The sequence below is a fragment of the Acinetobacter sp. 778_lipA genome, from assembly GCF_058242985.1.
The window spans coordinates 4322090-4379760 of the sequence record NZ_JBZAYT010000001.1; the positions used below are offsets into that span (position 1 = coordinate 4322090).

Below are 57671 nucleotides of genomic sequence, written 5' to 3' on the forward strand. Positions count from 1 at the left end.
CAAGCGTACAGATTACTTGGCTTAAAAATGATGGTGACTGGGTCAAAGCCAATGAAACCATTTATAAATTGGCAGGTTCTGCGCGTAGTTTGCTGACTGTTGAGCGTCCTGCATTAAACTTTGTGCAAACCTTGTCTGCAGTCGCAACCAAAACGGCTGAATATGTAAAATATCTAGAAGGTACAGCAACCAAATTATTAGATACACGCAAAACTTTGCCGGGTTTACGGATTGCACAAAAGTATGCAGTTGCTGTAGGTGGCGGTCAAAACCACCGCCTTGGTTTATTTGATGCGTTCTTAATTAAAGAGAATCACATCATGGCTGCCGGTGGTATTGCTCAAGCAATTGCCAAAGCGCATCAAATCGCACCAGGTAAGCCTGTTGAAGTCGAAGTTGAAACATGGGATGAACTGAATCAAGCACTTGAAGCCAAAGCCGATATCGTCATGCTAGATAATTTTAGCCAACAACAAATGATTGATGCGGTTAAACATGTTGCAGGGCGCTGTAAATTAGAAGCTTCTGGAAATATAACTCTTGAGAATTTAAGTGAAGTTGCACAAACAGGTGTTGACTATATTTCGATGGGTGTATTGACTAAAGATGTTAAAGCGATTGATTTATCTATGCGTTTTAATGCCTAATCACTCAATCATATTCGGTCATAAAGCAGTATCAATATACTGCTTTTTTTATTACAAAATATAACGATGAGTCAATAAATAATCAGCTAATTTTATGCAAAAGACCTTCTAAATAACAATCAAATTACGTGTACCAACAAAAGAGATAAACAATGAAAAAACATATTTTATATTCATCACTATTCACATTATCTATTCCGATCCTGAGCCATGCAGACACAGTCAATGTGCATGTGTTAAGTGCAACAGTCAAAGATCAAAATATTGCTAATGCTGAAGTAATTTTGCAAAAAAATGGTGAACGCTCTGCATCAAGCTCTACCAATACAAGTGGCCGAGCTTCAGTCAATAGTAATACTACAAACAATTCAGATGATTTACTGATTATCAAAAAATCAGGTTATTCAACACTGGTTGCAAAATGCCCATGTGATGGCATGACCTACGCCTTAAGTCCGGTACTCAAAGATCTCAACAGTATGCGAATTGTACTGAATTGGGGGCAAAACCCTTTAGATCTCGATTCACACTTAAGTTATAAAAATCAGCATGTATATTGGGACAGTAAACAAGGTTTGGCTGCAAATCTGGATGTGGATGACACCGACTCTTATGGTCCTGAAACCGTCACGATCGATAAACGTTTAGAAGGTCAATATTATGTGTATTCAGTACATGACTTTTCTGATCGCACTCAACCAACTACGACCAATTTATCCAATAGCCAAGCCAAAGTCATGGTGTATGCGGGTGAATCACTGATTCGTTCTTATTATATTCCAACTGGTCAAACCGGGAATTTATGGACTGTATTCCGCATTAGCCCTGAAGGTGAAATTCAAGACATCAATCGTATTTCAGGAACTACGGTTAACGCAAGCCAAGTGGGTTCAACAGTATCAAATTATCAAAATCAAACCACTCGGGTAAATATTGTTCCTGTCTCAGCCGATGCGCAAAAAAGAGCCAAGACACTTAATTTAAGTGCAGATAAAGCCTATCAAAACAACCAGATTGAACAAGCTGCCATGCTCTATCAACAGTCTATCGACTACAATCCAAATGTTGGCCAGACCTATAGTAATCTTGCCGTTGCTTATCAAAAGCTCAATCGTTCCTCAGAAGCTTTATGGGCAAATCAAAAAGCCATTGCTTTGGCAACCAATAACAATACCAAAGCTTATTCTCACTATAATATGGGTAAAATCTATGAAAATAATCAAGATTATGCCCAAGCTAAGCAACATTACCAATTGGCAAATCAATACAAACCAAGCGCGACTTATGATGAAGCGATACAACGTGTAAGCCAGTAAAAAAATTGCCCAAAGGATATCTACATTCTTTGGGCAACTTTGATGCTTTAGTTTGCTATTTTTTATTGATTAGTTTTAATTTTGCTTACAAAACAACCAGTTTTTACATAGAAAAGCCGTCTGAATAAGCCTATAATCTTTGGCTTCCAATACATTCCTGTAATTAGGCCAATGAAGACTTTGAAACAACAAGTTTTGTTTTTACTTGTCGCTTTTTTATCTGTATTTGCTTTTTTCTTATACCAAGAAGATATCACGCGTTTCTTTCAATTACGTGACATCTATCTAAAACCACGTCTGTATAAATATGGCTTTTCAATTCTCTTAAACTACGCCTTTATTAGTTTATTTTATTTAATTTTAAGAAAAACCTTTGCGACCATTTTACTCAGTCAATTTATTATTTTTTTGCTGAGCTTTATCAATATCAAGAAAGAGCAATATCTTTCTGCGAGTTTGGTTCCTAGTGATTTTTTATTATTTAAAGAAACCTTTATCGCCTCTCCAATCATGCTCAAAATTGCGGTCTTTGCAGCAATTGCTGTGTTTATTGGACTATTTGTATTTCTCTATAAAAAAGAGAAATTAGGGACAAAGCCGCTCCTCCTGACAAATAGCATTTTATCTTTTGCTATCCTTGGCTTCTTTATCACTGCGAACTTTAAAAATAATTTTAGTGAAGCGTGTGCCAATGCAGCAAAAAATTCAATTTGCCAATATGCAAAATATTTACCCAATACCCGTGGTGACTGGATCGGTGATCATTTAACCATTAAATACTTAGGTTTTTCGACCTTCTTTTTTTCCAAAACCGTAGATGGCTTAAACAATAAAATTTTCCAAACACAAGTTGTTCCTGAAGAAAAAGTTGCTGCTTTTTATCAACCAGTGACGGTTGAGCATGATGAAGAACCTATAGCGAATCTAGCATCAGATGATCAGTCACAACAAAAGTTATTGCCAAATATCGTTTTTGTGATGAGCGAGTCGCATTGGGATGCCACAAAATTAGATAGAAGCATTCCACGTAACATCACCCCAACAATTACTAAAAATCAGGTTTCTAGCTTATTGTCTCCAAGCTTTGGAGGAGGAACTGCTAACGTTGAGTTTGAAGTTTTAACCAGCCTAAATACCTATTTAAATCATAATGAATTGGCTTATGTATCAAAATTAAAACGCCCAACCTATTCATTACCAATGTACTTAAATACATTGGGTTATGAAACAACTGCAATGCATAACAACGGCAAATATTTTTATAACCGTAGCGCAGTTTATCAAAATCTAGGTTTTAACCGTTTTACTTCAATTGAAAATATGATCAACATGGCTGATCGCGCCAAATATATCAATGCTGCGGGTTGGGCTACTGATGATTTGATTTATAACAGCATTGAAAATCAGCTTAATAATACCGACAAACCTCAATTTATCTATGCCATCAGTGTTGAAAATCATCCAATGTATAGTGATGATCGCTTTGGTAAAGACCATTTTAAAATCACTAAAGATGGTGTGAGTGAAAACAGTAAACGTGCACTGAACACTTATTTAACGGGTATGCAACGTGCTGATGATAAATTTAAAACCCTGATTGAGCATGTCAAACAGCTTGATCGCCCAACAATTGTGATTTTCTTTGGTGACCATTTACCCAACTTACAAAGCGTTTACGATGAGTATGGCTTCTTTAAATCAGAGCAAGAAAAAGCTGAGAAAAAAGATGTGCGCTTCTTTGAAACACCACTTGCAGTTTGGGCAAATTTCCCGATTGATCAAAAGCAATTTAAAGGGCCTTTTGTGGCAGCACATTTCTTAGCACCCAAAGTATTAGAAGCTGCACATATTCCTCTTTCACCTTACTATGCTTTTGTAAATAAGGTGAGCGCTTGTTATACAACCGTTCATCAGACAGGTACGCAAACACAAAAATCTTGTGAATTTAACCAAGCTGAGATTCTACAACAGTATAAAGACATGAATATGGATGTGTTAAATGGTAAGAATTTCACTTATCAGACGTTAAAATCAAAAGCTGAAAGCTAGTCCTGTCCAAATGATTAAGAAGGTTCTCCAGAGTCTTCTTGATCATGCTGTCGTTCAGCCTGTTGTTGCGGTTCATTATTTTTTGCGTCAAATTCTTTGCTTTCGAAATCTTCACGGCGTGGATCTCCAGCCATCAATACAAAGGTAATCACCGCGAATAGAACAATGAGTATTTTCATAAACCTGCCATTTGCTAAAATTTTAAATATTCTAAATATCGGCTGATGAAAAGATTTGTAGAGTCTGTATACGAAACAAGGGATTTCAGCTGATTTATGTATCTATTGAGATAAATAGATGATTGGAATCTTAATCATGTAAGTTTGCGCAAATTATGTGAGCATTTATCAACTCAAAAATAAGGTGCAAAGCGCACCTTATTTAAATCATAAAAATTTAGCTATTTAAAATTAAGATTCTATGAATCCCATATAAGGGTCAGAAAATGAGTCTTTACCCGTTTCAATACGCCCAGCAAAACGGCGTTTAAAGGTGCTATCACCGTCTATTGTCACAGTAAAATCATACCAACCACCGAAATCAGACATATTCCAATTCAACTCCTTTTCTGTAGAAGCAGTTTCGATATTCCATGTCTTATTGGGTAGATAAGCATTGGCTTTCACCGTCAATTTTGCTGTTTTCGCAGCGTCATTACGAACTTTTAAATAGAGTTTAGGATCACACTCTTCAACACATACACGCACTTCTGGCAATGCATCTATTTGTGCAGACTTGACTAAATCTCCTGCAAAGCCACGATGGAAGCCATTTGGACCCAACACCCATAAATCGTATAGTCCATTTGAAGTGTTCCATACATCGTCCAATTGTTTACCTGCTTCAACCATATAACGACGAGGAATTGCGTCTAAATTCAATTTGTCGTAAACATGGAAAACTGCGGCATGTGTTCCTGTATTGGAGAACATTAACTTCACCGTTTTTGTTGCCACATCAACTTTCGCACTACTATGTAAAATATAAGGTAATGCCCGAGACAATCGTGTTCCTAACTCTTGAACAGGATAGACCTGACTTAAAGGACGGGAAACCGGCGGCAATAGCGCTTGCGCATTACGAATCGCATCTGCATCATTCTTGGTTTTTTTACCCATCAAGTCCGAAATAGCGGTGGTATTTGGATTTTTAAAGTCAAAAGCTGTTGTTAAATCACCACATACAGCACGGCGATATGGACTAATATTCGGTTCTTGCACGCCAAAACGTTGCTCTAAGAAACGAATAACAGACGAATGATCAAAAACCTGTGAATTTACCCAACCACCACGGCTCCACGGAGAAATCACATACATGGGTACGCGTATTCCTGGACCATAGACTCCCACACCATTGCTGACTTTAGGATCAGTAAAGTTAGGTTGCCCTGCTGAAGCTTTAGGATGCGTAGCGTATTCATATGAGATTTGTTCATCACTCAAGGTGGTTTTACCTTGCATCACACCTGAAGCGTCTTTTGAAGGTGCACTTGGTGAAGGAACGTGGTCAAAAAAGCCATCATTTTCATCAAAGTTGACCAATAAAACCGTTTGACTCCAAATCGCAGGGTTTTCCGTTAAAGCATTTAAAACTTCCTGAATGTACCAAGCACCTTGTACAGGGCTTGATGGTCCTGGATGCTCACTATAGGCTGCAGGTGCAACCATCCAGCTGACTTGAGGTAATTGACCTTTGGCAATATCATCTTTAAATGAAGCGAGAAATCCGCCATCAGGCATCGTATTGGCAATCCCTTTATACAACGGTTGTATTGCATCAATGGCAGGATCATAAGCAGGACACGTGCTGTCATTGTTTACAGGTTTACCTGATAATTCATTGGCACGGCGATATTGTTTAAAACCAGCCAAAGGATTGTCGGTAAAGTTATCTGGCATATTTTGATAAACTTTCCACGTCACACCCGCTTGTTGTAGGCGCTCAGGATAGGTTGTCCAATCATAGCCTGTGCTTGATGCACCAATACTGTCTAAGTCATTGACGACACTGGCAACACCCGCAGCTTTAGGACCATTTGAACCTGTCCATAAGAACATACGATTCGAATTGGTTCCAGTATGCATTGCACAATGATATGCATCACACAGGGTAAAGGCGTTGGCAAGTGAGAACTGAAATTCAACTTCTTTTTGTTTGTAATATCCCATAGATTGGGGTTGTTTATATTGTACCCAATTGCCCATACGGCCATGGTTCCAAGCAAATTGCCCATCTGTCCATGAGTGTGGCGTACCGCTAACACGTTGTGCATTGCCACGCGTGCTGTCTAAATGATAGGGAAAGATTTTATTCTTATCTTTATCGTATTGTTCCCAAATCTTACGGTTATCGGATAGCGGAATGGTAAAACGATCACCAAACCCACGAACACCCTTTAATGTTCCAAAATAATTATCAAACGAGCGATTTTCTTGCGTCAAAATGATGACATGTTTTACATCTTTAATCGTGCCTGTTTCGACTTTGGCGTCAATGGCTAAAGCTTTTTGGATGCTGGCTGGAAAGCTGGCTAAAGCGGCTGTACCAAATATTGTTTTTGTTGAATTGACTAAAAAATCACGACGGTTCATCTCTATTTCCTTATTTTTTATTATGGTGCGCAATGTACTTTACAAGCAGCGGGTGGCTGTGGATTCGTCGTTGAGCTTTCATTATCATCATTACAAGCACTGAGTAAGACACTCAGACTGGTCACTAAAATCAGCAAAAAATTTCGCATTGTCCTATCCATGAAATAAAGGTAGGGATAGTCAATACAACTGCTATGACGCTAGAGTGAAGTTTTTATGGCAGTTTGATGAATATTTTTTAAAAAATGATGAATATCAAATATTTGTTTTAATTTATAAATAAGCGACTTAGGTTAAAACAATTTTATGCAATAAAAAACGCATCCGAAGATGCGTTTTGTTTATAAAAATATATCAATATTTTAGAATTACCAACCAAGCGCTTCTTGTTGTTTTTTTACCAATTCCTGAATACCTTTTTCAGCCATTTCAAGCATTGCATTGGACTGAGCGCGGGTAAATGGTTTTTCTTCTGCAGTCCCTTGAATTTCAATAAACTCACCTGCTTGAGTCATCACCACATTCAAGTCTGTTTGACAGTTAGAATCTTCTTCATAGCAAAGATCAAGCAATACTTCATCTTGATACATGCCGACAGAAATCGCAGCAACAAGCCCTTTTAATGGATCATGCTTAATTTTCTTTTTCTCAAGAAGTACATTCATAGCATCAATTAATGCAACCGCAGCACCCGTAATTGCAGCAGTACGTGTACCACCATCTGCCTGAATCACATCGCAGTCGATGGTAATGGTGTTTTCACCCAATTTTTTCAAATCCACCATTGCACGTAAGCTACGACCAATCAAACGTTGAATTTCTTGAGTACGACCAGATTGCTTACCGCGAGCAGCTTCACGGTCGCTACGTGTATGGGTAGAACGTGGCAACATACCGTATTCCGCAGTCACCCAACCTTGGCCCTGACCCTTTAAGAAACGTGGCACTGAATTGTCAATACTTGCAGTACACAGCACTTTTGTATGACCAAATTCAACCAATACTGAACCTTCCGCATAACGGGTGTAGTTACGGGTAATTTTAACTTCACGTAATTGATCTAATGCACGTTGGTCGATACGCATAGCTTGTCCTTATGGGATTCAAAAAATATTGCGACTTATTATAACAGATCCAAGAGAGATGGTTTTGTTACAAGATGGTGGTTTTTGAAATTGCTCGCTAAATCTATATGTGGTGACTTAAATAAACGTCTATACAAAAAGATAGATATACAAACCACGTTTTAAAATTTTCGAAATTTAGCCAAAAATTTAAATGATGCTTATCAGCGTAAGCGACAACAACTTGTTGATACTTAAAGGCTGTATAAATGCATATATTAAAGACTATCTTGATTCCAAGTTTTATCTAAGTCTTTTAGGTGATTATACGCTTGTTCAAACTCAGTAAAACTGAATGTCAGAGTGGGGACGGAACAAGGGTTTTCCCAAATAACAGATGTTATAACATCATGTATATATCCCCATGCTAGTCCAAACCGAATCCACTTGACTTCAGTTTGAGTAACGACTTGCTCTACCATGATGACACTACATCCAAGATCTAAATCATCGGGACAAACTAAAAGAGGAACAACCGTTGAGACAGCACCATATTCAGAAAATTCAGGTTTAAGAAGCTTCCAAGCATTACTTAAGGCTTTATTATCTTCATAATCATATAGCCATCCTTGTGCTGGGACTAAATTATCTGCACGTTCAATGATATTAGTATTTCCGTGTATCCATATATTTAGCGGAATATTGTCAATTGCAAGAATAGGAAATGATTTTGAGTGACCATTTGCATCATGAACGCATCCGCTAATCGGATGTTCGCTTAAAGGGATGGCTGAAATGAAGTGCATATATTGATTAAGTACTTTCAAAAGATTCTAAAATCAACATAGCACAGCTTATACAAAAAATTAAAAATCACTGAATTTAAACATCACTTTAAAAGCAATAGAAGAACCTTATCTAACTCAATAAGGTTCTTCTAACAACAATTGATGATCTATTTTAAACAGCTATTGCACAAGTTGAATGAAGCAAAATAAGTACCTCAGCAACACCAATGCTTACACATCGCAAAAACTTTGTTTAAGCAAAAATACCCTTCAACTTTTGTAAAGACTGAGTAATGGTGGTTGTTAAACTATTTGGCAAAGAGCATTTGGCTAAACGAACCCATACACTGCCAAACTGTTTCATGAAATCTGCTTCATTATAGTTGATGCCATATTCCGCACATAAAGCTCTAATTTTTGGAGCAGCTTCTGAATAACGATTGGCAGGCATATCAGGGAACAAATGATGTTCAATCTGATGACTTAAATTCCCACTTAAAATATGCAACCAGTCTGTTCCAGTAAAATTACTAGAACCACGAATCTGACGTAAATACCATTCAGCACGGGTTTCATTTTCCACATTATCTGCTTCAAAAGTCTCTGCATCTTCAGTGAAGTGACCATTAAAAATCACCGCTGAAGACCACAAACTGCGAATCACATTAGCAATGGCATTCCCAGCTAAAACAGGTAAAGCATTGGGTCCTGCAATCACAGGAAAAAATACATAATCTTTTAGAATTTGACGACGGGCTTTTTTACGAAATTTTGCAGCATCTGCCCAAACCTGCTTCCAAGTTTTTGTTTTATAAATCAGCGCATCTTCCAAATGTAAATTTTGTAAGCCAACATACCATTCAAAAAACACCATCAATTGAATCGCTAAAGGAATATTAAACAAAAAACGCGGTTCCCATTTCTGTGATTCACTAACACGGAGTAAACCATAACCCACATCATGGTCTTTACCCACAATATTGGTATAGGTATGATGCACATAATTATGTGTGTATTTCCAATCATCACCTGTTGCCATGGTATCCCAGTCGTAATTTGCACCATTCAAACTTGGGTCATTTAACCAATCGAATTGACCATGCATAACATTATGACCCAACTCCATATTTTCCACGATTTTGGAAATGCCCAACAATCCTGTGCCCACCACCCAAACAGGTGGAATCCATCCGCCAAACATCAACATACCACGTGAAGCAATTTCACTATAACGGACAAAATTACGGATTTTATAAATATACTTGGCATCTTGTTCACCTAAACTGTCCATGATTTCACGGCGGATTTCATCAACACGGCGACCAAACTCTGCGGTTTGCTCTGGGTTTAAATGTTTCGATTTACTGTTTGGAAAAGTAACTGACATATTCATTGTCTTGCTCCTCAGCGCTTCATTTCTAGAAGCCTTAGCTGAATTTAGGTACAACTTCCTACGCCTAGGTTCAACAGACCGAGAAGTTGTTTAAATTTATTTAAATGATTGTTTTAATTTACAGATTAATAACCACAGGACTTATTGCTTGGCTGATACACAATTTGATCTGTGTATTTGAAGCATGGTCAATTTCTCCTGTCAGCATATTTTTGGTCGAACCACTCACTTTAGTACATGTACAAGTATTGCAGATCCCCATACGGCAACCATGAGTTGGCTTTAATCCCGCTTGTTCAGCGCTTTCAAGAAGATTTGATTTCGCAGCAAATTCTTGTTGTGAACGCAAAAACACCACGGGTTGTTCTTCTAAAGTTTCATCTACAGCGATCTGGAAAAATTCTTGTTTCAAACGATCTGCAATATTCAAATCTTGAAAAATTTGATTGATGCTTTGCATCATTGCACGAGCACCACACGCATAGCTTTGACGCTGTTGGAAATCAGGAACCAAACTTTCCAATAACTCGATAGTTAAATGCTGTTTTTGTTGCGCGGTATGAATATAGTGATAATTCAACAATGAATGTTGCTGATAAAGCTGTTCTAGATCTGCATGAAAAGCCTCATCACGACTAAAATAAATTAAATCAATTGGACGATTTGAATCTTTGAGTGCTTCAAGCAATAATGAATGGATTGCGGTAATTCCACTGCCTGACGCAATCAATAACAATGGCGATGCATCGGGAGCTAAAACAAAATCACCCTGAGCTTGTGACAGTTCAACAATGCTACCAAAAGCCATTTGGCTCAGCGCATTGGAGACTTTACCCTGTTGTTTTACAGCAATGATCATATCGCCATTATTCAAAAATTTAACCACAGAATAACTACGTTGTTGACGTACACCCGCAATTTCAACAGTTACAAGAACAGATTGTCCCGCTTTAAACTGTTGATGCTTAAAATTACGATTTGGACGTAATTGAATTTGATAAAAATCAGGGCTTAATGCACGAGTTTTAATAATCGTGGCTTTTACCTTTTTCCAAGCCCAAACAGGATTGATTTTTTCAGCGATAAAATCGACAAAATCCTCACGAACCCATTCTGGCTGATACTGCATATAGCTACTCATGTGACGTTCCTCTTTGTGCTTGCTATTTATTGAGTGAACAAACGTTCTTTTAGTGAACATATGTACACTATAATCATTTTTTAAATTCAGTCAACACCTGTACACTGACATTCGTCGTTTAATTTGTTTTTATTTTTGATAGACTCATCACAACAAAAATCTTTGGATACCAGAATGTCGATACGCGATGAACGAAAACAGCAAAGCCGTCAGGCTTTACTTGATGCTGCTTTAACCTTAAGCACTTCAGGTCGTTCATTTTCGAGTATCAGTTTGCGAGAAGTTGCCCGTGAAGTCGGTTTGGTCCCAACAGCGTTTTATCGCCATTTCCAAGATATGGATGAATTGGGGAAAGAACTGGTGGATCAAGTTGCGCTTTATTTAAAGAATGTCTTACACCAGTTAGGCAAAGGCCTAGCACATCCTGAAGCGAAAACCAAAACCAGCATGGTGCTGTTTTTTGAGGCGGTAGACAGCAGCTCGCAACAGTGGATTTTTATGATTGCGGAACGTTGGGGCGGTTCGGAAGTGGTGCGTAAAGCCATTTCCCGTGAAATTGACTTCCTGAATGATGATCTTGCCAACGCGTTAAAAAAGTTTGAAGTTATCGCAAATTTTCATGATGAAAATGATTTAAAAGTGATCACCAATATTTTGATTAATTTATCTTTTACTTGGGCAATGTCATGGATCAACTTATCTCGACAATACTCTGGCATAGAGCTTGAGTTGCAAAAAATGGTCCTTAAAAAACAATCGGTGACGCAAATCCGCTTAATTTTTAAAGGCATCGAAAATTGGGACCAAGATAGAGCTTAATTTATCTCCCAAACTCGCCTCTATATCACCCGCAATAAAAAACCCGCAATTGCGGGTTTTAAAAACATAAAAGCTTATTTGGCTTTACGTTCTTTATTGATGAGATAGTCAAGGACTTGCGTCACTTTACCGTCTTCACCTTGAACCACATATTTACCATTTACCACAACAGCAGGAACACCTGAAAGCTGATACTGTTGTGCCAATTGATTTGATTCAGCAATTTTTGCAGTAATCGCAAAAGAGCTATACATGCTGTTAAATTTCGCCTCAGGCACACCGTACTGAGTGAAGAATTTAGCAAAAGCATCTTTTTGTAGAACTTGCTGATTACCTGCATGATTGGTATGGAATAAAGGTAAATGCGTACGCTTACGTACACCCAATGCCTCACTCACATAATATGCTCGAGCACCTTGCTCCCATAATGGATTCATCGCTGCTGGGGTACGAATAAAGTTGACATCTTTAGGGATTTTCTTTAACCACGCTTGCATATGCGGTTCTAATGTAAAGCAGTGAGGGCATCCATACCAAAAAAACTCACGCACTTCAATTTTACCAGGAACAGAAACTTTTCCTGGATTTTGCACCACGGTATAATCTTTACCTGCAACAAAATCAGCAGCCATGGCGTTTGCAGAAAATGCCATTACCATGGCAGTCATGCCACCTAAAATAAATTTTTTCATTGACTTTATTGTCCTCGTCGTCATCTCGTATAGCTTATGCATTCACTATAAAACAAATATGGGAAAATCGTTTTCCTTCTGTGAAGTTTTTTACACGATTCATCGCTTTTTTTGGATTTATGGTTACACTAGGGTCTGTTGATATTTCATAAATAGACGAAGTGTTAACAAACACTAGCATAACTGAACTTAATTTTTGATTAAAACAATTTACTTAGAGGTGCCCGGCATGTCGCAACTTAATGTTGATCCACAGGAAATTGCTAAATTTGAAGCGCTTGCTGCTTTATGGTGGGATCAACACTCTGAGTTCAGACCTTTACATCAAATCAATCCACTGCGTTTAAACTGGATTGATGAACATGCCAACGGTCTTACAGGTAAAAAGATTCTTGATGTAGGATGTGGTGGTGGGATTTTGGCTGAAAGTATGGCACGTCGTGGCGCCAATGTTTTAGGTATTGACATGGGTGTAGCACCATTGAATGTCGCTCGCTTACATGCTGAACAGGAAAATGTTCAAAATATTGAATATCGCCAAGTCCCTGTGGAGCAACTCGCAGAAGAACAAGCAGGGCAATACGATATTGTTACATGTATGGAAATGTTGGAACACGTTCCTGACCCAGCTTCTATCATCCAAGCTTGTCAAAAGCTAGTTAAACCAAATGGTCATGTGTTTTTTTCAACAATTAATCGTAATCCAAAGTCTTATTTATTCGCAATTATTGGTGCGGAATATGTATTACGTTTATTGAAAAAAGGCACCCACGATTATCATAAATTTATTAAACCGTCTGAACTTGCTGATGACATTCGTAACTCAGGTTTAAAACTTAAAGATATGACCGGCTTACACTACAACCCACTCACAAAGCATTACTGGCTTGCGCCCAATGTTGATGTGAATTACATGGTTTATACTGTGAATGAAGGTGTTTGATGCAAGCTGTTCTTTTTGATTTAGATGGGACATTGATTGATACGGCTGCAGACTTTATCCGTATTATTCAAAATATGTGTCGAGAAGAAGGACGTGCAGTGGTTGATGCGGATTTGATCCGTACTCAGGTTTCTGAGGGTGCACGCGCAATGGTAAAACTGGTTTATCCAGAGCTTGAAGTGGATGATCCGATTTTTTTAGCACATCGTCAACGCTTTTTAGATCTGTATGGTGATGACATTGCTGTAGACACAGATCTGTTTGCTGGTATGTATCCTCTTCTGGCAGAGTTAGAAAGCCAGCAAATCCCATGGGGTATTGTGACCAATAAACCACGTTGGTTAAGTGAATCATTATTGAACGCATTGAACCTCACACAACGTTGCGCTGTTCTGGTGTGCCCTGAAGATGTCACTCAGACCAAACCAGATCCAGAGCCAATGTATCTAGCAGCAAAGCAAATTGATATTGCACCTGAACAATGTATCTATGTGGGTGATCATCCGCGAGATATTGATGCAGGACGTAATGCACAAATGTATACAATTCTCGCAGCTTATGGTTATTTACCATTACAGTACAAAGATGATTTAAATGCTTGGCAAGCCGACTGTATCGTAGGGAATGTTAATGAATTACATCAAGTTATTCGAAAACTTGTAGATATTTAAATCCCAAAAAATCATACAATTTACCTAACAACATGATAAGTAACACTGAAACATCTTGAATATGATGTTTCAATGTTTTTATATAGAACATAGGCTGGTTGGCAGTTCACTTATTTATAATGAGCAGTGCATTTCCAACAGTGCAAGCTAAGCCGTAAAAAATTTAATCATTCTAAATGATGAGAAACATTGTTTTATATGGTCAGGACATTGCGTCAAAAGCCTAAATTACATCATAACAATTATAGGAGGTCTCCCATGAAGTATTCAGAATATCAACCTCGCCCAGATTTATTGAAGGATAAAATTATCCTCATTACGGGTGCGGGAGACGGTATTGGACGTGCTGCTGCGCTCAGCTATGCCTTACACGGCGCAACAGTCGTGTTACATGGTCGCACGCTCAATAAACTTGAAGTCATTTATGATGAAATTGAATCACTTGGTGCCCCCCAACCTGCCATTCTTCCTTTGCAGCTTTCTACTGCCTCTTCACGTGACTATGAACTGCTTGTTGATACTCTAGAGCAACAATTTGGTCGCTTAGATGGTATTTTGCATAATGCTGGAATCTTAGGAGAGCGTGTTGAGTTGGCACATTATTCAGAAGATATCTGGGATGATGTCATGGCGGTGAATTTACGTGCACCTTTTGTGCTCACCCAAGAATTACTGCCTTTACTGGAAAAATCTGAAAATGCATCAGTCGTTTTCGCTAGCTCTGGTGTAGGACGTGAAGCACGTGCGCAATGGGGTGCTTACTCGGTTTCAAAGATTGCGATTGAAGCGGTCAGTAAAATATTTGCCAAAGAAAATACTTATCCAAATATTCGTTATAACTGTATCAACCCAGGTGGGACCCGTACCGCTATGCGTGCCAAAGCTTATCCTGATGAGGACCCAAAGGTTTTACCATCACCTGAAGCCATCATGCCTGCTTATCTCTACCTCATGGGAGATGATAGCCTTGCGTTGAATGGTGAGAGTATTGACGCACAGGATTAGCTCCATCTTTCTTTCTCCACGCTTTTCGAAGTGTGGAGAAAATCATAAGAGATCTTCCATTTAAACTATTGATCATAGAGTCAAACTAAAAATATTATAAAGACTTATATTAAAATCGTTTTACCCAATAAAAACTATAATTTTATTCAGTTTCTTAAATAACAAGGATTCTTCTATAGTGTTACTCAAGTTAAACAGATCAATTTGAGGCGTTTTTTATGAAAGATTTAAAACATAAAGTGGAGATGATTCGCTCTATCGAACAATTACAGCTCCCAAATCATTTTATTCAGGCCTTAGATGATGCGCATCAAGCAAAAGATATTATCAAAGCAATCAATTGCTTAAAGGAGATGAATCAGCAGTGGTCTTAATCTTTCATGCTGAATTTATAGCGGAGTCATCTCTCTAAGTATATTTTCATAAATATTTACATTTTTTAGTTACCTATTCCGCTTAAAAAAATTTGCTGCAATGCATTACAGGCCAAAGCTTTGCAATAATCCTTTTCACTTTTATATAAATATGTTTTTATTATGTCTGTCATTTTAAATGAAAAACTGAACTTTCTTCACAGTTTCTCTGCAATTTAGCAGTACATTAGTGAGGTCAAAATAAACATATTGAATAAGCGAGGACGATTATGAAAAAGATTTTAGCGATCATCGCCATCTCTTTATCAACACTGTTGACGGCTCAGATCAGCAGTGCAGGTCCTCATTTTGACGATGACAATGGTTTTGATCGTGGCAAAAGCGAACGTGGAGATCGTGGACGCAATCATCGTGATCGTGGTAATGATGATGACAACATTCAAGAACAACGTCGTGAACGTGAAGAACGTGGCGTAAAACGTTTGCAACAGCACAAATGGCAAATGGGTTATGTAATGCCACAGCATTATCGTGGTAATAGTTACAAAGTTGATTATAAAGACGAAAACCTTCCAAAGCCTTCGCGTAATCAACAGTGGTATAAGATTAACAATGACTATATCTTGGTCGATTCAGATAATAATAATATTGTGAATATCCGAGGGATGTAGTTTTTTAAATATTTTGCTTTCATAGGCTCAAACACCTTTTTTGTTTGAGCTTTTTTTTGCCTAAATTTCAGTTTTTACACTCTGTTTTTAAAAAACTCTAGAAACCTCCATAAAATTGACAATCGAATGATATTTCTCCATTTTTTATCTTAACTTAAATTGTAGTTTGAATGATCGGATAAACTATCCGTCTTAAAAGGTCGAATCAAATGAGAAAGGTTATAAGCGCAATCACACTATCACTCAGTGCCTTAGTTACAACTTCGGTAATGGCCAACTGGGATCATGGGCGTGATCATCGTCCTGCTACATCACATGAAAAATTTGAATGGCGAGAGGGTGTAATTTTACCTGATCGTTATCAGGACAATCGATATTACGTGAATGATTATCGGACATACAAAAATCTGCATCAACCTGCTAAATTTGAACGTTGGTATAAAGTAGATGGCCGTTATGTACTGGTCAATGAACGCAACCATCATATTATTCGTGTCATTCGATAATATCTAAACTGCTAGATTTACAGCCCAAATTCATTTTTGGGCTTTTTTAATTGTGAAAAGAAAATGCCAATATGTCTCTTCATCAAGTCTTCATACATTTCACAATTCACCTAAACCATGCTCACTGTTTATCTCAAATGATTGAGTAATTTGATTACATCAAAGGACAAAAGTTCAATTCAGGTGTATCAAATGAAAAATATCTTAACCACACTAGCTTTATCAATGAGTGCTTTTATTGCAACATCGGCGATCGCTGCACCCCATGATTATCATCGAAATGATAACCAGCGCTATCAACAAAACCATTGGGATCATAAATATGACAATCGTTGGAATAAAAACAATCATTATGACAACCGCGTAAATTCGAATCAACGCTGGCGCTCAGGGCAGTACTTCCCGACTCAATTCAATTCTTCGCGCTATCATGTCAATTATAAAAACTACCGCCAGTTACCTAAACCTGGAAGATATCAGCAATGGTACAAAGTGAATGGTGACTATGTGCTCGTAAATGAGCGAAATAATCGTATTATTCGCGTGATTGATTAATGGCTATATTTTAAGTTTCAAACCCAAGTTAGCTTGGGTTTTTTCATATTTTGAGAATCTGCTTAAAACCTAATTGATTCAACAAATAAATAAAACACATACTTTCATTTATATCTCCATAGTTTCTCTATATTTTACGATTAGATTTAATGTGAAGGCATTAATTATTGAGTGAAATAGAAAAGCCAAATATCATCAGTAAATTGTTCAAAATGAAAGATTAGAATGTGTAATTTCGATGAACAGCAATCGTTAAAATATCTGGCTTTTAACTCAATATTCCAAAGTGAATCGTAAAATTAATATACCCTTTCGCACTCGTCCTCCCACGTTCGAGTGCTTTTTTTATTCAATAGCGTCTGTTGACATTTCATAAATGGCTTGTGTAGTCGAATATAATCGAGCATGAGACATAAACGTCATAAAACATGAAACTTGAGATCATTTTAGCTACAACCTGAGCAAGAACAAAGCATTGCTTTGTTTGCAGCGCGCAAGGCACAGCAATGGGGACTAGCGTTTTTTGCCGTGACGACGTTACATTGCGAAAGATGTTTCTCATCATTTAGAATAACTATATTTCGTATTTCGTGCGTTGTTTCACCTAAAAAGTCGCATAGTCGCAAACATAGACGAATTGTTAGCAGACTCTATTATTCTTACGCTATTTTTGTTTAGAATCGCGGTATAGCAATCATCAATACTGAGATAGGCATGCAAACCGACAGTTTAGAAACAATACAAAGCACAACACAAGAATACGTGCATTGGTTTCGTCACTCTGCACCCTATATCAATGCTCATCGTGGTAAAACCTTTGTATTGATGTTTGGTGGTGAAGCTGTTGAACACGAAAATTTTCAGCATATTATTCATGATATTGCCCTGCTCCATTCATTGGGCATACGACTGATTTTGGTCCACGGCGCACGCCCGCAAATTACTGCCAATTTGCTTCACAATAAAATTCAAAGTCCTATTCATATCAATCGTCGTGTTACTACACGTGAATCATTGCCTTGTGTCATGAGCGCTGTGGGTTCTATTCGTCTACAAATCGAAGCACTACTATCTATGGGGCTTGCTAATTCACCCATGTTTGGCGCACGCATTGATGTGGTCTCAGGTAATTTTGTCACAGCAAAGCCATATGGTATTCGTGATGGTGTCGATTTCCAGCTCACTGGCGAAGTACGCACAATTGATACTGAAGCCATTCAACGCCATTTAGGTAATCAAAATATTGTATTACTGGGACCCACAGGATATTCCACTACAGGTGAAGTATTTAACTTGCTTGCAGAAGAGGTGGCGACAAAAACAGCCATTCATATCAAAGCTGATAAATTGATTTTTTTAGGAAATCAACAAGGCTTAATGGATGAGTATGCGCAATTGAAACGTGAAATTACTCCACTTCAACTCGATAAACATATTGAAAAATATCAAGATTCAAATTTTGAAATCGCCTTACATTTGCACAATGCAAAAGAAGCATCGCTAAAAGGTGTAAATCGCGTTCATCTACTTTCCTACAGCGATGATGGTGCCTTGATCAAAGAGCTCTTCACCCGTGATGGGCATGGCACTATGATCACTGATGCACATTATGAAGAAGTTCGTATGGCAAATATTGGTGATGTCGGTGGCTTGATTAATTTATTACGCCCTTTGGAAGATGAAGGAATTTTAGTGTATCGTTCACGCGAACGTTTAGAAAATGAAATCGAGAAATTTGCCGTCATTGAGCGAGATGGAACCATTCTCGCATGTGCTGCACTCTACCCGATTCCTTCAACAGAAAATGAAGTCAAATCAGCTGAAATTGCCTGTGTAGCCGTACATCCAAGCTATCGTAAATCTAATCGTGGTAGCCAAATTCTGCATTTTTTAGAAGAAAATGCACGTCAAATGGGTATTCAGCAACTGTTTGTTTTAACCACGCGAACCGCACACTGGTTCTTAGAGCATGGTTTTGAAATGGCAAATGTTGATGATTTACCTGAGGCTCGCCAAGCGCTATATAACTATCAACGTAATTCAATGGTCTTTAAAAAATCAATTGCTTAAAATTGATCAAAATGATTATTTTAAACAAATTATCACATTTGCTTCTAAGCTTATCTCAATAGATTCCATCCACCAGAGTATTTTCTTATTCTTGAGGATGGAATCTATATATGGCGATTGAATAACACAAATAACATCATAATTTTCAAATTCTTATAATATTATATTTTTATAGAATATCAGCTTTATATTTCTCATTTACAGATAACCTTAGCAATTTATTGTTTATCTATTTTTTTCATTAGTAATCACTAAAAATTTATTTTTTTGAAAATACAAAGCCTTTTAAGCTGATGCTCATGCCTTTTTTAGACTTTATAGGAGCATCGTGACTCATGGCGAGCTTATTTCAACCTTCGTGGAAAAAAATCACCCTTGTTAGTGTTAGCCTTGCCACCATCATGATGCTTAGTGGATGCTCAAAACCACAAGAAACCACAACTTTAAATATCGGTTTCCAAAAATATGGGGTATTGCCCATCATCAAAGCACGTGGTGACTTAGATAAAGCCTTAAAAGAGAAAGGGGTAAACGTTAAATGGGTTGAATTCCCTGCTGGGCCACAACTTCTAGAAGGTTTAAATGTTGGTAGTGTCGCCTTTGGTGAATCTGGGGAAGCACCGCCTATTTTCGCCCAAGCTGCAAACTCAAATCTGGTCTATGTTGCTAATCAACCTGCTGCGCCCTTGGCTGAAGCCTTAATTGTGCCGAAAGATTCAGCCATTCGATCGGTCCAAGATTTAAAAGGTAAGCGTGTAGTTTTGAATAAAGGTTCAAATGTACATTATCTTTTACTCAAAGTTTTGGAAGCAAATCATTTAAAACTTGATGATATTCAAGTGGTCTATCTACCACCAGCTGATGCCCGTGCCGCTTTTGAAAAAGGTGCAGTAGATGCTTGGGTGATTTGGGATCCGTTCTTTGCTGCTGCAGAAAAGCAACTCAATGCAAAAGTCCTTGCGACAGGTCAAAACTTGGTGAATAACCATCAATTCTATTTGGCTGATCGTAAGTTCGCTGAACAACATCCCGATGTTTTAAAAATTGTGGTCAATGAACTGAATACAACAACGCAGTGGGTGTCTCAACATCAAACTGATGCGGCAAAACTCTTAGAAAAACCGACAGGCTTACCGCTTGATATTTTGAATACCTCAATTTCTCGTATGGGTTTTGGTGTCACTCCAATTTCTAACGATGTGGTCAAGAAGCAGCAAGATGTCGCAGATGCTTTTTATCAACAAAAACTTATTCCCAATAAAATCAATATTCAAGCAGCTGTTTTAGCAAACTAATTTCGCCAACAGCTCCGCTAAAGAGGACATCAATATGACCCAGCAAATCGCGCAACAAAACACATCATCATGGTTCAATGCAACGACTCATGCCATGACCACTATGTTGATCTGTAGCGCAATGCTGGGTTCAGCCTCTGTGTGGGCAATCGATCCAACGGTAAAAGAATTACGTATCGGCTTTCAAAAAAGTTCTATTAATTTTGCAATCGCCAAACAACAGAAATTGTATGAGAAAGAATTCCCAAATGCCAAAATCACTTGGAATGAATTCCCTGCAGGTCCTCAAATTTTAGAAGCCCTTGCTGTAGGTTCTCTGGATATTGGTGTCACTGGTGATACCCCACCAGTATATGCCCAAGCCGCGAATAAACCGCTGTACTACATTGCCTATGAAGCAGCCAAGCCATTGGCTTCGGCAATTTTAGTGCCTAAAGATTCAAAAATCACCAAACTCAATGAATTGAAAGGTAAACGCATTGCGTTGCAGAAAGGATCTAGTGCGCATTATTTACTGGTACAAGCTGTACGTAAAGCTGGTTTGCAATGGTCAGACATTCAACCGATTTGGTTAACCCCTGCTGATGCCCGTGCTGCATTTCAAAAAGGTGCTGTCGATGCTTGGGCAATTTGGGATCCATTCTTTGCATCTGCACAAGTAGAAGATCAGGCGCGTATCCTCGCCTCAGGACAGGGTTTAAGTCCGAATTATACCTTCTATTTGGCATCACCAGATTTTATAAAGAAATATCCTCAAGCAGTTAAAGGCATTATCCAGCAAATTAATACTGCTGATAAATGGGTACAAGCCAATCGTGTCGCAACAGCGCAAGCCATCGGACAAAGCACCGGTTTAAAACCAAAAGTTAGTCAAACTTTTATTGAGCGACGCCCAAGACCTTCTGGTGCAGCACCACTTTCAGCAAAAGTAATTGCAGATCAGCAACAGCTGGCCAATCGTTTTAGCGAACTCAAAATTATTCCAAACAGCATAGATATCAAACAAGCGGTTTGGACAGTGAAATAATATTTTTCTAAGGATGAATGAAATGAAAATCTTCTGGTTTATTCCTACTCACGGTGACAGTCGTTATTTAGGTACAAGCAAAGGTGCTCGCCAAGTTGACCATGCTTATATGAAACAAATTGCTGTAGCTGTGGATAATCTGGGCTATGAAGGTGTACTCATTCCCACGGGACGTTCATGTGAAGATCCATGGATTACTGCTGCGAGCTTGATTGATGCGACTAAAAATCTAAAATTCTTGGTTGCGTTACGTCCTGGCGTAACAACACCAGCGCTTGCAGCACGTATGGCTGCAACTTTTGATCGACTATCCAATGGTCGGGTTTTACTCAACCTCGTTACAGGCGGCGATGAGCAAGAATTGAAAGGTGATGGCGTATACGAAGACCATGCTTCACGTTATAAAACAGCAGCTGAATACACCACGATTTGGCGTGAAATTTTAAAACGCTCACATACGGGTGAATCATTTACCTTTCATGGCGAACGTTTAAGTGTAGACGATGCTAAGTTACTTTATCCACCCATTCAAGCGCCTTACCCACCACTTTGGTTTGGTGGATCTTCTGAAGATGCGATTGAATTAGCTGCTGAGCAAGTTGATACTTATTTAACTTGGGGCGAACCACCTGCTGCAGTAAAAGAAAAAATTGCAGTGGTGAAAGCCAAAGCCGAGACTAAAGGTCGTCAACTTAATTATGGTATTCGTTTACATGTCATTGTTCGTGAGACCAATGAGCAAGCATGGCAAGCTGCCAATGAACTAATTCAATATGTAGATGATGCGACGATTGCAGCTGCACAGAAAAAATTTAAACAAATGGATTCTGTCGGGCAACGCCGTATGGCTGAGCTACATAATGGTGATCGTAGTAAGCTTGAAGTATCACCAAATCTTTGGGCAGGGGTCGGACTAGTTCGTGGTGGTGCGGGTACTGCTTTAGTCGGTGATCCTCAGACTATTGCAGATCGCATTCAAGAATATGCCGATTTAGGCATCAATACCTTTATTTTCTCAGGCTACCCACATTTGGAAGAATCCATTCGCTTTGCTGAACTGGTATTCCCATTACTGCCTTTGGAAACACGTAAGAAACTCACACAACCTAATTTGACTGGACCATTTGGTGAAATCGTAGCCAACAACTACACACCTGAAGAAAATAAAAAACCGTTACAGGAGCCTGCATGAATGCCATAATTAAAAATGCTGCTCCAACCAAAAGCAACGCAGTTTCACGTGGAACTAAACAAATCGGGCAGCGTTTACTGCCTTGGTTTGTGCCGATTTTACTGATAGTCATATGGCAAATTGCCTCTAAAACGGGGCTACTTGAAAGCCGTGTTTTACCTGCACCGACAGCGGTAGTCTCTGCATTTTGGACACTTTTAGTCAGCGGTGAGCTTTGGCAACATGTCAAAGTTAGTGCTGGTCGTGCGCTACTTGGCCTCTTCGTTGGTGGTGGGCTCGGCTTATTTTTAGGACTACTTAATGGTTCATCAAAAGTGGCATCCAATTTACTGGATACCACCTTGCAAATGATCCGAAATATTCCAGCATTGGCCCTGATTCCATTGGTTATTTTATGGTTTGGAATTGATGAGTCTGCAAAACTATTTTTAGTGGCTGTCGGTGTCTTTTTCCCGATTTATATCAATACCTATCACGGAATTCGCTCAGTTGATCCTCAATTGATTGAAATGGGAAAAAGCTATGGATTAAGCAGATGGCAACTTTATAAAGAAATTATTTTACCGGGCGCAATGCCTTCAATTTTAGTGGGTTTACGCTTTTCACTGGGGTTGGTTTGGGTACTACTGATTGTGGCAGAAACAATTTCCGCACAATCTGGAATTGGTTATATGACCATGAATGCGCGTGAATTTTTACAAACAGATATCGTGCTGGTGGGTATCTTGCTGTATGCCCTTTTAGGCAAACTTGCAGATGTATTTGCACAATTTCTAGAAAAATACCTATTGCGTTGGCACGCAGGTTATCAAAAATAGGAGTCTGATATGACCGATTTAAGCATTAGCCAATATGCCAATGACTTGGTGGCAACAACCGAGATTGTTGAGGAAGAACAAGCAAAAATTGGTGCAGAAATTTCGATAGAACAACTGCATAAATATTATGGTGAAGTTAAAGTTCTTGAGGACTTAGATTTAAACATTGAAGCTGGTGAATTTGTTGCAATTGTGGGACGTAGTGGTTGTGGTAAAAGTACCCTACTGCGTTTAATTGCCGATTTAGAACAACCCAGTTATGGTGAAATCAAATTTAAATCTTTATTAAATTTCCGTGAAGGGATCATTGCAGATGATATTCGGGTGATGTTCCAAGATCCACGCTTATTGCCATGGAAAAGTATTCTAAAAAATGTGCAATTGGGTCTAGCCAAAAACCAATTTTCTAAGGCTGAGCAATTATTAGAAAAGGTGGGATTAAAGGAGAAATCTGGACTTTGGCCATCACAGCTTTCTGGTGGACAACGTCAACGAACGGCGCTTGCTCGTGCTTTGTCACATACACCGCGGGTCTTATTACTGGATGAACCTTTAGGTGCTTTAGATGCATTAACAAGACTAGAGATGCAGAGTTTGATTGAAAAATTATGGTTAGAACAAGGTTTTACCACCATTCTTGTTACTCATGATGTCAGTGAAGCTGTTCAACTCGCAGATCGTATTATTCTTTTGGATAAAGGTCATATTGCCCAACAGTTTCAAGTCGATTTGCCTCGTCCGCGTCAAAAAGGGGTGGCATTTGCAGAACTCGAACAACAAGTTCTCAGCGCTGTGCTTGCAACATGAACAACAACGCAAGGTATTGCATCAAAATATTTTTGCCCTTGCAGATTTACCTTGCGCGACATGTTCCTGATCTTGAATAATTAAATTTTTAGATTTGGATGTTTAGATCGCATAGAAAATGTTCGCTGTCATAAACATGTTAAAGTTTTTAACTGTTTCTATTGATTAAAAATAATTTGAATATTTTAAAGCAAGCGCATTTTCTTAAATGAAAATTAAATAATGCTATTTAAGATTATTTAATTTTTAAATTAACCTTATACTAAAAAATGTCACAAAATTTAAATATTAAGTCATAATTGACATAATTTTAATATAAGATTTGCTCCAGTTTAGTGCAAAATTATATAATAGGGATCTACGATCGACTTAATAATAAAACTTCATCATTATTTATCAGAAATATACCAAAATAATGCTGCTTTCTGTGCACAAATCAAACATTTTACCGTACAATTTAATAATCAGTTTTTCGATTAAAGATGCGATGGAACAAAAAAAGAGTGCTCAAAAACGCCAGCAGCTGCTCAATGCTGCACTAGATGTATTTTCTGTCTATGGTTTCAATGGCGCAAGTCTAGATGAAATCGCTCAGTTAGCAGATATGCATAAATCCAATATTTTCTACTACTATGAAAATAAAGAAGCCTTATATGTTGAAGTGCTAACGACAGTTATGCAGAAATGGTTAGCACCGTTGCAATCGCTTGAGTCAGAATTGGAACCGACAGAAGCATTGTCGCATTACATCATGACCAAAATCGAAATTTCTAGAACTCAGCCAAAAGCTTCAAAGCTTTTCGCGTTAGAAGTGATTCAAGGTGCACCACATATTTTACCGATCCTAAAAGGCCCGCTTAAAAAGCTCTTTAAACGCAAAGCCAAAGTTATTTTAAACTGGCAGGCGCAAGGTAAAATATCAGATCAAATCGATGCTGAATTGTTGATTATTAATATTTGGGCACTGACCCAAAATTATGCAGACTTTAGCACTCAAATCGAAATGGTTACTGGTAAAACTTTGCGTAATAAAAGTATGTGTCAACGCGCAATTGAACATACCATCCATATGACTTTATATGGTGTGTTACCGCGCAATTAATCATCCAATAGACATATTGGTTATTTTGGCAAACGGCCATAGAGTTCTATGGTCGCCAAGACTCAAATTTAAACTTTTTCTATTATTCACACAAACTAAGTCTTTAATAAATAGACTGATATAGTTTTAACAACTTTTGTGCACCCAATAATAAATTATCTTTCCAATCTAAATGTGCTGTGTCATTTGCACCGTCAGTAATATATTTAATCGAAACCAACCGCACATCTAGTTTTTTACAGACTTTAGCTAATGCGTAGCCTTCCATATCGACTAGATTACAGGTCACTTTGGGTTTTCCTGTTTCAAAACTATCACCTGTACCACAAACACCCTGTGCTAAATGTGGAAAATACGATTCTAAATGAATTTCGCTTGGCAAATACTCATCCATTGGTGTAACCCCCACATCAAAACCGAGTGGAGAAACATCCATATCGCGTTGCACAAAAGTTTTTACTTCAATCAACTCATGAGCATTAAAGAAAGAACTACCGGCACTCCCTAAGTTTAATATGGTTTTACAGCCAGTTTTCTGAATGACATCAAATGCAGTATAGGCCGCGTTGATCTTGCCAATCCCACTATAGTGGACGGTGATACCTGCTTGCTCAAACAACCCTTTAGATTCATTGGGTAAAGCCATAATCAATGCAATATCGTCTTTCATATATATTCAGAATTAAAAATTTTTCTTATTAAAATTGAAATTCAAATCCTGATCAATCTTATTGTTAACTCAAAATTTTAAAATCATATACAAATCACTACTGTACCTATAACTTCGATTGCTCATAATGTTTTAATAGAAAAATAGAGATGAAAATAAATGAATATCCAAATTATCGTGGGCAGTATTCGAGATGGCCGTGTTGCGATCAAAGTCGCAGAATGGTTACTTAAAGAAATCCAAAAACTCGACTTTAGTACCCTCAATGTTGAAATTGTAGATTTAAAAGAATGGGATTTGCCTTTCTTTGCTGGGAAAAACTCACCCGCCTCAGGAATCTATGATCAGCCCAAACAGCAAGAATGGGCAAAAAAAGTTGCTTCTGGCGATGCCTTTATTTTCATTACACCAGAGTACAATCATGGCTATAGTCCTGTACTGAAAAATGCCATCGACTTCGTTTATAAAGAATGGCAGCGCAAACCTTCGGCTTTTGTCAGCTATGGTGGTACCAACGGTTCACGTTCAATTGATCAAATCAAACAAGTCTGCGCTTTTATTGGTATGATTGACTCCAATGCAGTTATTGAACTGCGAGATATTGGGCAACGTGGTAAGAGTGAAACCTTTGAGGGGAATGAGTTTGATAATAAAGCAGTCAAGTCTGTGGTAAACAAACTCATCCAATATGCCAATGTCTAAAATCACATTGTACGCTTTAGCTTACATCACTTGCATGCATTGACGGCTAGGTAAGTTTAAGCAAATACCCTATTCTACTGACATAGGGAACAGGAAGTTTCCCAGACGTAAAACAATAATAATCGGTCTGTACATCAGGAAGTGAGGTAGAACAGGAGTTTACCTAGCGAACCAATATGAAAAAGCCCCGTCAGGATGATGGGGCTTTTTTTATACTTTAAACAATTTAATTTTGCCCAACTGTTAATGACTGATCACCAATACATTTACATCCGCAAGATAAAGGTGAATTATGCTGCGCAGCGGGCTTTCCCATCACCAACATATGATTATCACCTGCAACAATGCTGGCGACACACTTGTGTTTGGGACAAGTCGCCTTATCGCCTACACATGCAATCGCTTTACCATCAATCAGAAAAGAAGACTGAGCAGAAATAATTTTTCCCCCACCTGTCGTGGGTGATCCTAATGTGATATATGGAAGTGCCATAGTGCCTACCTTTTATTGTTTTGTTATTGAATAAAATTTATAAAACATCGAACTCAATACGGCGATTCTTTCTACGACCCTCATCCGTTGCATTATCAGCAACAGGTTTGGTTGAACCCAGACCTGCTGTGCTTAAACGAGTCGGTGCAATGCCTTTCGTAGTTAAATACTGCTTCACCGCTTCAGCACGTTGCAAACTCAAATCCTGATTCTTCTGTGGATTACCTTGGCTGTCAGTATGACCCACAATTTTAACATTTTTACCTTGCACTTTATTTAATGCAACCACCATCTCGTCTAAGATTTGTGTACCTGTTGGGGTAAGTACGGCTTTGCCAGATTCAAACTCAATAATTCGATTTTTTAGTGCATTATCAATCACAGATTGCTCAGCAGCATTCACTGAAATTTGAGAATTAAATCGATAAGGTGGCTGAACTAAGGATTGGAATAAACTGGTGGTTGGCTGAATATCAGTTTGTACACCCATTTTTCCAACCAATTCAACTTGAGTACCTCGTACAGAGAGCTTACCTTGGCTAATCTTCTTTAGATCTGGGGTAATCACACGTGTAACCGAATCACTCCATCCATTTGGTGCGGATACGGCTCGAATTTGGATTTTATCTACAACCTGATCATCACCATAAACCGCTTTTAATTTCGCCAAGATTGCTTGTTTGGTCATGTCATTCGGCACAGCACCTTCAACCACAATCGGTGCAGCAAACACATTGAATGAACAAAATAAGCTAGAAATAAGCGCAAATTTTTTCAATATTTTGACTTGTTTATTTTTCATATCATTATTCATCTATAAATGTTTGTCTAAAAAGTTTCATGCCTTGAACCAGACTCAATTGACGTTCGCATAAAGACTGTTCAAGCGCTGCTAGACCTGCATTCTGTTCCAAATAGGCATCAATCCATAGTGGTTTGACCAAAGATACCCAATGATCATTTTGCATATTTTGAGTGAAAATATTACTTAAAGCCGTGATATCTGCCCCTTGGAATCCAAATAATAAAATTGGAGACTCTTGGTGAAGAATACCAATCAAGATCTCTGTATTACTTTTTTCTAAAAAGCGTCCGATTAAGTTGACCCAAAACGCGGCAATTTCATAGCAATAATTATGATTATTAATTGGTAAAATAAGTACCTTAGATAACTTACTGGTACCGTGTTTAAGCACAGGCTGAAGTAACAAGCCCAAGCCCAGCATACTTTGCGCCAACTCATAAGGCGTGATCTTCATCATTTGCGCAAATGAATGCATGGTATGATTTTCAAAAAAGTCCTGCGTTTTTAATTCAGGCAAGACCTGTATTTCATGATCAATTTCACCCAGCTTATTGATCAATACTTCAGGATCACGAATGGTTCGGATGCTTCGATTTTTTTGAAATAAATCAATCAATACCGGTTTATATTTAAACGGCGCATAGAGTAAGTTTTGAAAAGGATGATCAACTTCTAATAACTGACTTAAGACCATTGGAAATTGACGACCAGAACTGTCTTCACTGGTCACCATATTTGCCGCAAGAAACATTCTTTCCTTAGGGTTTGCGATAAAGAAGTCTAAAGGCGCTAATGATTCATAAGCTTGATTAAAATTTTCTTCTCGCATTGCAAGCTCTAAAGCTTCCGTAATCCATTGATCAATCACTTGAATCAATGAATATTGCCCTTTTGTTTTCAGAAAATCACCACGTGCGGGACATTTTCCATAATACAACGGTGTAGACTTTATCGTTTGCATACTTTAATCCCTCGCGTCAAATCGTTTCCTTGAATCATTGAGCCACTCCTTTTCCAGCAGCATTTGCCGCATTGCCAGCAGGTGCTACAGTTGAGCTTGCTGGTGCGGTTGTCTGAGGCTTAGGTGCAGCTGCTACCGGTGCAGTCGCACCGCCAAATGGTGAAGCCGCTGGTGAGTTTGCACTTACGGTAACAGGCGCTGCCTGTGCTGCAACAACCAATGGTGCTTTAGGACTTGTGACTCGATCAACCAGTTTTAATCCAACATAGCCACGATTAGAACCAATTGGATTTGAAGCATTACCACTAATTAAACGGAATTGAAGTTTCACAAACAAATCACTGTTTTGTTTGCTTGCCCATGTCATTTCAAAGCTTCCATTCAATGACTTACGTTGTGCACTATCGATTAATTTATTGATTCCGTATTCACCCGGCTCATCAAATATAGTATGGGTTTGTCCATCTAAATCGATTGCCGTGATCCGTGCTCCTGGTATTGCACCAGGATTTGGCCACATGAAGTTGACCCATTGTTGGATGCCATTTTCATAAACCAAACGCTGTCCATCAATATCAATGGTATAGGACAATAATTTATTGTTAGGGATCGGATAGAATTGGAAGTTTGACTGATTGGTTGCAACCGGCGCACCCCCTGCTGCTCCAGCAGATGTACCATTAATTGGCGTAGTATATTGCTCAAAATTCATAACGAATTCAGGATTCAAGCCAATCCCCATGTTTTTCCATGTCTTCGATGACAATGTATAACCACGACGAATAACAAATGGATCAAGAGTTTCTTTTACAAATTTAGCAATGCTACCGTTATCACCAAAAATTTGACTAATTTCACTACTGGTCGCTTGAATCGTTCCAGATGAGTTAAATGGCACTTTTTGTGAAAGTGTTTGGCTAAACGGTTGGAAAGCTTGCAAGGTCCAGAGTTTATTTATTTCATCCTGTGCTGGAGTCAACAAACTATCAAAAGATTGGGTTAACGGGCTCACCAACAATTTCTGAACCATTTGCTGATCCAACTCACCTAAACCTACCGTCAATTTTTCATCAACAACTTTTTGAGTGGTGTTGAAAACTGAAGTTTGATCATTAATAGTAAGTTTTGCTAGGGCCAAAGCATTTGGACCAAAGTCACCTGCACTACGTAGATCATTCAATTTACTTCTGACTTGTGCCATATTCTGTAAATAATCATCTAGCAGTGATTTGTTCTGTAAATCATCACGTTTACGAACCAATTGGTAGAATACTTGGAATTGTTGAGAAATCTGCCCTTGTGCTTGATTCGATGCACGTTGGATATCATCCGTTTTACCTTGTCCTAAAACTTTACGCTTAAACCAAGCAACAAATCCGGTTTGTGGCGCAGCAAGTTCAGCTTGAACAATTGGATTATCCCAACTGGTTTCTTTTGCAACACGGTCAATATAGGTACGGATTGGAGAGTTTTGTGGTTCACCCAATACATCCATGACCTTAGCTTGTTGAACAAAATCAGGCCCTTTCGCATAGTGAGTGGCATTAATAAACTTTTTCCATTCAGCAATATATTCTTGTTTATACAACTGGGTTAACTGTTTACGAATTTGGTCAGGGCTACCACTAAAAGTTAAATCGTCTGACTGGGTACTATTCAACACCCAATCTTTGGTATCCGTGGGTTTATTCGCAGCTTCTTCAATGGCTTTATCGACATATTCATCCCATGCTTTTTGGGTAAATATACCAGGCAATGCATAACCACCCAGCATGACATTCCGATTGGTTTCACCGACAATTTGGGCCACGGTCACAGCTGGGAATCGAACCGCCGCGCGCATTTTAATTTCATTATAAACGCGATCACGGGCAGGCATCCCTCGTACAACAGAAAGCAATACTTGACGAGTTTGATCTACCAACTGCGCATCAGACTCTAACACTGGAAACTTTTTATCATTGGCTAAGGTCATTGAATAGCTCAATATTTTTTCAGCTTTTTGAATCATTTCTCCACGTGGCATTTGCCCACGATTGGTATCTAGCCATGAACGCCAGAAGCGAGTGACTTGGTCACTTAAATGACTCGCATCCATATATTGTGGATTGCTCATCATCAAATAGGCTTTTAACGCATTGTAAGCATCTTGCGGATTGGTATCAGAAGGTTCTGATGCAATTTGTGTCGAAGACGCTTGCTTAATTTCAACATTGACATGATTTTGTTTAAGCGTCTGCTCATTGCCTTTTACACGTTGTAGATATTGCGCAATGTTTTGCTGACTTGGTGCTAAAACAATCTGTTTCACACCTTTTAAATATTCAGCTTTTAATTTTTCTTTTAAGTCATTGCCTTGATATAAACCAAATGAAAATTTCAATGGACGATGCTGATCAAAATCATCCAATTGCTCTAAGCGTTGTTGCAAAATCAGTAAAGCATCGATTTGGGTTGAAAGCTCTTGACCTGAAGTTTGCTCCATTTGCACAACTTTATTTAAATCGGCCTGAACATCTGCAATCAATTGTTGATTATTACGATAAGACCATACCCATAAACCCAAAATAATGGAAACACCTAATAATGATGCAATAAACGCCAAATAACGTTTACGTTTTGTGGTCGGGTTAATATGTTGTTTAACTAGGTTTTTATCTTTGAGAATGACTTCTGAGAATAGCCCTTTTAAGAAATAGCCATGATTCTGAGAAATTGAATTTTGTGGAATACCATGTTCACTATTGGGGATTTTAGTCAGCTGAAAATCATCAACTATCTGTTCCGTCATCGGACTTTCTATCACGCCTTCTTGTAAAGCACTCGTAAAGTAAAAGCCACGGAAGACTGGTTTAAACTGATACGGATTTTCTTCAAATAAAGTACCAATAAACGTTTTTAATACAGGTTTTAAAGTCTTAAATTCAAGTGGGAAAGTCATCACACTTGGCGAAATATTTTGCGCATGACGGCGACTTAAATGGGTGGTACTGACCCCTTTTAGTCCATCATATAAAATATTGTAGTGCTTCTCGAAATGTTCCACAGCATTCTGTGATGATTCAGAGTCATAAGGTAAGGTTGCGCCCCAAACTTGATCAAACTCAGCAGATTCATAACATTCAAAAAATTCAGTGAATCCTGCAATCAAATCCATTTTAGAAAAGACCAAATAAACAGGTGCAAAAATTTCTAAACGTTCAGTTAAGTCTTGAATACGCGCTCTTAAACTTTTCGCTAATTTGATCGATTTCTCAGGGCTTTGACTAACCAACTCAGCCACACTAACAATCACAATTAAGCCATTGATCGGCGCTTTAGAGCGGTTCTTTTTCAGAATATTTAAAAAGCCTAACCATTCTGAATGGTCTTCTGAATACACAGAGTATCGACCAGCTGTATCCAACAATACCCCTTCTGTTGAGAAAAACCAATCGCAGTTTCGGGTACCACTGAGTCCTGAAGACACCACTTTTTGATGGGTCTCTTCAAAGGGAAATTTTAATCCAGAATGGTAAATTGCCGAGCTTTTTCCCGCAGCAGGGTTACCAATCACCATATACCAAGGCAACTCATAGAGTGCTGCGTTACCACTTTTATCACCCAATTTAGACTTACGAATCAATTGGATCGAATCTTTCATCTGCTGATTGATCAGATTTAATTCTTCTTTATCTTTTTGTTTTCCATATTCAGCAGTGGTGTCTTGTTGAATCGCTTCAGCCAATGCTTCACCTTGTTCTGCATGTTTACGACGCTGGATCAACCAGTAGATGCCGTAAATCACCAACCCAAGAATGTAAGCTGCAACCATCATAAAGAAGTACTGACGCGGTACTACACTATATGAAGAAACGATCGCAACCAGAATCGAAAGCGCAATCACCAGTTTCGGATTTGTGATGTACTGCCATGCATAGCTTAAAATTGTTTGTATCATTTTCTCTATTTCTTTCTAAATTTATCTGTAAGTTCTATGCAAACTCAGTCCCAACAATCACTTGGGTTTGCTGATGTTCAGCACTATAAACATAACCGTACAACTCATCTTTAAAGTGCAAACTCAACATAAAACCAAAAACTTTGGCTAAGGGTTGGGTATGGCCTAGGCTATTTTTACTGTAAAGATAATGATGCGCTTCAATAGCTGTTTCGGCAAAGTTTTGTTCAAGTTTCTTTAACAGCTTGATCTCTGCTGGGTCGTCTAAGACCAAGACAAAGGGCTGTTCTTGATCAAACTGTTCTGCTTGGTCTAAATTCAACTCTTTTAATGTTTTAGATGCCTGATCAGAATTTAAAGCAATTCGAATATACTTTATTGCTTGTAAATTTTGCAATTCGACCTGGGTATTTGTCATACAACAAGTACTGATATACTCAGATGGAATATATTTTTCAGTCATCCACGTCCGATCATCTATGGTTTCTTGATCAATTTCTGAATCTACTGCAATAAACAGTGATACCTCAGAATCCAAAAGTTGGGTTCTTTTTAGCAACTTAATCCAGTCTTTATACGCAGTTGTTTCACCCCAATAATGATATTCAGTGCCAAATTGCTGATCGAGAATGCCCAGTTCAGTAAGATAATGGTGAACCAATTCTGAAGCTGAACTTTCATCCCAGCTATGGAATAAATTTTCTGGCAAAATAATGTGAATATTCAAATAATTAAGTCGAGGTACTGCTTCTGCGACCTGTTGTTCAATCGGCTCATCTTCATCGTCATGATGAGGGTCAATCCAAGCAGGATGCATACGATATTCATGTGCAAGTTTGGCATCATAAAAGAGTGCGGAGTTTTTTAGGTGCTCTGCAATTTGATATAAAGTTTCAATATTCTGTTCTAATTGCTGCTGAATTAATGCACTTATACGCTTTTGACGACTAGAAAGACTAGATGCCTCATCCTCTAACGGTTCTTCAATATCTTGAACACGGAATGAAAGAATCGGTAAACCATAACCATTGACCAATTGCGAATCAAGTTCAGGACTTGCCACATCTTGAAGCTGATCAAGCTGTGCTTCATTTTCGCCTAAGGCACTTAAGCTTGTGGCTGAATAAACTTTCAAGTCTACCCATTCAATTTTTTCTTCAACTTTAGCTTCAGTGATTTGTTGTTCTGAACGTTGCTCTGCCTCAATTCTTTGTTGTTCTTTCTTCTCTTGGTGGCTTTGATAAATCTTTTTGATCAACATTGGGCTCAGGATTAACAAAGTAATCGCAGCTGGAATCACGCCAAAGAAAATCAGAAAATCTTGCCCATTTGGGTCATATTTAATATCACGCCAATAAAATACCACGATTACCGAAACTAGTAATATGGTACTGATTAAAGTTCCTAAAATTATTTTGATCACTTATGACACTCCAATCAGTGCATAACACGTTTCATCATTGTCACTTTGAGTTTTTGGCATCACAAAAGCACCTTGTGCCAAACCAATTTGTGTTGTTGAACTTAGTTGTAAAGGCTGGACTTCCTCTTTTGCCAAGACTAAACGTAAATCGACAAATAAGGTTGGACTACACCAACTTTGCAGAATTTTTTTTAACTTCTTACTTAATTTTTTCTTGGGTAAAAATTCTAAATACTGTGCATGGCTCAACGGTCCAATTTGAATCTCGATTTTTCCATCTATTTGTCGAATCGTCTCTCCACAGAATGTATTTACACCTAACAAGAAAGGTCGGTCCCCTCCCAAAGTAGTTTTCTGCTCATTCCCGAGTTTAAACTTTTCAGTAATATATTCTTTGACTTCAACTTGTTGATTGAATACACAGGTCAACATTGTCTTTAATGCATGAGCTGTATTATTTTGACCCTGCATAAGCCCAGAAAACTCAGCAAAATAGTCATCTAGATCACTCTGTTGATGTTGTGTCCTAATATAACCATTTAAAGCATGCAAGATTTCTAAGTAATTATTTTCTTTTTCAACTTCATAACGTACAGGCAAGTTATAACTTAAACTTGCTTCAACAAATTGAGCCGTAAGCTTATGATTAAATAAACCTAGAAACTTTTGAACTTCAACACGCTGTTTACGCGGTGTTTGTTTCACTTTATTAGTATAGGTATACGGCATTGCACCTTGCATACCGGTTAAACCGACAATCAAATTTGTAAGATGAATTTTTTCGTCTTGTTGTTCGAGTAATTCAATTTCATGTTTTGGAAAGTTCAAGTTTAATGAACTTTCAAAAAGAAAATCGTCAGACCAATTCTTTAAAAAAGCGGTATTGGGCGCATGTCTAAATAATCGTGTGGTTTGTATAAATTCAAAAGCTGTAGGGGTTTTAAAAAGCTCATCAATTACAGAAGCTTCTTGCCACCAACGTTCTGTACGCATTGGTATAACTCCTGTTTTGTATTTAAATCTCGAACAAAAACGTCAACAAAGCTGTTCATCTGTACTTTTAAGTTAAAAATATGACTGATCAATTCGCTGAAAATATATAAGCTATGCCCTCTAAAGACTTGGACATCGACATCCATTAAAACCTTAACCCCGCGTACAAACATTGGAAAGGGTTTGGCTTCAACGAGTTTATTGGTGATTTCAAATTCAATTTTTTTAATTGCATCAATAATTAAATGATTTTCTTTAGATTTAGGTAAGTTATAAAGCTCTAGCAATTCTTTAATATGACTTACAGCATCACCTTTCATTAAGGCTAAAGTATTTAATGAAAGGTGCGAAATAATACGCCATTGTTCATTCTTATTTTTTTCAAATTGGAAGGGTGCTGTAGGTCTCTTTAACACCAATGCACGACGAGCAACGGTACTGTCATTCAAGTTCAAGACGTTGTTTGACTGACCCAAAGCTTCGTGCGGTAATTCACGATTGGAACATAACAACTTACAACTAACAAAATCAGACTTAATACTGTGTGGTTCTAATTGTTTAGAAATAATCGAATAGCCCGTTTCTACATATTGATTTTGTAAAACCGTTGGATTTAACGCATAAAAAAACTGAATATCGTCACCATGATAATGACTCATCGCAAAGAAAGGTAGAATTGGGTAAACCACTTGATCTTGATTACTTTTTTCACGGATTAAATTCATTTCAACGATTGAATACACTTGATAGAATTCAGGATGATGTGCATCTGTCATTAAAGGATATTCTAAGTTTTTATGATTGATTTTTTGTGGCTCAGCTTGTTTCTCAAATAAATTGACGACAGGGCTGGTAAATAACTTAAAATTTGCCACATTCAATTCTGAATAGTTGCGAATGATGGCTTGATCATTTAAATTCAGTTTTAAATGGATTTGAACTTCAAAACTCAAATTTTCTTCTTTTAATAATTTTAAAAAATCTAAATTCAAATTTAAATAACTAAACTTTTCAGGAAAACAGAAATATTCGATTAATAATCGATAAGCATGATGTGTATGTTGATCAACGGGCAATAAACTTTCATTTTCATCAAAACCCATCACTTCAAACGGATTTTTTATCGGCACAACCTTGTTATTGATGCGAAGACTAAAACTGGTTTCTTTATGGAAAATATGATCTAAAACTTGCAAAGGAAAGTTTGAAATGGCATCCAGATAAATGGGCAGCTTTTCATTTTTTAACCAATTTTTAGCAGGGTTTAATAATTCAAATTTTAAATTTAATGTCGCATTTTGGTTTAAATGAATATGTGCACTGGGATTGGTTTGAAAACTCAGACTTTCCAGTTGAATAGGCAATAATTTAACTTCAGCACTGGTATTAAACTCACATTGGACACCTTTGAAACTTCTTGACTTTAAAGTGGTTCCTTTGGGAATAATGTGAACATCCGTCAATTGTTTTTGCTTATTTAAGTCTTCAAAACTCACCACAGAACACGCTGGAAAATGACGTAAATATTGAGGAAACATTACCTCAAATAAAGAACGGGTAAAGATGTCGTAACTATCAGCTAACTTTTTATCGATACGTGCAGCAATTAAAGAAAATGCCTGTATAAGGCGTTCAATATGAGGATCATCAATTTGTTCTTGATTTAAAGATAATCGTTGTGCAATTTTCGGGTATTTATCTGCAAAAGCACGAGACTGCTGTCCAAATTCTTGTAATTGCTTTTCATAATACGGTAAAAGTTCTTCTATCACGACATACCTACTTTATTTTAAGATCTGGCAGAAATCACATATTGCTGTGTTGTTGGCTTAAGTAAGGCATCAAAAATTACAGGTTCATAAAGTGGGTGAATATTTAAATAAGCTTGAATGCTTAAACATAACGAACCAACATTTTGGTCATCTAACTGCATTTCTACTTTAATTTGTTTTAAGCGTGGCTCATGAGCAGCAATCGACTGTTCTATAGATTGACAGATAGTATCCCGATCAGTTGGATTTGCGGTTGAAAGTCCAACAAAATCAATAATACCAAACTGTATGATAGACTTTTTGACTAAAGGGAAATCATCGATTTCCAAATCCAGTTTGGCAATTCGTGTATTTAATAAGTCTTCTAAATCATGGGCAACAGACTCTCTTAACTCATGAATAGAAAGCCCTTTTATATAATCATCTTCAACAATTAAACGATCAAATAGTGTAGATCGAAATCCATAGGGGTAAAGTTGATCTAAATTCATAATGTATATTCTAATAATATGAAACAGATAGGGACCCAAGTCCCTATCTGTTTCAACAAACAATTAAGCAGCGTAAGATGCAGTATTGTTAGAAAGAGACCATTTCTTAGTAACGGCACCTTTAGCAGAACCGTTAATATCTTGTTGATTATAAGTCCACTCAACCGCAGCATATTTTAGACCAAATGCTTCAGTTGGAACACCTTCTTCATTTACGGTAGGCGTTACACTTGAAACAAGTACATGCTTAAGTTTGATTTGAAGGTACTTAATACGTTTGTCACCATTTGCGCGGTAGAAGTCAATTTGAACTTCATCAAATGTATAACCCGCAGAACATGCTTCCCAAAGTTTTGGACTAGTTGCATCCAAATCTTTAACAAAAAGCATATCTGAGTGTTCTACACGTTCAGCAGTATGACCACCAACGCTTGAAGAAGTCGCAGATTTTGGCTGACGAATATTATGAGACCAAGAATTAACTTCTAGCCAATTTTTGTGCTCAGAATCACGTGACTCGCCATCAACTTTGTACTTACCTTGAAATTGAACGTATATATCTTTCATTGGATTTACCCTTATTTTTTAAAGTTATTATTTAGCCACGCTCTATTTTAATTCGAGGACTGAGGTAACTCAGTGACAAGTCGCAAAGAAACCGACAACTCATCTAGCTGGAAATGCGGTCTTAAGAAGACCACAGACTTGTAGTGCCCTGGCTCTGCAGGATTCTCTACAACTTTTACAGAAGCTTCACGCAATGGATACTGCGCTTTTGCTTCTTGTGAAGCACCATCATCAAGCAATACATATTGTGATAGCCATTCATTTAAAAATGCTTCTACATTACCTGCTGAAGCAAAGCTTCCGACTTTATCTCGCATCATTGCTTTTAAGTAATGTGCAATTCGAGAAACAGCCATGATGTATTGGATCTGGCTAGATAAGGACGAATTCGCATTTGCTGTATCACTGTCATACTTCTTCGGTTTTTGCGTAGACTGCGCACCAAAAAATGCTGCGTAATCTGTATTTTTACAATGAACTAATGGAATAAAACCTAAGTCACTCAGCTCTTTCTCACGACGGTCAGTGATCGCAATTTCTGTTGGACACTTAAATACAACTTCACCGTCATTGGTTTTAAAAGTATGTACTGGTAAGCCTTCGACCATACCACCACCTTCAACACCGCGAATCGCAGCACACCAACCATGGAGATCAAATGCATTGGTCAAACGGGTACCAAACGCATAAGCTGCATTCATCCACAAATATTCATCATGGTTTTGCCCTGAAACTTCTTCTACAAAGTTAAAGCCTTCAGTCGCCCAACCTTCTTTTGGATCATAAGGCAAACGGCCTAAAACGCGTGGCATTGTCAACGCAACATAACGAGCGTCATCACTTTCACGGAAAGAACGCCACTGTACATATTCTGCTGTTTCAAATACTTTTGAAACATCACGTGGACGATCAATATCAGTAAATGATTCAAGACCTAACATATTGCTGCTTGCTGCCGAAATAAACGGAGCATGTGCTGCTGCTGCAACATGTGAAATCTGTTCTAACAGATACATATCTGAAGGTGTGCGGTCAAACTCAAAATCACCGATCAATGTCGCATAAGGTGCACCACCGAATGATCCATATTCTTCTTCATAAACTTTTTTAAACAAGGTGCTTTGATCGAAATCTGTTGCACCTTGAAAATCTTTGACCAATTCTTTTTTCGTTGTATTTAACATACGAATTTTGATCAATGGATTTGATGGGGACTCTTGACAGAAGTAATACAAACCACGCCAAGTTGATTCAATTTTTTGAAACTGCTCATTGTGCATGATTTTACTGAGCTGTTTTGAAATCAACGCATCTATTTCAGCAATACGTTTATCAATCGACAAAGACATATTTTCTGAAACAGTGATTGTTCCTGCCATTACTTCTTTGGCCAACTCACCAATCAAGCTTTTAGCACGGTCATGCTCTTCGTCATTGCGTGCAATTCGGCTGCGTTCCACGATAGAATCAAGTAAACTTACTTCTTCTACGGCTGCATCTTGCGCAGTATTGGTTTGTAAATTACTCATTTTCAGGACCCGCCTCAGCACTTAATTTACGAATCTGATCAGTATTTTGTAAGACTTCATCCAGTAAATCTTCCAAACGCTCACTATTTGAAATTTTGTTTCTCAAATCTGTTAAACGTTCACGAGCTTCAACTAATTTTCTCAATGGCTCTACTTGTTGTACTACTTGTTCTGGTCTGAAATCTTCCATCGATTTAAAAGTTAAATCGACTGACATACGCCCACCCTCTTCAGTTAACGTATTTTCAACTTGATATGCAGCTCGTGGAGACAATGATTCCATCACTTCATCAATGTTTTCTAAGTCGACATTGATAAATTTTTTATCTTTTAATTTGGTTTTTTCTAACTCAGAAGCAGCTGAAAAGTCACCTAAAACACCCACAACAAACGGTAGTTCTTTAATTTCTTTACCATCACCGACTTCAACATCATAAGTCAGTTGAACACGTGGTGGTCGGATTCGCTGTAATTTCTTCTGTACACTTTCACGTTTTGACATTTTTGTTATCCATTAATTTGGGCAATAAATTATGTTGGGAAATTCGGTCTTGGTGCTGATGACGTAGACTTCGGTTTCGCTGGCGTCGCAGTAGGCTTTGTAGCTGGTTTTGTAGCAGGCGTTGAGCGTGTTGGTGTAGTACGACTCTTCTGAGGGCGACTTACCTTCTGAGGACGAGCACGCTCTACAACTGGAGCACTTTCCTGATTTTTTTCAACCAAAACTGCTGCTGGCATTGCTTGTCTAACTGCGTCAGTAAAACTTTTTGCAACAGGATAGGTTTTATCCTCAGTCAAATATCTCATTTCACGTGTACGCATTTTATTCAATGCGTCAGAAGCTAAGCCAATTCCTGCAAGGAATTTGACATCCGTTAACTCATTGCTTTGTATATTTTGCGCTTCTAAATAATTAACAATTTGGATGGCTTTATCATTTTTCCCAATTTGCTGAAACTTTTCTGCTGCCGAGACCAACAGTTTGTTTTTATTGTCTTTATTTTTCTTATCACACAATTGTGAATAGACCGCCAACAACTCAGGATTAGTTTCTCCCTCAACCATTGGGTAATCTTTTATACAGGATCTTTTTAGTTTGATTTCATCATCTGCGTAGACAAATGTAGTCGCCAATGATGTGCCAAGAACTAAAATATATGGAATAAAATTCTTCAAAATCCAACCTCAATATTTACTTGATTCAGTTATTCAATAAATTTACTTTTGATGTTTTATAAATATGTATAATTAAGCAATTTCGTTAAAGACTTAAAAATAAGACTAAAAAAACGTGCTCTCGTCAAGTTAAATTTCGTATCAATATTTTAACCGTTTGATAAAAATGACTTTTTTAATTGGTTGTATAATATACATAATATCCTATCTTCACAAAAGTTTTTTTTTATGTAAAATATTTCCAGTGATTTTTAAAAAATTATTAAATATTTGATTTCAATATACTAATTTTAATGCCAAATTTATAGGCTAGAAAATTTAGAATTTATTTGCCTAGAAATAAAGTTTTTTGAGAGAGACAGAAAATGACAGATCTAAAAGTTTTGATTAAAAAGTTATCAGCATCCTCACGTACATCTTTAGAACAATCCGCCAATTTATGTGTAAACCATCAAAATTTTGAAATCGAAATCGAACATTTTTTTGTCAAATTATTAGAACAACAATCCAATGATCTTGAACTTATACTTAATAAATACAAAATTTCAAAAGATGCACTTTTAACGGATTTATTAGAGTGTATTTCTCAACTTCCTAAAGGAAATACCCGTACACCTATTTTTTCCAAATCAATTGTTAGGCTCCTTGAGCAAGCATGGTTACTTGCTTCAGCTGAACAAGATCCAGTGATTCGAAGCAGTCATTTATTGATTGCTCTTTTAACAGCATCTGATCTTTACCAAATTGCCATTCGAGCATCAAGCTTATTTGATCTGTTTCCCATCGATACGATGAAACATAAATTCTTGGAAATTTGTGTAAAGAGTACCGAAAATATCCCAACAAATGTTCAAGAGCAAGAAGCAGAACTTAAAAATACCCTAACAGACAATCATGCTTCGAACAACAAGACACCTGCATTAGATCAATTCACCATTAATTTAACTGAAAAAGCACAAAAGGGTGGGATTGATCCGGTCATTGGACGTGAATATGAAATCCGTTTAATGCTTGATATCTTAATGCGCCGTCGTCAAAACAATCCTATTTTAACGGGTGAACCTGGTGTGGGTAAAACGGCAGTTGTGGAAGGTCTGGCATTAAAGATCTCACAGAACCAAGTGCCTGATGCATTAAAAAATGTCCAATTACACTCTTTGGATATGGGGCTGTTACAAGCAGGCGCAAGTGTTAAAGGTGAGTTTGAAAACCGCTTAAAACAAGTTATTCAAGAAGTGCAACAGTCTTCACATCCGATTATTCTGTTTATTGATGAAGCCCATACCATGATTGGCGCCGGCGGCCAGGCTGGGCAAAATGATGCAGCGAACTTATTAAAACCTGCACTTGCGCGGGGTGAATTACGCACCATTGCAGCTACAACTTGGGCCGAATATAAACAGTATTTTGAAAAAGATGCTGCTTTAAGTCGTCGTTTCCAAGTGGTCAAAGTAGAAGAACCGACTGAAGAAGTCGCGATCGATATGCTACGTGCCATGATTCCAGTGATGGCCAATCACTTTAATTTACGTATTGATGATGAAGCGATTATCACCGCTGTTCATTCTTCACATCGTTATATTAGTGGCCGCCAACTCCCGGATAAAGCCATTAGTGTGCTTGACACCGCTGCAGCTCGTGTTGCGCTAACCCAAAATGCTCAACCAGTCAAACTCGATCAACTCAAAGCACAACAACATAATTTAAATCTTGAATTCAATATTATTGAAAGTGAACACCGTCACCAGCCAATTCATGAAGAGCGTTTAACTCAGTTAACATCATCATTGGAATTACTTGATCAAGAAATTCAGCAAACAGAACAACAATGGCAAGCTGAATTGGCTCTGATTCAAAAAATCCAAGCATTAGAAACCGCTGAACAGGCCGATTCAAACAAAGATGAGATCTTCAATACACGTACGCAGTTATCTGTGTTACAAGGTCAGCAACCACTGGTCTTTGAACGTGTAAATGCCCAAATTATTAATGAAATTATTTCAGACTGGACTGGTATTCCTGTTGGCAAAATGGTCAATGATGAAATTAAGCAAATTCTCAGTCTGGAAGAAAAACTTGAAAAACGGGTGATGGGACAAGATTATGCCCTACATCAGTTGGTTCAAGGTATTAAAACCTCAAAAGCACGTTTAGAAGACCCAAATAAACCACAGGGTGTTTTCATGCTTGTTGGTCCAAGCGGTGTAGGTAAAACAGAAACTGCCTTAGCACTTGCTAATGAACTTTATGGTGGTGAGTCACATTTAATCACTATCAATATGTCTGAATACCAAGAGGCGCATACGGTTTCTTCGCTTAAAGGCGCGCCTCCAGGATATGTCGGGTATGGTCAAGGCGGTGTTTTGACTGAAGCCGTTCGACGTAATCCGTATAGCGTTGTGTTATTAGACGAGATTGAAAAAGCACACAGCGATGTCCAAGAGCTGTTCTATCAAGTTTTTGATAAAGGTACACTCGAAGATGGTGAAGGTCGTGTGATTGATTTTAAAAACACCACGATATTACTGACTTCAAATACAGGGTCAAATGCCATCATGCAAGCATGCCTAAATCAACCTGTCGAAGAATGGCCAAGTGCTGAAGAGCTGACTGAACAACTCAAACCAAGCTTATACAAACAATTTAAGCCGGCATTCTTAGGCCGTATGCGAATTGTCCCATACTTCCCGCTACATGATGATCTTTTAGTCAGAATTATTGAGCATAAACTCGGAAAAATTACAGCACGACTCGAAAAACAGTATGAAACGAAAGTGACATATAGCGATGATTTAATCGAATTAATTCTAAGTCGTTGCACTGAAGTTGATAGTGGTGCACGGAATGTTGATAATATTTTAAATGCCTCTGTGTTACCTGCTTTAGCCACTGAAATATTGGTGGCTTTGGCTGAACAAAAAATTCCAAAAGTCATTCATATTGATACGAAAGATGATGAAATCATTTACCTGTTAGATCCACAAGCGAAGCCAGCAAAGAAAAAGTCGAGCAAAAAGTCAAAAGTTGTGGAAGCTTAAATATATACGAGTATAGAAAATGGATATAAATTTAGACGTCTTATTAGAGCCTATTTCTGATGCTCATCCGTGTGGAGAAGATTTGTCTTTTTCCAATGAGTTTCACGAAATTAAAAAAGCACGTACCCATGATGATCCTTTATTAGACCAAGGTGATTGGATTTCTGAACCAAAGCAAGCCGACTGGTCGTTTGTTGCAGAAAAATCAATCCAATTACTCACACAAAAAACCAAAGATATTCGTTTATTAACATGGCTTACAGAAGCTTGGACAAACCTCTATGGCTTTGAAGGGCTAATTAAAGGGCTAGAACTGAGTCACCGTGTTTTAGAACAGTTCTGGTTGAAGATTCATCCTGAAATTGAAGATGATGACTTAGATCAACGCCTAGGATTACTGCAAGGTTTTACCACCCAATTACCGAGCTTGGTAAAGAATGTTCCGCTCATCAACATTCAACCGTTTTATTCACTTGCGCAATACGAAAAATTCTTACACTTACAGAATAATCGTCGTAAGCAAGCAGAAGATTCTGACAGTGTAGAAGCATCCTTAGAGTTAGATCAATTCAATCAAGCGCTTTTCAATACTTCTCGAACTTTTCAATATCAAAATTATCAGCAATTTCAAGAAATTTTGCAGCATTGGAATATTATCAAACAAACATTAGATGCACTGATGGAGCTGGAAGCACCGAGCTTTGCAAGTATCGATTCGCAGTTTGAAAATATTCAAATGAATCTGAAAAAAATCTATAAAGCCGACTCATTTGGGAATAATAACAATACAACCACAGTTGAAGATACCCCAGCTCAAATGACCATGCCGGTAACAGAAACAACGCATTCAGCTCCAATTCCGCAAGCGCAAACATTTCAACCTCAACCACAAAGCCATTTACAAAATCGTGAACAGGCAATGCGGGTTTTACAAGAGATTGCTGATTACTTTCAAACCAACGAGCCGCATAGTCCTGTGAGTTATATGCTGCAAAAAACAATTAAATGGAGCCAAATGCCTTTACATGAATGGTTAACTCAAGTCATTAAAAATGATAATCCCCTTGATTCTATTCATGAGTTATTGGGCGTAAACCAAAATAATGAATCTTCTGAATGGTAATCATCTATGTTTAAAGCAGAAAAAGTTCTTTGGGGTGAAGGTTTATTTTTAAGACCACAACACTTCCAATTACAAGACACGTACCAAGAACAACGACTTAATCACACCATTCGTTCAACGATTCCTTATCCTTATGGAATTAAAAATCTTCGATTTGACGAAACACAACTGGGCACACATGTACTTGCTTTAGAGCAAATTGATATGATTTGGCAGGATGGTGAAATTTACCAAGCACCAGCCAAAGATCTGTTACCACAACCGATTTTATTGGATGAACTGAACTTACGTGGGGAAATGTTAATCTACTTAGCATTGCCTATTTTACAACCCAATAAGAAGAACATCTCTGATGAACAGGATAAACAACCTGCTCGCTACCATTCATATTTGAATGAAACTCATGATCTTTTTACTGATGCATCCCCTGCTGAAATTACATTTCTTCGACGCCGAACTGAATTTAAACTTTTTGATGTTCAAGCAGATCCAAATCAAGATTTAGATGGTTTTTTATATCTCGCCATCGGAAAAATCCGGCGTCATAGCTCAGGGAATTTTGAAATTGATTCAAAATATATTCCACCAATTTTACATATTCAGTCAAATGAAACCTTATTGGCAAATTTGAAGCGAACACTGAACGTTGTTCGTGCCAAAATTAAGATGATTCAAACCAATAACCGTGAAAATGAACAAAAGCTCATTGAATTTAGATCGGGTGATATTGTTTCATTCTGGTTGGTCAATGCACTAAATACCGCTCATGCGACCTTGAATCATCTGTTACAAAATCCGCAGATTCACCCTGAAAAACTATTTTTTGAACTTCTGCGTTTAACTGGCTCATTGCTGACATTCTCGACCGCATACGAAGTTGAGCATTTGCCACAATATCAACATCATAACTTGCAAGATAGCTTTAGCCAGCTTGATAAAATTTTACGCGAATTGCTCGATACAATTATTTCAAGCCGTTATATCAGTATTGCACTGAAAGAAATTCGCCCATCTTATTGGGTGGGAAGTTTGGAAACAGATAAAATCACTAAAGAATCAAGGCTTTATATTGCTGTTTCTAGTAGCATGATGCAAACCCATGAACTGATTCAAATTGTCCCGCTGCGTTTCAAAGTCGGGAATACTGTTGATGTTGAACAACGTGTTGTTGCGGCACTTCCTGCAATCCCAATTCATCATTTAGTCCAAATTCCAACTGCTATTCCGGTACGTTCTGGTGTGAATTATTTTGAAATTGAACCACATCATGAAATGTATCAACGTATGCTTGATTCTGAAACCATCTGTATTTATGTCCCTGCAGGTTTCCAAGATATCAGTATTGAATTAATTGCAGTGATGAATGGTTAAGCGAGGAGTATGTCATGAGCCAGAATAATATTGCCCCCTCACTGTTTGATGATGGACAAATTGGTGGAGGTTCTTTACCTCAACAATCCAAAATCACACAAGCAACCAATTTAGTCGATCTTCTACATGACGGATTTTATATTGTATTCTTATTAAAGAATCAGTATGTTCCAGAAAATGCAAACGGCTTTAAAGACAAAATTTTAGACTTGTTGAATCGATTTGAACATCAAGCAAAAAAACTGCAGTTTTCTCCTGAAGATATTCATGATGCAAAATATGCATATTGTGCCTTAATTGATGAAACCATTGTTACCCAACAAGATCCATCATTTTTTAACCTACAAAATCATTGGTTAATCAGCCCACTTCAATTAACTTTATTTGGTTCACAACTTGCAGGTTATCGTTTCTTTGAGTTTCTCGAACTGATCCGTGCTCGTGGTAAAGAACGATTGGCTTCACTCGAAGTCTATCATTATTGCTTATTACTTGGCTTTCAAGGTAAGTATCGTATTGAATCGATTGAAAGTTTAAATCATCTTGTGGCTCGGGTCGGTGATGAAATCGATTATTTAAAAGGCAAAAAGACCGCTTTTTCTCCTTTTGCAGCTTTACCAGATCAAATCAAAAATATTATTCATAAAGAATTACCCTTTGTTTGGATTTTAATTTTCCTGTTGTTATTTGCTGTACTAGCTTTCGCTGGCCTAAAATTCATGTTGAATAAAACAGAAGATGCTTCTATTGCGAAATTTAATAATGTGATTTCTGCACCTGCTGAACAAGCACATATCACTATTCAATTGCCTTGACAGGTTGAATTATGACACAAGAAAAACAAACATCTATTCGTATATTACAAAGTAAACCCGCTAAAAAAACATTGGGGAAATCATCTGTTTTTCTACTTGGTTTAATTGCTGGGATGGTTATTTCTGCTATTTTCTTTTTTGTTTTTATCAATATCAAACCAACAGAAAATACCAGTACCAATACAGATTCGGTTGCAACACAAGAACCTGAGTTACGCGATGTGCATGCTGAAGAAACAACAACTAATCATCACGATGAAAATGTCGGTGCATATAAGCAGCATATCAATGAGAAAGATTTTAATCAGATTTTTAAACATGAAAATAAGGTTGCTGCTCAAAAAAATCCAATTCCGAATGCCTCCCCATTTGAACAAATGCTAAAACCTGAGGCTAAACCAGTGCCGCAGTCAGCTGCAACTAGACCACAAGCTGCAATAACCGCAAAACCAATACCAAAAGCGAAAGTAGAAGCTAAAGCAGAAGCTTCTGCTAAACCCACTGAAAAAGAAGCCGTACCTAAAAAAGAAGAAGTGCAAGAGGCTTCCCCTGAAGGTACAGTGAAAGTGACGATAGACCGCAAAGTCATAGAAAACAAACCATGATTTTGTTTGTTGTCATTTGTTTTATCTTTTTGGTGCTTGGTCTAACTTTTCTCATGTCTTATGAAATTAGACATAAAACTTTAGACTACCTTAAAGCACTTTTACCACAAGGTAAGAGAAAGCTAGCTTCTGCAAAGCACTTTGCAGAACAAATGAACCAAGCGGCTTCAGCCAATCAAACCCAAACCCATTGGCATTTACAGCAATGGTGGATTTTGATTGCGGGTTTCTTTTTGCTTTCCAGTATTCTTGTTTTTGCATTTACACGACCAATTGATCCGACTAAGGTTGAAGCAGAATATTTAAGAAAAACTGACCCTCAAATTTATGCGCTATTAAATGGCGAGGTTTTAACCCCTCCTCCAGCAGTGGATGAAAGCTTAATTGATGCTGCGATTGTTCAAGCACAGATATTAGAAAGAGAAAACCCTGTTCCAAATCATCAAGTCCCGAGTGTAAATCCATCGGTTATTGATAATGAAGGAATTGGAGATCAACGTAGCAGCTTCGATACAGCTATGGTTGACCGGAAATGGGATAAAATGCATCCAAGTTATAAGCAACGTTTACTGATGGTCTTTAAAATCATGAAAGAACGTCATGGCTATGAAATGGTGCTTTTAGAAGGTTATCGTAGTCCAGAGCGTCAAACTCGTTTATCTGGCAATACAGCCACGACTTTAGCCAAAGCTTATCAAAGTTATCATCAGTTTGGTTTAGCAGCCGATGTTGCCTTTAAACGAGATGGTAAAGTTGTTATTTCTGAACGAGATCCTTGGGCATGGAAAGGCTACCAATTATATGGGGTTGTTGCTGAATCTGTAGGTTTAACATGGGGTGGACGTTGGACACGAATCCACGACTATGGTCATACTGAGTTCCGTATGCCTGGACTGCGTAAAAACCGTGAATCTGCTGAACGCTTGATTGCTGAAGCACAAGGCAAAGGACTTATGGCAAATAATATTGATGTAAATTAATTGCCATGTTGTCTTTGTAAGAAAATGCTTACATCAATCACAGCTATTGTCATCTATACGATCAAAGCACATTCTTATATTCTATAGTTATAGGGAACAGGAAGTTTCCCAGACATAAAACAACAATAAAGCGTCTGAGCATCAGGAACGTGAGATTCGACAGGAGTCAGATCTAACACACCAATACAAAGAAAACCCCATCAGGATGATGGGGTTTTCTTTTTATATCTATAGAATATCTGATTCACATCACGTTGTTTGAGAATCTACAAGCTATTTAAATACACAATAATCTGTTTATTTTCAGCCATTTCCGCAAGTTCTAATGCTGTAAATTGGCTTTTATAGTCTTTGTCTGCACCTTTAGAAATTAATAATTTAACGATATCTAAGTGATCATTCTCCGCCGCAGCTTGTAGCGCACTATAGCCTTCATCGTCAGTTTGATTAACGTCAATACCTTGTGATAATAGTTGTTCGACCTGTTCAAACTCTCCTAAAGATGCGGCATAGACCAGTTCAGGAAGATGTAATTCTTCTTCATTATCAGCAATAGGTGAGAAAGAGTTAATTTTCATAAGGAGCACCATTTTTTTGTTCAATTATTATTTAGCTAAAAATTTTAAAGGTCAACAATTCATTATTAACCGAATTCAGTCATCAATTTACTTAATATGACTAGATCTCTTTTATTCCGATAATAAGCACTGCGCATAAAAAAACACCCCGTTCTCGTTAGAGACCGGGGTGTTTTAGATTTAAAAGCTGGCGATGACTTACTCTCACATGGGTAACCCCACACTACCATCAGCGCTAAGAGGTTTCACTTCTGAGTTCGGGAAGGGATCAGGTGGTTCACTCTTGCTATTGTCGCCAGCAAACTGTTATGGACTTGTTCGGGTCTTATTTAAATGCCTTACTTCGTACCAAATGAGTTTAACAGAACATTTGAGTTGAATATTTTAACTAGCTTTACAACTAAATCAAGTATGTTTGATCTTTTATGAATCAAATGATGCTTCGTATACAACTGCTTGGGTGTTGTATAGTCAAGCCTCACGAGCAATTAGTATTGGTCAGCTTCATGCGTCACCGCACTTCCACATCCAACCTATCAACGTCGTAGTCTTCAACGGCTCTTTAGAGGACATAAAGTCCTAGGGAAATCTTATCTTGAGGTAGGCTTCCCGCTTAGATGCTTTCAGCGGTTATCCCTTCCGAACATAGCTACCCGGCGATGCGACTGGCGTCACAACCGGTACACCAGAGGTTCGTCCACTCTGGTCCTCTCGTACTAGGAGCAGATCCTCTCAAATTTCCAACGCCCACGGTAGATAGGGACCGAACTGTCTCACGACGTTCTAAACCCAGCTCGCGTACCTCTTTAAATGGCGAACAGCCATACCCTTGGGACCTGCTTCAGCCCCAGGATGAGATGAGCCGACATCGAGGTGCCAAACACCGCCGTCGATATGAACTCTTGGGCGGTATCAGCCTGTTATCCCCAGAGTACCTTTTATCCGTTGAGCGATGGCCCTTCCATACAGAACCACCGGATCACTAAGACCTACTTTCGTACCTGCTCGACTTGTGGGTCTCGCAGTTAAGCGCGCTTTTGCCTTTATACTCTACGCGTGATTTCCGACCACGCTGAGCGCACCTTCGTACTCCTCCGTTACTCTTTAGGAGGAGACCGCCCCAGTCAAACTACCCACCAGACATGGTCCTCGTCCCGGATAACGGGACAGAGTTAGAACCTCAATATTACCAGGGTGGTATTTCAAGGATGGCTCCATAGCAACTGGCGTCACTACTTCAAAGCCTCCCACCTATCCTACACAAGTAAGATCAAAGTTCAATGTCAAGCTGCAGTAAAGGTTCACGGGGTCTTTCCGTCTAGCCGCGGGTACACCGCATCTTCACGGCGAATTCGATTTCACTGAGTCTCTGCTGGAGACAGCGCCCCCATCATTATGCCATTCGTGCAGGTCGGAACTTACCCGACAAGGAATTTCGCTACCTTAGGACCGTTATAGTTACGGCCGCCGTTTACTGGGGCTTCGATCAAGAGCTTCGCTTACGCTAACCCCATCAATTAACCTTCCAGCACCGGGCAGGCATCACACCCTATACGTCCACTTTCGTGTTTGCAGAGTGCTATGTTTTTAATAAACAGTTGCAGGGGCCTGGTTTCTGTGGCTGCCAATAGCTCAAGGAGCAAGTCCTATCACCGTCAGCAGCGTACCTTCTCCCGAAGTTACGGTACCATTTTGCCTAGTTCCTTCAGCAGAGTTCTCTCAAGCGCTTTGGTCTACTCGACCTGACCACCTGTGTCGGTTTCGGGTACGATTCCTGTGTAACTGAAGCTTAGAGACTTTTCCTGGAAGCATAGTATCAGCCACTTCGCTAGTAAACTAGCTTGCTATCAGCTCTCAGCATAGAGCACCCCGGATTTGCCTAAGATGCATGCCTACTGCCTTTCACCTGGACAACCAACGCCAGGCTGACTTAACTTTCTCCGTCCTCTCATCGCATTACACAGAAGTATTGGAATATTAACCAATTTCCCATCGACTACGCCTCTCGGCCTCGCCTTAGGGGTCGACTCACCCAGCCCCGATTAACGTTGGACTGGAACCCTTGGTCTTTCAGCGTGCGAGTTTTTCACTCGCATTGTCGTTACTCACGTCAGCATTCGCACTTCTGATACCTCCAGCATACTTCTCAATACACCTTCATCGGCTTACAGAACGCTCCCCTACCACGTATACTAAGTATACATCCGCAGCTTCGGCATATAGTTTTAGCCCCGTTACATCTTCCGCGCAGGCCGACTCGACTAGTGAGCTATTACGCTTTCTTTAAAGGGTGGCTGCTTCTAAGCCAACCTCCTAGCTGTCTATGCCTTCCCACATCGTTTCCCACTTAACTATAATTTTGGGGCCTTAGCTGGCGGTCTGGATTGTTTTCCTCTTGACTACGGACGTTAGCACCCGCAGTCTGTCTCCCGGATAGTACTCATAGGTATTCGGAGTTTGCATCGGTTTGGTAAGTCGGGATGACCCCCTAGCCGAAACAGTGCTCTACCCCCTATGGTATTCGTCCGAGGCGCTACCTAAATAGCTTTCGGGGAGAACCAGCTATCACCGAGTTTGATTAGCCTTTCACCCCTATCCACAAGTCATCCCCTGGCTTTTCAACGACAGTGGGTTCGGTCCTCCAGTTAGTGTTACCCAACCTTCAACCTGCTCATGGATAGATCACCCGGTTTCGGGTCTATACCCAGCAACTAAACGCCCTATTAAGACTCGATTTCTCTACGGCTCCCCTATACGGTTAACCTTGCTACTGAATATAAGTCGCTGACCCATTATACAAAAGGTACGCAGTCACCGAACAAGTCGGCTCCCACTGCTTGTATGCATGCGGTTTCAGGATCTATTTCACTCCCCTCACAGGGGTTCTTTTCGCCTTTCCCTCACGGTACTGGTTCACTATCGGTCAGTCAGGAGTATTTAGCCTTGGAGGATGGTCCCCCCATATTCAGACAAGGTTTCACGTGCCTCGCCCTACTCGTCATCATTATATGTGCCCTTTCGTGTACGGGACTATCACCCTCTACGGTAGCACTTCCCAGAGCTTTCCGCTAAAACACATATAACTTAATGGGCTGATCCCCGTTCGCTCGCCGCTACTGAGGGAATCTCAATTGATTTCTTTTCCTAAGGGTACTGAGATGTTTCACTTCCCCTCGTTCGCCTCGCATGACTATGTATTCATCATGCGATACCTACCTTATGGTAAGTGGGTTTCCCCATTCAGAAATCTCCGGATCACAGGATATTTGCCGCCTCCCCGAAGCTTATCGCAGGCTATTACGTCTTTCATCGCCTCTGACTGCCAAGGCATCCACCACATGCACTTAATTACTTGACTATACAACCCCAAACAGTCGCTAATCCCTACAAGGAGGATCAACAATGTGGATTCAACCACTTCTATTTGTTGCCTGTGAATTTAATCACTATACAGCTTCAATTTAATTCATATACCAAAACGCTTGATTCAGTTTTATCGCTAGTTCTCATTTCATTCAATATTAACAATTGCTTGCTAACATCAACTAAAACGAGTTAAACAATTATTTCAACTCAAATATATTCTGTTAATGATTCACTACCGCCTCGTCAGCGAGTAGTTAACTGTGATAAATCACAGAACTTAATAAGCTATCGGCTTACTAAGTTCTGTAATCACTTAGTCTGTAATTAGTGGTGGAGACTAACGGAGTCGAACCGTTGACCTCCTGCGTGCAAAGCAGGCGCTCTACCAACTAAGCTAAGTCCCCAGCTTAAGATCTTAATATATCTGCTCTTCTGTGTTCAGTAGACTTGGTGGGTCTGACAAGACTTGAACTTGTGACCCCACGCTTATCAAGCGTGTGCTCTAACCAACTGAGCTACAGACCCTCAGATACATCAATGAAGAACAACTTGTTGTGGATTCTTACCAATCGTCAATCTTTCGTTAAGGAGGTGATCCAGCCGCAGGTTCCCCTACGGCTACCTTGTTACGACTTCACCCCAGTCATCGGCCACACCGTGGTAAGCGTCCTCCTTACGGTTAGACTACCTACTTCTGGTGCAACAAACTCCCATGGTGTGACGGGCGGTGTGTACAAGGCCCGGGAACGTATTCACCGCGGCATTCTGATCCGCGATTACTAGCGATTCCGACTTCATGGAGTCGAGTTGCAGACTCCAATCCGGACTACGATCGGCTTTTTGAGATTAGCATCCTATCGCTAGGTAGCAACCCTTTGTACCGACCATTGTAGCACGTGTGTAGCCCTGGTCGTAAGGGCCATGATGACTTGACGTCGTCCCCGCCTTCCTCCAGTTTGTCACTGGCAGTATCCTTAAAGTTCCCACCCGAAGTGCTGGCAAATAAGGAAAAGGGTTGCGCTCGTTGCGGGACTTAACCCAACATCTCACGACACGAGCTGACGACAGCCATGCAGCACCTGTATGTAAGTTCCCGAAGGCACCAATCCATCTCTGGAAAGTTCTTACTATGTCAAGACCAGGTAAGGTTCTTCGCGTTGCATCGAATTAAACCACATGCTCCACCGCTTGTGCGGGCCCCCGTCAATTCATTTGAGTTTTAGTCTTGCGACCGTACTCCCCAGGCGGTCTACTTATCGCGTTAGCTGCGCCACTAAAGCCTCAAAGGCCCCAACGGCTAGTAGACATCGTTTACGGCATGGACTACCAGGGTATCTAATCCTGTTTGCTCCCCATGCTTTCGTACCTCAGCGTCAGTATTAGGCCAGATGGCTGCCTTCGCCATCGGTATTCCTCCAGATCTCTACGCATTTCACCGCTACACCTGGAATTCTACCATCCTCTCCCATACTCTAGCTTCCCAGTATCGAATGCAATTCCCAAGTTAAGCTCGGGGATTTCACATCCGACTTAAAAAGCCGCCTACGCACGCTTTACGCCCAGTAAATCCGATTAACGCTCGCACCCTCTGTATTACCGCGGCTGCTGGCACAGAGTTAGCCGGTGCTTATTCTGCGAGTAACGTCCACTCATCCTAGGTATTAACTAGAAGAGCCTCCTCCTCGCTTAAAGTGCTTTACAACCATAAGGCCTTCTTCACACACGCGGCATGGCTGGATCAGGGTTCCCCCCATTGTCCAATATTCCCCACTGCTGCCTCCCGTAGGAGTCTGGGCCGTGTCTCAGTCCCAGTGTGGCGGATCATCCTCTCAGACCCGCTACAGATCGTCGCCTTGGTAGGCCTTTACCCCACCAACTAGCTAATCCGACTTAGGCTCATCTATTAACGCAAGGTCACAAGTGATCCCCTGCTTTCCCCCGTAGGGCGTATGCGGTATTAGCATCCCTTTCGAGATGTTGTCCCCCATTAATAGGCAGATTCCTAAGTATTACTCACCCGTCCGCCGCTAGGTCAATTACCGAAGCAATCTCCCCCGCTCGACTTGCATGTGTTAAGCCTGCCGCCAGCGTTCAATCTGAGCCATGATCAAACTCTTCAGTTAAAAATCATTAGTGACTTAAGGTCACAATTCTGGCTCATCAATGTACTGACAAATTCTCTCAAATAAACTTCGAGTAATTTAAACCAATCAATCAATGATAATATTTCGATCAATCAATCAGTAAAAATCCACACAAGTTGTTCTTCATATTCTCTTAATGATCTTCTCAATGCTTCGTCAGCATCAAGCTAGGTCGGCTATACTACTCTCTATCTCTAAAAAGTCAATCTATAATGTTAATTATTTTTTCTAACAAACCCAACCCTAACCTCATCTTAAAATCTCAATTCGAAATCTTAACAACTTAATCAAGTGCCTGATTTATCAGAAGTTTTATTTAACATCACCGCCGATGGATGTGCATTCTACAGCATTCCATTCCCAACACAACCCCTTTTTTTAAACTTTTTTATCGGATGTGCGTTTTTTCCTCAAAATCAGCATTTTTTTATACTTTTTATCTATTTTTTAAGCATTTTTCATTAGTTTTTTCATATTAAAGTTATTTTTATGCTTTGTTTTCCACTCTCGAATCACAAAATCTGAGCTTTATTCACCTAAATCAGGATTCAAAAAGAAAAACCGCATCAATTTGATGCGGTAAATCCTATACTTTGTGCACTTTTATATTTTGCAGTCATTTCATCTGTTAAATGCTGCAGAATAGAATCCACATTTTCAAAAGGATGAAAACAGGACTGTCGTACAATCACAGAGAAGTCTCCGACACTTAAACGATCTAAAGATTGCAGTTTTACTTTTATATCGGCTTCATGAACAACAAGTTTGAGCTGTATACAGATATTTTCCAGTAAAGCCAAACGCTGTGCATAATTTAAAAAATCAAAATGTATTTTAAAATCGAAACGGCGTAATGCAGCTTGATCAAGTTCATCAAAACGATTGGTTGTCGCCACTACGACGCCATTAAAGCTTTCGAGTTGAACCAAAAACTCATTTACTTGCGAAACTTCCCAAGAGCGGGTTGCTTGACGGCGGTCTTGTAATAAGCCATCTACTTCGTCCAACAACAAAATTGCCTGTAAGTCTTCGGCTTCTTGAAACGCTTTAGCAAGGTTTTGTTCTGTTTCACCCACCCAAGCAGAAATTAAGTCTGAACCACGCTTAATCAGTAAAGGTCTATTGATAGTTTCAGATAACCATCGTGCAAATGCAGTTTTACCTGTTCCAGATGCTCCGTATAAACATAAACGGCCAAAACCATGTTGCAGGATACCAGATGCGATCTCCGCAAGATTCTGCTTACAATTGATATAGTTCAGATCATAGAACTTGGGCAAAGCATTACTATCTTGCAATTTAATGCTTTGATGACCCTGTGCTTTTAAGGTATTGGACACCAATTTGGTCATGCTTTCCTGAACCACTAAATGCTCATTGTGCATTTGAGCCGCTTTGGCAACACGATAACTACGGCGTAAAATTGCTGGAGATAATTGCTCAACATTGGCCAAGGCTTCCTGATACAAAGGATTAAGTTCTTGACCACAATGTTGTTCGATAAAGCTTCTGCGTTGCTTTTTAGGTGGCACTTTAATTTCAAGCACCATATCAAAACGGCGTATAAACGCAGGATCGAGCTGATCAGAATTAGACACCCAAATCGTTGGTGTACGATTTTGCTCTAAAATACGATTGACCCAAGCCTTACGACTTTGTGCAGTGCTTTTCATCCCCACGCCATTTTCGGTGTCATTAAATACATCCTCAACTTCATCAAACAGCAATAAAGCAGATTGACTGTCGAAAATGCACTGCGCTGCACGATACGCACATAAACGGCCTGTGGCTGAAATTGCATCACCATCTTCATCTTCACAGGAGATTTCAAAAAGTTGCACCGCCATTTCATCTGCAAGGGTCTTACACAGTTGTGTCTTTCCTGTGCCTGAAGTGCCATAAAGGAAGATATTTACCCCCTGTTGCTTACTCATTTTGACTTGCTTTAAGTAAGCTAGGAGTAAAGTCAATTCAGTGTGTAAATGAGGATAATCCTCTAAGGTTAATTCAGCAGGCTGACTTTTATTAATGGTTCCAACAAACAGATCCATCACATCATTAGTTTTCACCAATAACTTATCAGCCAATTGGTTTGACACCAGATTCAATTTCCCACGTAAATAATTACGATAGTGTTGTTGAACACTGATTAAGCCACTGCGATGTAAACGCCCTTGTACAGACAAAGCCTGCCGAATTGCTTCATAAGGTAAATCTAAAACCACAGCCAAAGCACGTATGGTTTTAGACGCAGTCAATTCACCGATGGTATCCGCAATATCATCTAGAAGTTGTTCACTGTTTAACATCACGATAAAGCCTAAAATCGTGCTTTCAACAGCATTTAAATCCAGTAATTGCTGTATTAACTTTAGGTTATATTGCAATTCAGCATTGAACTGAAAATTATCTAATAAATTTTGCTGTTGGCTATTTTTATGCAAATGGTTAAGTTCCTGATAAGCAGCTTGCTCATCGAACTTATCTGCAAGTAATGCTTCAGAAAAACCTAACTTTTTTGCAATCCATTGATGACTAAAGCAATGATCAGAAATAAATTCTTTTGCACCACCTAACTCGACCAAAAATCGAA

General features: G+C 38.8%; 47 protein-coding genes, 2 tRNA genes, 3 rRNA genes and 2 pseudogenes (2 of these 54 running past the window's edge). 25 read left to right on the plus strand and 29 right to left on the minus strand.

Annotation, left to right across the window (positions count from 1 at the left end; all coding sequences use genetic code 11):
• The 3 genes from nadC to AC4CUY_RS20475 form a co-directional block, all read left to right on the plus strand.
• Positions 1–647, plus strand: the 3' portion of a protein-coding gene (gene nadC, locus AC4CUY_RS20465; RefSeq protein WP_490774625.1) for a carboxylating nicotinate-nucleotide diphosphorylase. The gene continues 199 nt to the left of window position 1, outside the view; only the last 647 of its 846 coding nucleotides appear in the window; its start codon lies off the left edge, out of view; the stop codon is at positions 645–647.
• Positions 648–799: 152 nt separating this feature from the next.
• Positions 800–1963 carry a DUF2135 domain-containing protein gene (locus tag AC4CUY_RS20470; protein WP_336953821.1) on the plus strand — a complete coding sequence of 388 codons (1164 nt, stop codon included), beginning with the start codon at positions 800–802 and terminating at the stop codon, positions 1961–1963.
• Positions 1964–2134: 171 nt separating this feature from the next.
• Positions 2135–4012: an LTA synthase family protein gene (locus tag AC4CUY_RS20475; protein ID WP_419360123.1), complete on the plus strand. Its 1878-nt coding sequence runs from the start codon at positions 2135–2137 to the stop codon at positions 4010–4012.
• A 14-nt stretch (positions 4013–4026) separates the two neighbouring features.
• Here AC4CUY_RS20475 and AC4CUY_RS20480 read toward each other — a convergent pair whose 3' ends face one another.
• From AC4CUY_RS20480 to AC4CUY_RS20510, 7 genes are all read right to left on the minus strand, one after another.
• Positions 4027–4191, minus strand: coding sequence for an ABZJ_00068 family colistin stress protein (locus AC4CUY_RS20480; protein WP_336953823.1), 165 nt, complete (start codon positions 4189–4191; stop codon positions 4027–4029).
• A gap of 231 nt (positions 4192–4422) precedes the next feature.
• On the minus strand, positions 4423–6603 hold the full coding sequence (locus tag AC4CUY_RS20485; protein ID WP_419360125.1) for a phosphocholine-specific phospholipase C: 2181 nt from the start codon (positions 6601–6603) through the stop codon (positions 4423–4425).
• A 20-nt stretch (positions 6604–6623) separates the two neighbouring features.
• A complete protein-coding gene (locus AC4CUY_RS20490) occupies positions 6624–6752 on the minus strand; it encodes a hypothetical protein (protein WP_262087376.1) in 129 nt (42 codons plus the stop codon).
• A gap of 219 nt (positions 6753–6971) precedes the next feature.
• On the minus strand, positions 6972–7688 hold the full coding sequence (rph, locus tag AC4CUY_RS20495; RefSeq protein WP_004723527.1) for a ribonuclease PH: 717 nt from the start codon (positions 7686–7688) through the stop codon (positions 6972–6974).
• Positions 7689–7945: 257 nt separating this feature from the next.
• Positions 7946–8473 (minus strand): hypothetical protein, encoded by a 528-nt coding sequence (locus AC4CUY_RS20500; RefSeq protein ID WP_166783564.1) that lies wholly within the window; start codon positions 8471–8473, stop codon positions 7946–7948.
• Positions 8474–8708: 235 nt separating this feature from the next.
• Positions 8709–9848: a fatty acid desaturase family protein gene (locus AC4CUY_RS20505; protein WP_419328491.1), complete on the minus strand. Its 1140-nt coding sequence runs from the start codon at positions 9846–9848 to the stop codon at positions 8709–8711.
• Positions 9849–9966: 118 nt separating this feature from the next.
• Positions 9967–10989, minus strand: coding sequence for a ferredoxin reductase (locus tag AC4CUY_RS20510; protein ID WP_336953827.1), 1023 nt, complete (start codon positions 10987–10989; stop codon positions 9967–9969).
• 174 nt (positions 10990–11163) lie between these two features.
• Here AC4CUY_RS20510 and AC4CUY_RS20515 point away from each other — a divergent pair, with 174 nt between their 5' ends.
• On the plus strand, positions 11164–11808 hold the full coding sequence (locus AC4CUY_RS20515; protein WP_336953828.1) for a TetR family transcriptional regulator: 645 nt from the start codon (positions 11164–11166) through the stop codon (positions 11806–11808).
• Between the two features lie 74 nt (positions 11809–11882).
• Here the strand turns inward: AC4CUY_RS20515 and AC4CUY_RS20520 are convergent, their stop codons facing one another.
• Positions 11883–12500, minus strand: coding sequence for a thiol:disulfide interchange protein DsbA/DsbL (locus tag AC4CUY_RS20520; RefSeq protein ID WP_336953829.1), 618 nt, complete (start codon positions 12498–12500; stop codon positions 11883–11885).
• Positions 12501–12729: 229 nt separating this feature from the next.
• Between AC4CUY_RS20520 and ubiG the strand changes: the two genes are divergently transcribed.
• The 14 genes from ubiG to AC4CUY_RS20590 all read left to right on the plus strand — a co-directional run bounded on the left by ubiG (position 12730) and on the right by AC4CUY_RS20590 (position 25536).
• Positions 12730–13443 (plus strand): bifunctional 2-polyprenyl-6-hydroxyphenol methylase/3-demethylubiquinol 3-O-methyltransferase UbiG, encoded by a 714-nt coding sequence (gene ubiG, locus AC4CUY_RS20525; protein ID WP_336953830.1) that lies wholly within the window; start codon positions 12730–12732, stop codon positions 13441–13443.
• Entirely contained in the window at positions 13440–14114 is a 675-nt protein-coding gene (locus tag AC4CUY_RS20530; protein ID WP_336953831.1) for an HAD family hydrolase, read from the plus strand. Before ubiG ends, AC4CUY_RS20530 begins: the two co-directional genes overlap by 4 nt.
• A 258-nt stretch (positions 14115–14372) precedes the next feature.
• Complete coding sequence (locus tag AC4CUY_RS20535) at positions 14373–15119, plus strand: YciK family oxidoreductase (RefSeq protein ID WP_419819816.1); 747 nt, start codon at positions 14373–14375, stop codon at positions 15117–15119.
• Between the two features lie 218 nt (positions 15120–15337).
• The gene (locus AC4CUY_RS20540; protein WP_336953833.1) at positions 15338–15493 is read left to right on the plus strand and encodes a hypothetical protein; all 156 of its coding nucleotides are present in this window, start codon (positions 15338–15340) and stop codon (positions 15491–15493) included.
• Between the two features lie 269 nt (positions 15494–15762).
• Positions 15763–16164, plus strand: a complete 402-nt coding sequence (locus AC4CUY_RS20545; protein WP_336953834.1) for an RcnB family protein — start codon at positions 15763–15765, stop codon at positions 16162–16164.
• A gap of 209 nt (positions 16165–16373) precedes the next feature.
• Complete coding sequence (locus AC4CUY_RS20550) at positions 16374–16670, plus strand: RcnB family protein (RefSeq protein ID WP_336953835.1); 297 nt, start codon at positions 16374–16376, stop codon at positions 16668–16670.
• Between the two features lie 192 nt (positions 16671–16862).
• A complete protein-coding gene (locus AC4CUY_RS20555) occupies positions 16863–17225 on the plus strand; it encodes an RcnB family protein (RefSeq protein WP_336953836.1) in 363 nt (120 codons plus the stop codon).
• Positions 17226–17939: 714 nt separating this feature from the next.
• Positions 17940–19295: an amino-acid N-acetyltransferase gene (argA, locus tag AC4CUY_RS20560; RefSeq protein ID WP_336953837.1), complete on the plus strand. Its 1356-nt coding sequence runs from the start codon at positions 17940–17942 to the stop codon at positions 19293–19295.
• Between the two features lie 335 nt (positions 19296–19630).
• Positions 19631–20590, plus strand: coding sequence for a sulfonate ABC transporter substrate-binding protein (locus tag AC4CUY_RS20565; protein WP_336953838.1), 960 nt, complete (start codon positions 19631–19633; stop codon positions 20588–20590).
• A 94-nt stretch (positions 20591–20684) separates the two neighbouring features.
• Entirely contained in the window at positions 20685–21617 is a 933-nt protein-coding gene (locus AC4CUY_RS20570; protein ID WP_336953860.1) for a sulfonate ABC transporter substrate-binding protein, read from the plus strand.
• Positions 21618–21639: 22 nt separating this feature from the next.
• Complete coding sequence (gene ssuD, locus AC4CUY_RS20575; RefSeq protein ID WP_336953839.1) at positions 21640–22809, plus strand: FMNH2-dependent alkanesulfonate monooxygenase; 1170 nt, start codon at positions 21640–21642, stop codon at positions 22807–22809.
• The gene (gene ssuC, locus AC4CUY_RS20580) at positions 22806–23627 is read left to right on the plus strand and encodes an aliphatic sulfonate ABC transporter permease SsuC (RefSeq protein WP_336953840.1); all 822 of its coding nucleotides are present in this window, start codon (positions 22806–22808) and stop codon (positions 23625–23627) included. Before ssuD ends, ssuC begins: the two co-directional genes overlap by 4 nt.
• Before the next feature lie 9 nt (positions 23628–23636).
• Positions 23637–24434 carry an ATP-binding cassette domain-containing protein gene (locus AC4CUY_RS20585; RefSeq protein WP_336953841.1) on the plus strand — a complete coding sequence of 266 codons (798 nt, stop codon included), beginning with the start codon at positions 23637–23639 and terminating at the stop codon, positions 24432–24434.
• Positions 24435–24921: 487 nt separating this feature from the next.
• On the plus strand, positions 24922–25536 hold the full coding sequence (locus AC4CUY_RS20590; protein WP_016539535.1) for a TetR/AcrR family transcriptional regulator: 615 nt from the start codon (positions 24922–24924) through the stop codon (positions 25534–25536).
• 103 nt (positions 25537–25639) lie between these two features.
• Here AC4CUY_RS20590 and AC4CUY_RS20595 read toward each other — a convergent pair whose 3' ends face one another.
• The gene (locus AC4CUY_RS20595) at positions 25640–26206 is read right to left on the minus strand and encodes a 5'-methylthioadenosine/S-adenosylhomocysteine nucleosidase family protein (RefSeq protein WP_490774626.1); all 567 of its coding nucleotides are present in this window, start codon (positions 26204–26206) and stop codon (positions 25640–25642) included.
• Positions 26207–26365: 159 nt separating this feature from the next.
• Between AC4CUY_RS20595 and AC4CUY_RS20600 the strand changes: the two genes are divergently transcribed.
• Positions 26366–26908 carry an NADPH-dependent FMN reductase gene (locus AC4CUY_RS20600; protein WP_336953843.1) on the plus strand — a complete coding sequence of 181 codons (543 nt, stop codon included), beginning with the start codon at positions 26366–26368 and terminating at the stop codon, positions 26906–26908.
• Between the two features lie 226 nt (positions 26909–27134).
• On the opposite strand, the gene AC4CUY_RS20605 is transcribed toward AC4CUY_RS20600, so the two are convergent.
• The 13 genes and pseudogenes from AC4CUY_RS20605 to AC4CUY_RS20665 form a co-directional block, all read right to left on the minus strand.
• Positions 27135–27401, minus strand: a complete 267-nt coding sequence (locus AC4CUY_RS20605) for a PAAR domain-containing protein (protein ID WP_004723549.1) — start codon at positions 27399–27401, stop codon at positions 27135–27137.
• 37 nt (positions 27402–27438) lie between these two features.
• Positions 27439–28203 carry an OmpA family protein gene (locus AC4CUY_RS20610; RefSeq protein WP_419328489.1) on the minus strand — a complete coding sequence of 255 codons (765 nt, stop codon included), beginning with the start codon at positions 28201–28203 and terminating at the stop codon, positions 27439–27441.
• 4 nt (positions 28204–28207) lie between these two features.
• Positions 28208–28699, minus strand: a pseudogene (locus AC4CUY_RS20615) (type VI secretion system-associated protein TagF); the annotation flags it as partial.
• A 71-nt stretch (positions 28700–28770) separates the two neighbouring features.
• Positions 28771–29167 (minus strand): annotated as a pseudogene (gene tagF / locus AC4CUY_RS20620) (type VI secretion system-associated protein TagF); the annotation flags it as partial.
• A 34-nt stretch (positions 29168–29201) separates the two neighbouring features.
• Positions 29202–33107, minus strand: a complete 3906-nt coding sequence (gene tssM, locus AC4CUY_RS20625; protein ID WP_490774627.1) for a type VI secretion system membrane subunit TssM — start codon at positions 33105–33107, stop codon at positions 29202–29204.
• A gap of 34 nt (positions 33108–33141) precedes the next feature.
• A complete protein-coding gene (locus AC4CUY_RS20630) occupies positions 33142–34530 on the minus strand; it encodes a hypothetical protein (protein ID WP_490774628.1) in 1389 nt (462 codons plus the stop codon).
• Positions 34531–35523: a type VI secretion system baseplate subunit TssG gene (tssG, locus tag AC4CUY_RS20635; protein ID WP_336953848.1), complete on the minus strand. Its 993-nt coding sequence runs from the start codon at positions 35521–35523 to the stop codon at positions 34531–34533.
• Entirely contained in the window at positions 35487–37295 is a 1809-nt protein-coding gene (tssF, locus tag AC4CUY_RS20640; RefSeq protein WP_419328485.1) for a type VI secretion system baseplate subunit TssF, read from the minus strand. Before tssF ends, tssG begins: the two co-directional genes overlap by 37 nt.
• Positions 37296–37312: 17 nt before the next feature.
• Positions 37313–37786, minus strand: coding sequence for a type VI secretion system baseplate subunit TssE (gene tssE / locus AC4CUY_RS20645; RefSeq protein ID WP_034617192.1), 474 nt, complete (start codon positions 37784–37786; stop codon positions 37313–37315).
• Positions 37787–37849: 63 nt separating this feature from the next.
• On the minus strand, positions 37850–38353 hold the full coding sequence (locus AC4CUY_RS20650; protein ID WP_004723558.1) for an Hcp family type VI secretion system effector: 504 nt from the start codon (positions 38351–38353) through the stop codon (positions 37850–37852).
• Positions 38354–38400: 47 nt separating this feature from the next.
• Positions 38401–39882 carry a type VI secretion system contractile sheath large subunit gene (gene tssC, locus AC4CUY_RS20655; protein ID WP_336953850.1) on the minus strand — a complete coding sequence of 494 codons (1482 nt, stop codon included), beginning with the start codon at positions 39880–39882 and terminating at the stop codon, positions 38401–38403.
• A complete protein-coding gene (gene tssB, locus AC4CUY_RS20660; RefSeq protein ID WP_004723560.1) occupies positions 39875–40384 on the minus strand; it encodes a type VI secretion system contractile sheath small subunit in 510 nt (169 codons plus the stop codon). Before tssB ends, tssC begins: the two co-directional genes overlap by 8 nt.
• Before the next feature lie 29 nt (positions 40385–40413).
• Positions 40414–41058: a hypothetical protein gene (locus tag AC4CUY_RS20665; RefSeq protein ID WP_336953851.1), complete on the minus strand. Its 645-nt coding sequence runs from the start codon at positions 41056–41058 to the stop codon at positions 40414–40416.
• 365 nt (positions 41059–41423) lie between these two features.
• Between AC4CUY_RS20665 and tssH the strand changes: the two genes are divergently transcribed.
• Genes tssH through AC4CUY_RS20695 form a run of 6 tightly spaced genes read left to right on the plus strand, consistent with a single transcriptional unit; the run spans position 41424 to position 48990 of the window.
• Complete coding sequence (tssH, locus tag AC4CUY_RS20670; RefSeq protein ID WP_490774629.1) at positions 41424–44096, plus strand: type VI secretion system ATPase TssH; 2673 nt, start codon at positions 41424–41426, stop codon at positions 44094–44096.
• A 19-nt stretch (positions 44097–44115) separates the two neighbouring features.
• The gene (tssA, locus tag AC4CUY_RS20675; protein WP_419360136.1) at positions 44116–45219 is read left to right on the plus strand and encodes a type VI secretion system protein TssA; all 1104 of its coding nucleotides are present in this window, start codon (positions 44116–44118) and stop codon (positions 45217–45219) included.
• Between the two features lie 6 nt (positions 45220–45225).
• Positions 45226–46590: a type VI secretion system baseplate subunit TssK gene (gene tssK, locus AC4CUY_RS20680; RefSeq protein WP_004823587.1), complete on the plus strand. Its 1365-nt coding sequence runs from the start codon at positions 45226–45228 to the stop codon at positions 46588–46590.
• Positions 46591–46604: 14 nt separating this feature from the next.
• Entirely contained in the window at positions 46605–47405 is an 801-nt protein-coding gene (gene icmH, locus AC4CUY_RS20685) for a type IVB secretion system protein IcmH/DotU (RefSeq protein ID WP_336953853.1), read from the plus strand.
• A gap of 11 nt (positions 47406–47416) precedes the next feature.
• Complete coding sequence (locus AC4CUY_RS20690; RefSeq protein ID WP_336953854.1) at positions 47417–48010, plus strand: hypothetical protein; 594 nt, start codon at positions 47417–47419, stop codon at positions 48008–48010.
• Positions 48007–48990: a M15 family metallopeptidase gene (locus AC4CUY_RS20695; RefSeq protein ID WP_490774630.1), complete on the plus strand. Its 984-nt coding sequence runs from the start codon at positions 48007–48009 to the stop codon at positions 48988–48990. The genes AC4CUY_RS20690 and AC4CUY_RS20695 overlap by 4 nt, the downstream gene beginning before the upstream one ends.
• A gap of 266 nt (positions 48991–49256) precedes the next feature.
• On the opposite strand, the gene AC4CUY_RS20700 is transcribed toward AC4CUY_RS20695, so the two are convergent.
• The 7 genes from AC4CUY_RS20700 to AC4CUY_RS20730 all read right to left on the minus strand — a co-directional run.
• Positions 49257–49568, minus strand: coding sequence for an ankyrin repeat domain-containing protein (locus tag AC4CUY_RS20700; protein ID WP_490774631.1), 312 nt, complete (start codon positions 49566–49568; stop codon positions 49257–49259).
• 185 nt (positions 49569–49753) lie between these two features.
• Positions 49754–49868 (minus strand): 5S ribosomal RNA (gene rrf, locus AC4CUY_RS20705).
• A 167-nt stretch (positions 49869–50035) separates the two neighbouring features.
• A 23S ribosomal RNA gene (locus AC4CUY_RS20710) occupies positions 50036–52926 on the minus strand.
• Between the two features lie 336 nt (positions 52927–53262).
• A tRNA-Ala gene (locus AC4CUY_RS20715) sits at positions 53263–53338 on the minus strand.
• Positions 53339–53382: 44 nt separating this feature from the next.
• Positions 53383–53459: transfer RNA gene (locus AC4CUY_RS20720), tRNA-Ile, on the minus strand.
• 59 nt (positions 53460–53518) lie between these two features.
• A 16S ribosomal RNA gene (locus AC4CUY_RS20725) occupies positions 53519–55057 on the minus strand.
• The 16S, 23S and 5S rRNA genes sit together here with 2 tRNA genes alongside, the layout of an rRNA operon.
• A gap of 587 nt (positions 55058–55644) precedes the next feature.
• Positions 55645–57671: the 3' portion of an AAA family ATPase gene (locus tag AC4CUY_RS20730; protein WP_490774632.1), read on the minus strand. It continues 97 nt past the right edge of the window; the window shows 2027 of its 2124 coding nt (coding positions 98–2124); its start codon lies off the right edge, out of view; its stop codon occupies positions 55645–55647.

Bases quoted from the DNA above. Each gene is read 5' to 3' on its own strand.
- AC4CUY_RS20650 (WP_004723558.1), bottom strand. From the start codon at position 38,353: ATGAAAGATATATACGTTCAATTTCAAGGTAAGTACAAAGTTGATGGC.
- icmH (WP_336953853.1), top strand. From the start codon at position 46,605: ATGAGCCAGAATAATATTGCCCCCTCACTGTTTGATGATGGACAAATT.
- AC4CUY_RS20700 (WP_490774631.1), bottom strand. From the start codon at position 49,568: ATGAAAATTAACTCTTTCTCACCTATTGCTGATAATGAAGAAGAATTA.
- ssuC (WP_336953840.1), top strand. From the start codon at position 22,806: ATGAATGCCATAATTAAAAATGCTGCTCCAACCAAAAGCAACGCAGTT.
- AC4CUY_RS20605 (WP_004723549.1), bottom strand. From the start codon at position 27,401: ATGGCACTTCCATATATCACATTAGGATCACCCACGACAGGTGGGGGA.
- AC4CUY_RS20510 (WP_336953827.1), bottom strand. From the start codon at position 10,989: ATGAGTAGCTATATGCAGTATCAGCCAGAATGGGTTCGTGAGGATTTT.
- AC4CUY_RS20550 (WP_336953835.1), top strand. From the start codon at position 16,374: ATGAGAAAGGTTATAAGCGCAATCACACTATCACTCAGTGCCTTAGTT.
- AC4CUY_RS20610 (WP_419328489.1), bottom strand. From the start codon at position 28,203: ATGAAAAATAAACAAGTCAAAATATTGAAAAAATTTGCGCTTATTTCT.
- AC4CUY_RS20565 (WP_336953838.1), top strand. From the start codon at position 19,631: ATGGCGAGCTTATTTCAACCTTCGTGGAAAAAAATCACCCTTGTTAGT.
- AC4CUY_RS20490 (WP_262087376.1), bottom strand. From the start codon at position 6,752: ATGCGAAATTTTTTGCTGATTTTAGTGACCAGTCTGAGTGTCTTACTC.
- argA (WP_336953837.1), top strand. From the start codon at position 17,940: ATGCAAACCGACAGTTTAGAAACAATACAAAGCACAACACAAGAATAC.
- AC4CUY_RS20485 (WP_419360125.1), bottom strand. From the start codon at position 6,603: ATGAACCGTCGTGATTTTTTAGTCAATTCAACAAAAACAATATTTGGT.
- ssuD (WP_336953839.1), top strand. From the start codon at position 21,640: ATGAAAATCTTCTGGTTTATTCCTACTCACGGTGACAGTCGTTATTTA.
- AC4CUY_RS20480 (WP_336953823.1), bottom strand. From the start codon at position 4,191: ATGAAAATACTCATTGTTCTATTCGCGGTGATTACCTTTGTATTGATG.
- tssE (WP_034617192.1), bottom strand. From the start codon at position 37,786: ATGAATTTAGATCAACTTTACCCCTATGGATTTCGATCTACACTATTT.
- ubiG (WP_336953830.1), top strand. From the start codon at position 12,730: ATGTCGCAACTTAATGTTGATCCACAGGAAATTGCTAAATTTGAAGCG.
- AC4CUY_RS20600 (WP_336953843.1), top strand. From the start codon at position 26,366: ATGAATATCCAAATTATCGTGGGCAGTATTCGAGATGGCCGTGTTGCG.
- tssK (WP_004823587.1), top strand. From the start codon at position 45,226: ATGTTTAAAGCAGAAAAAGTTCTTTGGGGTGAAGGTTTATTTTTAAGA.
- tssG (WP_336953848.1), bottom strand. From the start codon at position 35,523: ATGCGTACAGAACGTTGGTGGCAAGAAGCTTCTGTAATTGATGAGCTT.
- tssA (WP_419360136.1), top strand. From the start codon at position 44,116: ATGGATATAAATTTAGACGTCTTATTAGAGCCTATTTCTGATGCTCAT.
- AC4CUY_RS20500 (WP_166783564.1), bottom strand. From the start codon at position 8,473: ATGCACTTCATTTCAGCCATCCCTTTAAGCGAACATCCGATTAGCGGA.
- AC4CUY_RS20545 (WP_336953834.1), top strand. From the start codon at position 15,763: ATGAAAAAGATTTTAGCGATCATCGCCATCTCTTTATCAACACTGTTG.
- tssC (WP_336953850.1), bottom strand. From the start codon at position 39,882: ATGAGTAATTTACAAACCAATACTGCGCAAGATGCAGCCGTAGAAGAA.
- AC4CUY_RS20475 (WP_419360123.1), top strand. From the start codon at position 2,135: ATGAAGACTTTGAAACAACAAGTTTTGTTTTTACTTGTCGCTTTTTTA.
- AC4CUY_RS20520 (WP_336953829.1), bottom strand. From the start codon at position 12,500: ATGAAAAAATTTATTTTAGGTGGCATGACTGCCATGGTAATGGCATTT.
- AC4CUY_RS20515 (WP_336953828.1), top strand. From the start codon at position 11,164: ATGTCGATACGCGATGAACGAAAACAGCAAAGCCGTCAGGCTTTACTT.
- AC4CUY_RS20540 (WP_336953833.1), top strand. From the start codon at position 15,338: ATGAAAGATTTAAAACATAAAGTGGAGATGATTCGCTCTATCGAACAA.
- rph (WP_004723527.1), bottom strand. From the start codon at position 7,688: ATGCGTATCGACCAACGTGCATTAGATCAATTACGTGAAGTTAAAATT.
- AC4CUY_RS20590 (WP_016539535.1), top strand. From the start codon at position 24,922: ATGGAACAAAAAAAGAGTGCTCAAAAACGCCAGCAGCTGCTCAATGCT.
- AC4CUY_RS20585 (WP_336953841.1), top strand. From the start codon at position 23,637: ATGACCGATTTAAGCATTAGCCAATATGCCAATGACTTGGTGGCAACA.
- AC4CUY_RS20535 (WP_419819816.1), top strand. From the start codon at position 14,373: ATGAAGTATTCAGAATATCAACCTCGCCCAGATTTATTGAAGGATAAA.
- tssB (WP_004723560.1), bottom strand. From the start codon at position 40,384: ATGTCAAAACGTGAAAGTGTACAGAAGAAATTACAGCGAATCCGACCA.
- AC4CUY_RS20505 (WP_419328491.1), bottom strand. From the start codon at position 9,848: ATGAATATGTCAGTTACTTTTCCAAACAGTAAATCGAAACATTTAAAC.
- tssH (WP_490774629.1), top strand. From the start codon at position 41,424: ATGACAGATCTAAAAGTTTTGATTAAAAAGTTATCAGCATCCTCACGT.
- tssM (WP_490774627.1), bottom strand. From the start codon at position 33,107: ATGATACAAACAATTTTAAGCTATGCATGGCAGTACATCACAAATCCG.
- AC4CUY_RS20570 (WP_336953860.1), top strand. From the start codon at position 20,685: ATGACCACTATGTTGATCTGTAGCGCAATGCTGGGTTCAGCCTCTGTG.
- AC4CUY_RS20690 (WP_336953854.1), top strand. From the start codon at position 47,417: ATGACACAAGAAAAACAAACATCTATTCGTATATTACAAAGTAAACCC.
- AC4CUY_RS20470 (WP_336953821.1), top strand. From the start codon at position 800: ATGAAAAAACATATTTTATATTCATCACTATTCACATTATCTATTCCG.
- AC4CUY_RS20555 (WP_336953836.1), top strand. From the start codon at position 16,863: ATGAAAAATATCTTAACCACACTAGCTTTATCAATGAGTGCTTTTATT.
- AC4CUY_RS20595 (WP_490774626.1), bottom strand. From the start codon at position 26,206: ATGAAAGACGATATTGCATTGATTATGGCTTTACCCAATGAATCTAAA.
- AC4CUY_RS20695 (WP_490774630.1), top strand. From the start codon at position 48,007: ATGATTTTGTTTGTTGTCATTTGTTTTATCTTTTTGGTGCTTGGTCTA.